We start from the raw sequence: 42803 nt of genomic DNA, 5'->3' as shown, positions 1-42803 counted from the left end.
TTGATATTGATTCTTTTTGTCCCCTTCTCACGAGGAGAGTGGACTTTTTTGAAATCGTCTATCAATGCTCACACAGATTGTTTGATTAAATTGTTAAAGAGCGCGCCTTTCGGCGAGGTGCGTATAATACGCTAACCTTGAACCTTGTCAACATGTTATTTTAAATTACTTTAAAAGTTTTTGTTGGCTCAAACTCACTGAGTTTGTTGGTTCGGACTCGGTTAGTAACTTGCGTTAGTTGCCTTGTCTGTGGGGTCGCATTATAGGGATCTAAATCACCTTGGCAACACTTTATTTGTATTTAACGACTGTTCGCTTACAAAACAAACAATGACAGTTTTTCTTCCTTTATATGCTAGTTTTATTAAGTCTAAAATTTATAGTTTTATGATTAGCAAATTAGGGTGTGATTTAGGTAAACTACGCGCCTTTATTCTTCCCGTTTTATTTTGAGTGGTACTTTATGACATTTTCTTTGGGTCAACGTTGGATTAGTGATGCAGAATCCGAACTAGGATTAGGCACTATCGTCGCTATTGAAGGACGCATGTTGACACTGCTGTTTGCAGCTTCTGGCGAACAACGCCTTTACGCGATTGCCGAAGCGCCTATTACGCGTGTACGTTTTAATATTGGTGACGAGATTGTCAGTCATGATGAATCTAAAATATTAGTGACTGACGTTGAAGAAGATGGGGAACTTATAACCTATATAGGTACTTTATTAGCAACGGGTGAATCAACAACGTTAAAAGAGACTTTTTTAAATAATTTTATTAAGTTCAATAAACCACAAGATAAATTGTTTGCTGGGCAAATAGACAAATTTGATCGCTTTGTACTTCGTTATAAAGCGTTAATTAATCAACATACTCAGCAAAAGTCTAATCTACGCGGTTTATTAGGACCTCGTGTTGATCTTATTCCACATCAGTTTTATATCGCAGAAGAGGTTGGTAAACGTCACGCCCCACGTATTTTATTAGCCGATGAAGTCGGTCTTGGTAAAACCATTGAAGCAGGATTGATCATCCATCAACAACTTATTACTGGTCGCGCAAAACGTGTTTTAATTGTATTGCCTGAAAATTTACAGCATCAGTGGCTAGTAGAGATGATGCGTCGTTTTAATTTATATTTTAGTATTTTTGATGATAGCCGTTGTAGTGAAGCCTACTTAGATGAAGTGAATCCATTTGAAACTGAACAGTTAGTTTTATGTAGCATCAATTTATTACGTAAAAAAATACACTTTGAACATGCATTGGAAGCAGAATGGGATCTGCTCATTGTTGATGAAGCACATCACCTTATCTGGGACAAAGAGAAACCAAGTCGTGAATATCAAGTGATTGAAGCGTTAGCAAAACAAACACCCGGGGTTTTACTGTTAACTGCAACGCCCGATCAACTTGGCCGTGAAAGCCATTTTGCGCGTTTACGTCTATTAGATCCAAGCCGTTTTTATGATTACCAAAAATTTATAGACGAAGAAGCGGGTTATAAACCTGTTGCTGATGCAGTAAATCAACTGCTCGATAACCAACCTCTCGATGATGAAGCACAAAATAGCATTACCGATCTGCTTAGTGAGCAAGATGTACAACCCCTATTAAGGGTAATTGATGATCTGCCTCCTGAAAATGAAGAGCGCAAACAAGCTGAGCGCGAACTGATCACTAATCTATTAGACCGACATGGCACAGGTCGTCTATTATTCCGTAATACTCGCTCAGCTATAAAAGGTTTTCCTAAACGCATTTTAAAATCAATTGCATTAGAGTTACCAGCACAATATAAAACCGCAATGAAAGTATCAAAAATGCTTCCTTCTGGCACCCTTGAAGAGCAAGCATTTAGCGCACTCTATCCAGAACAGATGTATCAAACCTTTGAAGGTGGAACAACTAACTCATGGTGCGCTTTTGATCCGCGTATTAGTTGGTTAATTGACCTTGTACTGCAGTTTAAAGATGAAAAAATATTAATTATCGCAGCACAAGCAGAAACAGCGTTAGCACTTGAAGAAGCGTTGCGCAGTCGTGAAGCAATTAAAGCAGCCGTTTTTCACGAAGGTTTGTCACTGATTGAACGTGATAAAGCAGCAGCCTACTTTGCACAAGTTGAAGAGGGTGCACAGGTAATGATCTGCTCTGAAATAGGATCAGAAGGTCGTAATTTCCAATTCGCACATCACCTTGTTCTTTTTGATCTGCCTATTAATCCAGATTTGCTAGAGCAACGTATCGGTCGCCTTGATCGCATCGGACAGCGCTGTGATATTCAAATTTACACCCCTTATCTAAAAGATACCGCACAAGAGCATCTGCAACAGTGGTATGAAAATGGATTATCCGCTTTTACACAAACAACCCCGACGGGTCATACTGTTTATGAGATAGTAAAAGAGCAATTAATTAATCTGTTAGCAACGGGTGAAAACAGCAATGATGAATTTACCAAGCTGATTCAGACAACACGCACTGAAAACGAAAAATTAAAAATACAACTTGAGCAAGGTCGAGATCGTCTGCTTGAGATCAACTCCAGTGGCATATTACACCCAAGTGATCTATTAGATGACATTACCGAAGCGGACCAACTGCCTGACTTCACCACATTTGCACTGCAACTCTTTGATGTAGTCGGTGTGCAGCAAGAAGATCAAAGTGAGCACTGTTTAGTACTCAAGCCAACATCTCATATGTTAACAGCAGATTTCCCAGGTTTACCTGAAGAAGGAGCAACCGTTACTTTTAATCGTCAAACCGCATTAAGTCGAGATGATGTTCACTACTTGAGTTGGGAACATCCAATGATTTTAGGGGGTATGGAGATGATATTAAGTAGCGATACGGGTACTACCTCTGTGGCTATTCTTAAAAATAGCTCACTGCCACCCGCCTCAACATTTCTAGAGCTTATCTATGTGGTTGAAGCGATGAATACCGACAACGCCCAACTCAGTCGTTTTTTACCAACAACGCCTATTCGTCTATTATTGGACAAAAATGGTAAAGATCTCGGTCAAAGCGTGACTTTTGACAGTTTTGACCGTCAATTAACGCCTATTAATCGACATATTAGTCGTCAAATAACCAGCACATCACAATCTTTAATTCACCAATTAATTAAAGATGCTTTACCCACTGCGCAAAGTCTCATGGTAGATATACTCTCAGAGGCTAAAACAGATATGCAACAAACATTGCAAGGTGAGCGTGATAGATTACAAGCATTACAAGCGGTTAATCCAAATATTCGAGAAGATGAAATCCAGTTTATTCGTGATCAACAGGCCAACTTTGAGCAGATATTAGATCAAACTCAACTCAAGCTTGATGCGATTCGATTTATCGTTTCTACCCAATCGTAATAATAAACTGACAGCGGGTAGCTGTCAGTTTTTCTCCCTCTAGATAGGCCTTAACTATGCCACATTTTGTTTACAATCCTCCACAAGCCCCCTACTTAGATATTCTTTACCAAGATGACGATATCGTTGTATTGAATAAACCAGCAGGTTTATTAAGTGTACCGGGACGTGAGAAAAAACACTCAGATAGTTTAGCACTACGACTATTACGTATTTGGCCTAATGCTTGTGTGGTACATCGATTAGATTTAGCAACTTCAGGTTTAATTATTTTAGCGATGCGAAAATCGGCACAAAGCCATATAGGCCGACAATTCCAACAAAAGGTGATTGATAAAACCTATTATGCACGTGTCGAAGGCATTATCGAAAAAAACACTGGCCTTGTAGATCTGCCGATTCGTTGTGACTGGGAAAATCGCCCTCGCCAAATTGTTGATTTTGAATTAGGTAAAAACTCACAAACACAGTGGGAAATAGTCAAAAGAGAGAAGCAGACCACCCTAGTAAAATTAACACCGTTAACAGGGAGAACACATCAACTGCGTGTACATATGCAACAAATCGGCCATGCAATCGTAGGTGATGATTTTTATGCTAGTGAGTTTGGTAAACAGCTTTCTCCACAGCGTTTAGCACTGCATGCGGCAAGCATTACCCTCACTCACCCGAGTACTGAACAACGTATCACTTTCGACTGCCCTGCACCGTTTATGGGCGGTTAAATCCAGCGTTAAAACGATGCAATATTTTTTCAATCAATATAGCCCGTGAATATTTCCTATCAATAAGATAGGAAAAAACATTCCTTTTTGATCAGAATTTATTTCAAAATAGAGCTAAATTTACATATCATTAACACGATAGAGTAATTTCTTCTATTAAGTAACGTTATCTTTCTATAAATAGTATTTTTTAATGTTAAAAACAGTAGCCTTTATCACATTTTTTAACTAATATTTAACGATTAATTTAATGTAGTAATAAAACGACAAAATTAAGATTTTACATTCATAAAAATAAATGCAAGGTGAAACTGATCCAGATCTAATTCCCTTTATAAATAATACGTAAAATCACACGATTACAACTCAATATAACCACAAGCGATCACGGACTTATTATGCAAATAGGTATACCTAGAGAGATCCAAGAAAATGAGAACCGCGTAGCCGCAACGCCTAAAACCGTTGAGCTACTCATTAAACAAGGTTTTACTTTTCTTGTAGAAACAAACGCCGGAACAGCAGCCAGCTTTTCTGACCAAGCCTTCATCGACTCAGGTGCAGAAATCAGCACAGAGACAACCAATGTATGGTCATCGGACATAATTTTTAAAGTTAATGCACCGACGGAAGCTGAAATAGTGCTCATTAAAGAGGGAGCAACATTAGTTAGCTTCATCTGGCCAGCACAAAATCCTGAATTATTGAAGCAACTTGAAGCTAAAAAAATCAGTGTGATTGCAATGGACAGTGTGCCACGTACCTCTCGCGCACAAGCCCTTGATGCACTGAGTTCAATGGCAAACATCGCGGGTTACCGCGCAGTGATTGAAGCAGCCAACCAATTTGGGCGTTTCTTTACCGGTCAAATTACCGCCGCAGGTAAAGTACCACCGGCAAAAGTATTGGTTATCGGCGCTGGAGTTGCAGGTCTTGCGGCCTTAGGCACAGCAGGTAGTCTTGGTGCTATCGTACGTGCATTTGATACTCGCCCTGAAGTAAAAGAGCAAGTTGAGAGCATGGGCGCTGAATTTTTGGTGGTTGATTACACCGAAGAGGAAGAAGTTAGCACAACAGGTTACGCTAAAACCATGAGTAAAGGTTATCAAGAGGCACAAGCGTTAATGATGGCAGAACAAGTGAAAGAGGTTGATATCATTATCACCACTGCACTTATTCCGGGCAAACCTGCACCAAAACTTATCTCAGAAGAGATGATTAAATCGATGAAATCGGGTAGCGTGATTGTTGATTTAGCGGCGGCTGCTGGCGGTAACGCAGCATTCACGGTAAAAGATCAAGTTTTCACCACTGAAAATGGCGTGAAAATTGTCGGTTATACCGACTTGCCAAGTCGTCTACCAACACAATCAAGCCAACTGTATTCAACAAACTTAGTTAACTTGATGAAGCTACTTTGTAAAAACAAAGATGGTTTAATTGATATCGACTTTGAAGATGAAGTGATTCGTGGTGCAACCGTGGTTAAAGAGGGTAAAATCTCTTGGCCTGCTCCAGCAATTAATGTCAGCGCAGCACCTACACCTAAAGTAGAAGAAAAAGCCGCCATTGTTGTTGAAAAAAAAGCCCCTAACAAATGGATAAAACCAGTTAGCGCCCTTGTAGCCGCCGGTTTATTTGGCTGGGTTGCCCATGTTGCCCCAAGTGATTTCTTAGCACACTTTACGGTCTTTATACTGGCATGTATTGTCGGTTATGGTGTGGTTTGGAATGTAGCACATTCACTACATACGCCACTCATGAGTGTCACCAACGCCATCAGCAGTATCATTATTGTTGGTGCCCTATTACAAGTCGGCAGTGAGTATTGGTATGTAAATGCATTTGCCCTACTTGCCATTCTTATCGCAACCATCAACATTGTCGGCGGATTTACCGTGACACACCGTATGTTGAAAATGTTCCAAAAGGATAAATAATCATGTCAGAAGGATTAATTACAGCTGCTTATATCATCGCAGCCATTTTGTTTATTGCCAGCTTAAATGGTTTAAGCAGTCAAGAAACAGCACAAAAAGGTAATATTTACGGTATTATCGGCATGACACTTGCTATTGTTGCAACGATTGGCGCCATGATAAACGCAGGAAATGCAGGGGCTTGGACTTATAGTTTAGTTGCCATATTAATGATCATTGGTGCAGGCATCGGTATTCGTTTAGCGACTAAAGTTGAGATGACCTCAATGCCAGAATTGATTGCTATTTTACACAGTTTTGTGGGTTTAGCTGCAACAATTATTGGTTTCAACTCTTACCTTGACCATGATCTGTTATTTGGCGCAGCCAAAACAATTCATAATGTAGAAGTGTTTTTAGGTGTCTTTATCGGCGCAGTCACCTTCACGGGTTCTCTGGTTGCTTTTGGTAAATTAAGTGGGAAAATCAACAGTTCAGCACTTGCTCTACCCGGTAAAAACTGGATAAATATTATCGCTATCGCTTCCTCAGCCATTCTTCTGATTGGCTTTATTAGTGGCGGTTGGGGCTTAACAGCACTTATCTTGATGGCGCTTATTGCATTAGCATTTGGTTGGCATTTAGTGGCTTCAATTGGTGGTGCAGATATGCCCGTTGTTGTCTCCATGCTCAACTCATATTCTGGTTGGGCAGCGGCAGCAACAGGTTTCATGTTATCAAACGATCTGTTAATCATTATTGGTGCATTAGTGGGTTCAAGTGGTGCAATCCTCTCTTACATTATGTGTAAAGCGATGAACCGCTCATTTGTCAGCGTTATTTTAGGTGGTTTTGGCAATGAAGTATTTGCAGATACTGGCGACAAAGATTACGGCACACATTACGAAACAAATGCGCAAGAGGTTGCTGATGCATTAGCGGCCGCAAAAAACATTGTTATTGTACCGGGTTACGGGATGGCGGTAGCACAAGCGCAGTACCCTGTTGCTGAATTGACTAAACGTCTACGCGCTAAAGGTAAAAATGTACGCTTTGGTATCCACCCTGTTGCAGGTCGACTACCAGGTCACATGAACGTATTATTGGCAGAAGCAAAAGTACCTTATGACATCGTATTAGAGATGGATGAGGTCAATGATGACCTAAGTGATACTGACGTTGTATTAGTTATCGGCGCAAACGACACGGTTAATCCCGCAGCTAATGAGCCGGGTACGCCTATCTCCGGCATGCCCGTATTAAGCGTCTGGGAAGCAAGTAAAGTCATTGTTTTCAAACGTTCAATGGGTGTCGGTTACGCAGGTGTACAAAACCCACTGTTCTTTAAAGATAACACTGAAATGTTATTGGGTGATGCCAAAGATTCTGTTACGCAGATACTTGCTAACATTTAGTATTATTGAATCATAAAGAAAAAGCGAGGCTATTGCCTCGCTTTTTTATTTCTACAATACGCAGATCCTCAGGGAAAACGGGTCTAAAACAAACAGAATGAGTTCACTTTCTAGCCACTTATTAATTCAAACATCAAAAGGCAGGACTAAAGTCCCACTTCCGAGGGTAATTAGTTGCTTTGGAAGTGGGACTTTAGTCCTGCATGTGTTTCATTCATAGAAATAGAGGTTAGACTCTTTTAATCAAGAAAATATCGCAGGGTTGGTTGTTAAATGTACTTCAATGTTGAATCTGCCACCCGTTTCCCCTGCGCAGATCCTACTTATACATCAGGTCGATATACTTTAAATCAGATAGGGCTTCACTATTCACAGATCAGTCGTAGGGTAGCAAAAGGCAAGATGTAGTAGTTCCCAATCGACCAGAAAAACGACTCGGATTTTCAAAAAGTGATGAGCTCTTCTTTAAATATTAGTTGTTCGCCCTCTACAAAAATCCTCACTAAGTGAATTTTCATCCCTTCTTCAGCCCAGTTTTCATAGAATAGGAACATATTTGTATCTTCACTGTGATTTGCAGCAGATAAAGAGCCACTCACATATTGGGTAAAAGAGTGTTGTTGATAGTGATCAGTTGAGGTTTTCAAAGACAATTTATGAGTATGACCGCAAAAAACATGTTCTATTTCATGTTTGCTGATAAAGCTTTGTAAACGATAGGAATTGTAAAGAGGATCATTATCCGTTTCTAACGGTGAGTGATGGCACATAAGAAAAATTTTGTCATAAGTTGCTTGATTTATATGTTCAGAGAGCGTGCGCAACATCTCATCATCAATGCAACCATTATCACTGTACATCTCATTGGTATCGATGCCAACAATGAGTGTTGTCTCTCCATTTAGGGTCAATGTGTGAATAAAGTTAATATCTGTAAAATGATTATTCACCTTGGATATGCTTGGATCGAGAAAAATATTCTTTTTGGTACATTTTTGGGGATCTAATGGGTAAATAATTGCATCATCAATAAACTCGTGGAAAAGGTCTTGAGAACGTAAATTTCGCTTGTCATGGTTTCCTATAATAGAAAATCGACGAGTGCAATTGATTGAATTTAGAAAGTTGCTCGCACTTCTAAACTCGCATTCTAGGCTGTCTGTTGTGGAATCACCTGTATTGATCACTATATCCGCGTTGTAGGAGTTTAATTTTTCCAACAGTAATTTATTATTCCCCTCCCAATGGCGAGGACCAAAATGTAAATCTGAAATGTGTAATATATTCATTTTGCTTTCTCACTTTTTATCAGGTGCTCAATGAATTATGCCTTTCTTCTAATCCCAGCAACTTTTAAGCCACATTTAACGGCGATTTAAAATACACCAAAATAGTTAACTGAAAAAAAGATTGGGACAGCGGTCTCCTTTGGGTTGACGTTTAAGGTTAAGCGAAGATTAATTACCATTGATTAATCTTGGAGACATCACGCTACACTGAAAAATTTTTTGAGTAATATGTAGATACCCTCAATTTTATCAGCTAAAAATCCCCATTAAACTTCTACTAGTACGGTATGCTCCGTCACCAAACAACTCAATGCACGTTCACTAGGCTCGATATAACGTTTTTCAAATTCAGTAGCGTTAACATCTTCAACTAATTGTAGTTTATTCTCGGCTAAAAATGCTTTCACTTTTTTAGGTTCAATACCAAATTGCCATTTTACTAAATTTTCCTCGATCTCCTCTTGCGAATATTCAGGGATCACATCTTTGATAAGATAGGAGAAGATAAGCTGACTGCCTTTGGCAAAATTTGCCACTGTTTTTAACATCGCTTCGACTTGAGTTTGAGAGAAGTATTGAGTTTGCCCCTCCCAAATAAACAGGGTCTGCAGTGAGTTATCACAACCCGCATCGGTTAAATATTGTTGCAGTGATTCTGTTTTTAAATTAATGGGTACGTAAGTAACGTGTTGATTATCGCCTATAAGTGATTTGATATTTTGCTGTTTATAGTCACTCATGGCAGCACTATCAAGCTCATAAATATGAAGGCTATCAATGCCTTCAATGCGAAAAGCACGCATATCCATGCCCGCCCCTAAAATTACTACATTTTTAACACCCTTTTGAATCGCTTCATTAAGTTTTTCATCAATGTAACGGGTACGGCAGATCATATTACCGTAAACACCAGGAATCGATTTTTCATAGCGGTTGATAATTTTTTTTCTAAAATAATGAAATTTAGTTAACCCAGCAGCAAGTTTAAACCCAGCACCCGGAATCAATTTCAGTGCGTAACGATCTTCAAAAAAGCGCACATCTTGATGGAATGAGGACTCGACGCCACGTAAAAAAGCTAATCCCATCGCATTTCTATCTAATTTCATTTTTTTCCTATTTTACTTATCTTCAATTTTAAATATCATACGCAGTTGACGCTTTATTACGATAAAAGCTATTCAACAATGCAAACTGGCACAAACTATTTTTACGCTTAATTACAAAAATCAAATGGGCTTTTAACTATTTATTGCTAATATATTAAATTAACTGATTCATATTAAGGTAAAAAAATGCAAAAAATCCTCTGTTTTGGTGAGTTACTCATTGATTGGATTCCGCATGGTTTTCAACATGTGGGCGAATTAAAGATCCCTCTATATGCACAATTCCCCGGTGGTGCTCCCGCAAATGTAGCTGTTGCCACACGACGGTTAGGCGCAGATAGCGTGTTTATAGGCCAAGTGGGTTTAGATGCAACAGGGCAATACCTAAAAAATTGTTTAGAAAAGTACAATGTTGATACTCAGTACCTTTTACAATCTGATCACGCGACAGCAATGGCTTTTGTACATCTAGACTCAACAGGTGATCGCTCTTTTACCTTTAAGCGTGATAATACAGCCGATCTCAACTACCCTAGCGAACAACTCACAAAACAAATGTTTGAAAATGTAGGTATTTTTCATATCTGCTCCAATACATTAACGGAACAAGCGATCCATGATTGCACACTGCAAACCATGAAAATGGCACAAGCAGAGCAAACATTAACCAGCTTTGATGTTAATTTACGCTTAATGTTATGGGCAGACCTTCAACAGGTAAAACCACGTGTGATGCAGATAATGCAATACACTGACCTTGCAAAATTGAGCATTGAAGAGGTTGATTTTTTACGTGGCACACAAAATGAATCTGATTTTTTAAACACGTTATTTGATTTAGGTGTAAAGGTTATTGTTATTACTGATGGCAAGCAACCAGTACGTTTATATACAAAAGATCACCATCAATTTTTTATGACACCCAGTGTTGAGATGGTGGATAGCACAGGTGCAGGGGATGCATTTAGTGGCGGTTGGATCTTTGCTCTTATTGAACAGGGGATCCACAACCCCACACAATTAATAAACGCGTGTAAAAAAATCACACCACTGATTGATGCGATTAATATAGCGATGTGTTGTGGCGCTTATGCTGTCACACAAAAAGGAGCATGGAGTGCACTACCAACCCGCGACGATATCGCGCCTCTACTTGCCACTATTGAAAAGGTATAACCATGACTCAGCTATTTAACAGCCCTGAATTTATTAACACGCATATCCAAAAATTAACGGATTTTTATGCCACGCACGCGATTGATAAGATTAATGGTGGTTATTTTCATACCCTCGATGCTAGTGGTGATCATTCACAGGCGAATATTAAACAATTAGTAAGCTCAACACGCCTAACTTATGTGTTTGCTTCTGTTGGAAAGTTATTAGAGAGAGAGGATCTGTTAAAGCATGCTCAACATGGTTACGACTATGTTTGTGATAAACACTTTGATACTGCGCGTAATGCTTATAACTGGATAATGGACGGTGAACAAGCGGTCGATCAAGATAACTACTGTTATGGATTAGCCTTTGTTTTACTCATGTACTCAGCAAGTGCTAAAGCGGGTATTAAAGGGGCGACAGAAGGAATAGAAGCCACCTTTCAACTGATGGAAAATCGTTTCTGGCAACCTCAGTTTGGTTTGTATGTTGATCAAATCAGTGCCGATTGGTCAGTGATTGATGATTATCGCGGTCAAAATGCCAATATGCACAGTTGTGAAGCAATGATTGCAGCCTTTGAAGCGACGCAAGATAAAAAGTATTTACAACGAGCACTCACTATTGCTGAAAATATTTGCCTCCGCCAAACCAAAGAAACTGACGGACTTATTTGGGAACACTATCATCAAGATTGGTCGATTGATTGGAATTATAACAAAGATGATCCGCGTAATTTATACAAACCTTGGGGCTACCAACCGGGTCACCTGATTGAGTGGACAAAATTGTTATTAATGATCAATCGCCACCAACAAGTAGATTGGTTAATTCCACAAGCAGAGAAACTGTTTAATGCAGGAATAAAAAACGCGTGGGATAAAGAGCATGGTGGACTGTTATATGGGTTTGCACCCGATGGCACTATTTGTGATGATGAAAAATATTTTTGGGTGCATGCAGAAGCATTAGCGGCAGCCGCATTATTAGCAAAAGCCACCAACAATCAAAAATATTGGCAAATATACCAACAGTTGTGGCAATACAGTTGGTCTGCTTTTTGTGAAAAGGAACACAAACCTTGGTGGCGCTTATTAAGTCGAGAAGGAAAAGTATTGGATAAAAATATTGCCAGTCCCGGCGCTAAAATTGATTACCATACTATCGGTGCATGTTTAGAGATTTTACGCGTGTTAAAAGATTAGCCTAATAGTTAATCATGCTTATGTAGCTAACTCAGGCTTCGGTGAAAACATTAAAAACATTACCACAGAGAACACAGAGGCACTACGTGCTGCACGAAGAAAAGACTAAAACAATTGTTGCAAATTTTGATCTTTTCTTCTTTAACTTCGTGCCTCTGTGGTTAATTGCTTTTCCCTGGGTTAGGTGCATAAGCATGTAGTTAATTAAAAAGCCTCAGTACACAATCCTACCGTGTACTGAGGTCTTATTAAGCGCTCTGCAACTGTTCATGATGCCAATGTTTAAATCGTGATAAAGACATAATCAATAGTAAGATCATCGCGCCCACGCCAATCATCAGTGCACTTGCGTAGGGTGCGGTTAATTCCGTTTGTTGTAATAACCCCGTTAATACTGCGGCGCCACTCATCTGCATACAACCTAAAATAGCGCTTGCTGTGCCCGCACGTTCACCAAAACGACTCAGCGCCATGCTCGTTGCTGGTCCTAATAACAGCGCAAAACCAATACATAATAACAACATAGGAGACATAAAGTAGACAGCAGCGATAAGACTATTGGTTACTGTTATCTGTTGTAAAACAAGCTGCAACAACGCAGACAATATCATCAACCACAACGCCACTAATACAGTTTGACGATTACCCAGTTTTTTAATTACCCAAGGCGCACAGAAACAGGCTGCAATATTGATGATTGCATTCACCCCAAACAAGTAACTAAAGGTCATCTCCGATAACCCTAAATGAGTGATCACCCAACTTGGTGCATAGGAAACATAAGTTAAGATAGCGGCCATCGCAACCATGCAAGCTGTAGCATAAAACATAAAATGACTGTCTGCTAACATCGGTTGATAACGAGACCAACGATATAAAGCCCCACTAGTGATCGTGTTTTTAGGGCGTGTTTCAGGTAATTTAAACGCCACCACCACTAATACAATTATCGCATAAGCCATCATAAACAGAAAAGTTGAACGCCAACCGAACTGCAATGCGAGTAGTCCACCTAAAGTGGGAGCCAGTGCTGGGATAACGCAAATAACACCATTTAAGTAACTGTAATAATGAGCACTTTTTTGATTAGAAAAACTATCACGAACCGCACTAAAGACCACAATAGAGGTGGCACAAGCGGCAATGCCCTGCAAAATACGCGCTAACTGTAAATATTGAAATTCAGTAACATAGACTGCAAATAGACTGCTACTGATATATAAGCAGATGCCAAATAAAGCGATAGGTTTACGGCCAAATCGATCTGCTAAAGGACCAATTAAAATTTGCCCTATGCCCATCGCCAACATAAACAGGATGAGTGTAGATTGAATCTGTGTAGTGGAGACATTAAATTCAGCTGCCATCTCAGGCATCGATGGGAGATATATATCAATGGCAAGTGGGCTTAGCACCACCATTAACATTAAAATGGGTAATAGACGTTTCATGATTTACTCTTTTTAAAATTTGGTAGCGCAGTTTAAAACAGATATGATATGAACAGAAATGGTATAATATCACAAGTGAATTTCCCATAAGGAATATCTATATGAATATTGATAACCTCACCCGTATCGACTTAAATTTATTGGTCATTCTGCAGGTATTATTAGAAGAGCAAAGTGTTACCCGGGCAGCAAGTCGTCTACACCTGAGTCAATCGGCATTAAGTAAAAGTCTGACTCGTCTACGTAACAGTTTGCAAGATCCACTATTTACACGTACCGCTCATGGCTTAAAACCAACCGCTCATGCATTGCAATTAAAAAAACAATTACCTGATTTATTACAAACCTTGTATCAGCTCACCCAAGCCCCTAGTTTTGAGCCACTCACAAGTGAAAGGCACTTCTCAATTAGCATGGTGGAAAGTGCCTATGCCACTTTATTACCCTATTATATCGGCCCGTTATTGCAACAAGCGCCTAACGTGCGTTTAGATGTCTTCGGCTGGAGTCAAAACTCAATGCTCGACTTGCAACAGGGTAAAGTAGATTTCGGTATTACAGGTCGTGACCTCACTGATGATCGTCGTTTACAAGTTGATAAATTACCAGAGGGCATTGCCTACAGTACACTGTTTCATGATCAACAAATCTGCCTCGTCCATGCGTCTCATCCCATCTTAAAAATGGTCGAGCAAGGGCACTGGAATTTAAATAGCTACCTTGCCCAAAACCATGTTCAAGTACGCTGTGAAGGTAATGAATGGTGGGCATTAGATTACTATTTAGCCAGTCAAAACAAACAACGTAATATTATCAGCACGTTGCCTGATTTTTATGGGGCAGCCAGTGTTTGTGCTTATAGTGATTTAATTTTTACGCTACCTTCAAGCTTTGTCCCTCACGCACAAAAACTCTATCCGTTAAAGCAGATTCCCCTGCCTTTTGATTTTGCCCCTATGGCTTATGTTTTGCTATGGCACCAACGTAATAATGATGAACCGGGTCATAAATGGATACGTGAGATGATTTGCAATAGCGTTGCTAACGCCATAAATAATGAGAGGTGAAGCAGTTAACAGAGTGTCGCTTTAATAAACTGACTTAAACATTCAATCGCCTGATTGATATGTTGTGCATGTGTTAAACCACTTTTTACACGTGGTTTAAGATCATGATCGCCATCTTCAAGCCAACACCAGTTTATCGCCTTGGGTAGATGATAACTTTCTACTTCGGCAAACGATCCTAACTTGTCACGCGACCCTTGAATAATTAACTGTTTCTGTTTTATTAATGGGAAATGATCAATGCGCAACTTATCCAGCTTACCAGCGGGGTGAAAAGGAAAACCTAAACACGCAACCCCTTTAATCTCAATGAGTCCATTTTCCTCAAACTGCGATGCCACTAAACTTGCCATGCGTCCACCCATCGATTTACCACCAATGACCATTGCTCTATTTTTTTGTAATGTCACTTTTTTAATCATATCTTCAAATTGCTTGATCAATTTTGGCGCGCGCTCAGGCGGTCTACGTTTACCCGTTTCCATGCGTATTTGCATATAATCGAAATTAAAACGGATAACAAAAATGCCCTGTTTGGCGAGTCCTAGTGCGATACTTTCCATAAAACAGGAATCCGCAGGCGCCCCCGCACCATGAGCAAATAAAAACAGAGGGCCATCCGCGGGGCCATTTACTATAAAGGTCATTTAAAAATCTCTTAAAGGATTGAAAAAAAGGATCAGTTGGTGATTTATATGATTTTTTTTGGATTTAAATCTCCCGCTTAGCAACAAAAAAAGTAATATAAAAATCAGCAACTTAAAAACTAAAAAATATAAATTAAGATGCTAAACATAATAAATCAGCAAAAAAAAGTATTCTTTGAGCGTTACCTACTATAAAACTACCCAGGTAGGTAGTTATTTTATCGGGAAAGTTAACCTATCATTCATTTTATCAACATAAATGAGAGATAAACGACATGAAACTTTTTTTATTAATACAATACTTTACAGTCACAATGGTACTAACAATTACCATCGGTCTGTTTGCTTTGAAGCCAGTGATAAACCAAGGCGCGGTAACAACCGCACAAGTTGTAAATGTAATGAAAAGTGATCTGGAGATGTTTATTAATGAGAGCTACAAATAGTGAACAATCAGTAGCAAAAGGATTTGCTCCCACTATTTCCCTTTATCTAACCCACTAATACCCCATCGCATACTTCATGACTCTATTTTTTAATTGTCCGCTATTTTGAGCGACAATCAATACTGCTTTACGCATCAAACGTACCAAGGTAACATTACTTTTACTGCTTTTATAAAACACATCCATCGCAGTTTGCATCAATAAATTATGTGGTTTTCGTAACAATTCATAACGTCTCAATAACTTATTCATCGGCAAGTCACTGCTGTTTATCAGAAGATCCACTAAACACTGCACATCTTTAAAACCTAAATTAACCCCCTGTCCTGCCAAAGGATTAATGGTATGCGCGGCATCGCCTAATAAAACAGCTCGCCCTTTGAAATAGGTTTGAGCATGACGACGAGTCAGTGGAAATGCACCTTTGTTAATTACGTTAAAATCAAAAGATAACTTAGGAAATTCAATGAGTAAGATTTCTTTAAGTTGATTATTAGTCAGTGAATTAAGCATTTTTATTTTTTCTGGGCTGTGGTACCACACTAAACTAGCATTGTTTTTAGCAAGCGGTAAAAACGCACATGGTCCTGTTTCTCGAAACTCCTGCCAAGTAATATCTTGCTGGTTACAGTCTGTTTTTATACTGATCAACATACAATGTTGGCGATAATCCCACGCGCTAATACCAATATTTAATAGGCTTCGTGTTGCAGAATTGGCTCCATCGCAACCAATCAATAGCTCTGCTTCAATGCTTTGTTGATTATCTAAAATAACAGTGACGCTACTTTCATTGTTCTTAATAGATAACAACGCCCTATTTTCATAAAAAACAACGTTATCTAATTGCTTAAGCGCTTGCCATAAAACAGCTTGAATCCAACTGTTTTCAGCAATATAACCCAATGCTTCCATGCCTAATTCAGCACTGTCAAATGTAAGCTTACTGCTACCGACTTCCCATGTTTGTAACCCTTGGTAAGCACATAAACGATCTGTTGGAATATCTTGCCAAACCCCCACCTGCTCAAGTAACTTTTTACTTTGCGCGCTAAAAGCGGAGACACGAAGATCAAAGGGCGCGTCATTAGCGAGTTTAATAACAGGATTTTTTTCAATCAAATGAATAACAAAACCTTGTTGTGCAAGCAGTAATGCGCTTAACGCCCCCACCATGCCTCCACCAACTATAATTATCTCTCTATTTTTCATCCTGTTATCCCTTTTTATTCGAGATGAATATTGTACGCAATTCAAACGTAAACAAAAAGTGGTAAGTTAGCTTTGAAGCGCGTAAAATACGCGCTCTTTTTATAAAGCATTACAGATGAGCACACAGATTATGAGTTTAAAATTACACGTCAAAACTTGGGGTTGTCAGATGAATGAGTACGATTCATCAAAAATGGCCGATCTCTTAAATTCAAGTAACGGTTATATCACCGTTGATAACGCAGAAGATGCGGATGTAATTTTACTCAATACCTGCTCTATTAGAGAGAAAGCACAAGAAAAAGTATTCCATCAGCTCGGGCGCTGGAAAAAACTTAAAACAATCAATCCTAACCTTATTATTGGTGTCGGTGGCTGTGTTGCTTCTCAAGAGGGAGATGCTATTCGTAAACGCGCACCTTATGTGGATATCGTTTTTGGCCCACAAACACTACACCGTTTACCAGATATGATTAAACGCGTTAAATCTGACGAGGGAGCTGTCGTCGATGTTAGTTTCCCTGAAATTGAAAAATTTGATGCGTTGCCAGACGCAAAAGCGGATGGTGCAACCGCATTTGTGACCATTATGGAAGGTTGCTCTAAATATTGCACTTTCTGTGTGGTCCCTTATACCCGTGGTGAAGAGGTGAGTCGCCCACTTGATGATATCCTGTTAGAAGTTGCCCAGCTTGCAGAGCAAGGGGTACGTGAAATCAACTTGTTAGGACAGAATGTAAACTCCTATATCGGCGCAACCTTTGATGGTGAAACCTGTAGTTTTGCAGAGTTGTTACGTTATGTTGCTTCCATTGATGGTATCGATCGTCTGCGCTACACCACCAGTAACCCTATCGATTTTGATGAAGATATTATCGATGTATACCGCGATACCCCTGAGCTGGTGAATTTTTTACATCTTCCCGTACAAGCGGGATCAGACCGAATTTTAACAGCAATGAAACGTGGACATACGATTGCACAATACAAAGAGAAGATAGTCGCGCTAAAATTGGTGCGCCCAGCGTTAACCATAAGCTCTGATTTTATTGTCGGGTTCCCCAATGAAACAGATGATGACTTTCAGCAAACAATGGATCTTATTAACGAGATAGGTTTTGATACCAGTTATAGTTTTGTGTACAGCCAGCGCCCCGGCACACCCGCCGCCGATATGCCAGATGATGTAACCCTAGAAACAAAAAAACAGCGTTTAGCTATCTTACAAGATAGAATCACACAGAACGCACAACAGATTGGACGCCGTATGGTGGGCTCTGTACAACGTATTTTAGTAGAAGGCCCTTCACGTAAAAATATTATGGAACTGTGTGGTCGCACTGAAAATAACCGCATTGTAAACTTTGAGGGCGATCACCGCTCAATTGGTGGTTTTGTAGATGTTGAGATCACCGAAGTACACAAAAACTCAATTCGTGGTAAGTTTATCCGCGCAGAAGCAGATATGAACCTGCGAGAATCAATTCGCCCTAGCGACATTGTAAACAAACAAGCGGAAAACTTAGGTGTACACACCTATAACCCTCAATAAAAGGTTTAACGACGTGACTAAACAATTAACCACTGTACATCTTGATTTAGTGCCACAGGACAGTGACCGTTTAGCGGTTTTATGTGGTCCCTTTGATGATAATATCAAACAAATTGAACGCCGTTTAGGGCTTGAGATCGTTTATAAAGATAGCCACTTTCAAATTATTGGTGAACACCGTTATGCAGTAGCCTGTAACGACCTCATTAAAGATCTTTATATCGAAACACAAACGGTGAAAGGCAAAATTCCAACGCTGACCGATGAAGATGTACACCTTGCTTTACAAGATTTAATCTCTCATCATCGCCTGCTTGAGGTTCACTCAGCGACAGCAAAAATAAGATCGCAAAGCCTGACCATTAAAACCAAACGTGGGGTAATAAAACCGCGCGGTGAGAATCAAAGCCAGTATGTGAGTAATATTCTCAGTAACGATATCAGTTTTGGTGTGGGTCCTGCGGGAACGGGTAAAACTTACTTAGCGGTCGCTTGTGCAGTTGAAGCGTTAGAACGCCAAGAAGTCCGCCGTATTTTATTAACCCGCCCAGCGGTTGAAGCGGGTGAAAAATTGGGTTTCTTGCCGGGCGATCTTTCCCAAAAGGTAGATCCATACTTGCGTCCTTTATATGACGCGCTATTTGAGATGTTAGGTTTTGAAAAGGTTGAGAAACTGATTGAAAAAAATATCATTGAAATCGCCCCACTTGCTTATATGCGTGGGCGTACTTTAAACGATGCGTTTGTTATTTTAGATGAAGCTCAAAATACCACGGTTGAGCAGATGAAGATGTTTTTAACCCGTATTGGTTTTAACTCAACCGCAGTTATCACGGGTGACATCACTCAAATAGATTTACCTAAGCATCAAAAATCAGGGCTTCGCCATGTCATTGAAGTACTCGATGATGTAGAAGAGATAAGCTTTAGCTTCTTTAACGCGGATGACGTGGTGCGTCACCCAATCGTTGCGCGCATCGTCAAAGCCTATGAAGCATTTGAGCGAAAAGAAGACATTGCATCGGGTAAATCATAATGGCACTGTTTGTTGATCTGCAAATCGCTTGTGAAAATGAAGTCTTATTACCAGATTTAGCCGACATTGAAAAATGGATCTCTGCTGCAATCGATGCAGGCTCAGAAAAAAAACACGATGAAGCGGAGCTTACCGTACGTATTGTTGACATTGATGAGAGTCAGCAACTTAATTTTGATTATCGCGGTAAAAACAAACCAACCAATGTGCTCTCATTTCCTTTCCAAAATCCACCCGGAATCACGTTACCTCTGCTCGGTGATCTGGTAATCTGTAAACAGGTGGTTGAAAAAGAAGCAATAGAACAACAGAAAAGTTTAACGGCACACTGGGCGCATATGTTAATTCATGGTAGCTTACACTTACTTGGTTACGATCATATTGTCGAAAACCAAGCCCTCGAGATGGAAAACTTAGAGACCAGACTTTTAGTTGAACTCGGTTTTTCTGCTCCTTATAACGAACAAGAGTAAAAAACAGTAATGTCAGAAGCACATTCTACCAACGAGCAAACTAAACCAGGTTTGTTCGATAAAATTGGCAACCTATTTCAAGCTGAGCCAAAAAACCAAACCGAATTATTAGATGTCATCAATGGCGCAAAAAAACGCCAACTTATTGATCAAAAAACCAAAGAGATGATCAAGGGTGTCTTAGATGTCTCGAAACTACGTGTTCGTGACATCATGATCCCACGCTCACAAATGGTCACACTCGGGTTGCACCAAACAGTACAACAGTTTTTACCTATCCTGATTGATTCCGCGCATTCGCGTTTTCCCGTTATCACTGAAGATAAAGACCATATTGTGGGTTTATTGCTAGCAAAGGATCTTATTCGTTATGGTTTTAGCAGTGAAGCGAGTGAATTTAAAATTGAAGATATCCTGCGTAAAGCAGTGGTTGTACCAGAGAGTAAACGCTTAGATACTCTGCTCAAAGAGTTCCGTAGCCAACGTTACCACATGGCGATTGTGGTTGATGAATATGGTGGTGTATCAGGACTTGTCACCATTGAAGATATTTTAGAAGTAATTGTTGGTGAAATTGAAGATGAATTTGATGATGAAGAGGTTGCGGAGATCCGTAAAATCGGCAAACGCACTTACGCAGTGAATGCACTCACCACCCTTGATGATTTTAACGACTACTTTGGCACAAAGTATAATATTGAAGAGCAAGATACGATTGCTGGTCTCATGATCAATCGACTTGGACATCTTCCCGGCCGTGGTGAAAGTGTGACTATCAGTGACTATAAATATAAAGTAATTAATGCGGATAACCGCCGTTTAATACAACTACAGGTACGTATTCCTAAAGAGTTAAAAAATATTGAAGAGTAATTTTTTGGAAAAATTTAGCAGCACACTTTCAGGGCAACTTTTAGTTGCCCTTGTGCTGGGCTCTATACAAGTGTTTGCTTTTGCGCCTTTTGGTTTGTGGTGGACACTGTACCCCTCTTTTATTGGCCTGTTTTTACTCTTACAGCAGGTTCAAAAAACCAATAAAAAATTATTTTTAGTTGCTTTTATCTTTAATTTAGCGATGTTTGTTGCCACTATCCATTGGATTTATGTGAGTATGGATCTGTTTGGTGGCATGCCAACCATCGTTAATATATTACTTATTTTCCTATTTGCGGCTTATTTAGCTATTTTCCCCACGCTTGCAATTTGGGCAAGTTATCGCCTTAGTTTTTTATCACAGAGCAGCCGTTACCTACTCATATTTCCTGTTTTTTGGCTATTAATGGATTGGGTTAGAGGTTGGTTTTTAACTGGTTTTCCGTGGGCTTACCTTGGTTATAGCCATGCAGATACTCCACTTGTTGGTTTTGCACCTGTACTGGGTGTGCAAGGTATCACACTCGCCATTGTACTTATTTGTGGTGCATTGACCCTACTTATCCAAAAACAACGTATCAAAACTAGCTTACTACTTATTGCCAGCTTGATAGTCAGTGGTTACCTTCTTCAACAGCAACGATATACCGAATTACAATCCGCCATTAAAGTCGCCTTGGTGCAGGGTAATATTGACCAAAATGAGAAATGGGAGCCATCACAACTCTATCCATCTCTCTTTAAATATTTAGATCTCAGTGAAGCAGGTGATAATAGCACCCGTGAAAATGAACTGATTATCTGGCCAGAGTCCGCTATTGCAGGGCTTGAAATTGATATGCAACGTTTTTTACAACCTCTTTCCCAAGAACTAGAGATGAAAGGAAAAACGTTAATGACAGGCATTATTGAGTATGACCTTAAAAAGGATGAATACCGTAATACCATTATTATGTTAGGAAAATTACCCGTTGGTGCAGGTTATTCACAAACTAGCGCTAACCGCTACCGTAAACATCAGTTATTACCCATTGGCGAATTTGTTCCTTTTGAAGATCTACTTCGCCCTATTGCACCTTACTTCAACCTACCGATGTCAAGTTTTCAGCGTGGTGATGAGATACAAGCTAATTTACAAACAGGCTTAACCACATTTGCACCGGCACTCTGTTATGAAGTCGCTTTTCCAGAGTTATTGCGTAAAAATGTCCATGAAAATACAGGCATGTTATTAACTCTCAGCAATGATGCTTGGTTTGGTAGCTCAATTGGTCCCGATCAACATCTTGAAATAGCACGTATGCGCGCCATTGAATTTGCACGGCCGATTTTACGCAGTACCAATACGGGTATTACTGCCATTTATAATGATCAAGGTAAAGAATTAGGGCGCTTAGCCAACAACACAGAAGGTGTTTTACGTAAAGAGGTGCAGCCTGCATTTGGCTTAACACCTTATCAACGGTTTGGCTCTCTGCCACTTACCCTGTATTGTTTGTTGATTCTAATAGGGATGTTTTTCTTTTATAAAAATAGGGCTAATAACCACTAATGAAAAACAAAATAGCAACATTTAGAGCACCAGAATTTCAAAATAAACTGTGGAAGTTAGCGCTACCTATCACCATGCAATCTCTGCTTTACTCTTTTCTTGGATTAGTTGATATCTTAATGGTCAGCCAATTGGGTGAAAGTGAAATTGCAGCGGTGGGCTTAGGTAACAAAATATTTTTCTTTAACCTACTGATGATGGTAGGCATAAGCCATGCGGGTGGCGTATTGTCGGCACAATATTTTGGCGCGGATGACCTTTCAGGATTACGCAGAAGTTTAGTGGTCTCACTACTGTTTAGTGTCGTCAGTGTTATCCCCTTTATTGCACTATACACGCTTGCCCCAACAACAATTACCAGCCTAGCCAGTGATGATGCTACATTAATTTTACTCGCTAATGACTACCTTGTTATCACCGCGTACAGTTTTATTTTTACCGCCATTGTTTTACCTTTAGAAACCGCACTGCGCTCAGCAGGTGATACTAAAACAGCGATGAATATTAGCATGTTGGTACTGCCCATTAACGCGCTACTCAATTACATCTTCATTTTTGGTCACTTAGGGTTTCCTGAGATGGGGGTTGCGGGAAGTGCATGGGGTACATTGCTTGCACGTTTCATTCAGATGTTATTAATGGTGCTGTTTGTGATTAAAAAACGCCCTTTTATTATCGCTAAAATGACCGAAGCCAAACAAGCCTTAAGCAGAGTTGAAATTAAACGTTATATCAAACTCGCTTTTCCAATGGTACTGCATGATGGCGGTTGGGCATTAGGCGTGTTGGTCTACACCCTTATATTTGCCATGATAGGTATCCAAGAGCTTGCGGTAATGAGTATGGTTTCAACCATCGAGCAGACTATTTTTGCCCTATTTATTGGTATCGCCATTGCCAGTGGCACTATGATAGGCCATCAACTGGGTGCAAAAGCATTCGATGAAGCATGGCAACAAGCATGGACATTCATCCTATTTGTACCCATTATTGCTTTTATTTTCACCCCCCTTATTATCATTTTCCGAGAGCCGATTTTATCACTTTTCCCCAGCCTGTCCGCAGAAGCGATGAGCAGTGCATCTGGGGTTTTACTGGTACTTGCACTGGTATTATTTATTCGTGTGATTAATTTCATCGGTATTATTGGCGTATTACGCAGTGGAGGTGATGTTAATTACAGCACCTTTATTGATATTTTTTGTATGTGGTGTGTCGGTATTCCGCTTACCTTTATCGCCGTCAAATATTATCACTTTACACTCGTAGAAGCATATATAGTGATGCTTTCTGAGGAGTTAATAAAAGTGGTATTAGTTATCCACCGTGTACATAAAAAACACTGGTTGAGAAACATGCTAAATAGTTAATTGAAAAAATAAAGATTAAACATATTCGTGAGATTTTCCCTGTTATTTGCATTACAAACTGCTAACATTCTGTTTTAATTTTCTTACTTTACCTATTTTTAAGGGATCTTCATGTTTTTAACTAAAAAAACACTGCTCACTGCATTTACTGTCATTGCAGTGACGGGCTGTGTAACAACAACGAATGACACAGAGCAGCTCGCTAAGATCACCAACTTAGAAAGTTCTCTAGTGGCATCAAAAACCTTAACAACACAAACTAAAAATGAATTAGACAGTGCCAATATGGCCTTAAAAATCAGTGAAGAAAAAATCATCAAATTGAGTATGGCATTAGAGAAGAGCCAAAAAATGGCAAAAACAACTAAAGCGATAAAAAACCCAAAAGTAACACATATAGATGATAAAACTATCCTTGGTCAATCTGAGTGGGTTTATGTATCAACCGTAAAAGAAAACTTCAAAGGGCGCATTGATACAGGTGCGGCAACTTCATCGCTCAATGCCGTTGATATTGAGCGCTTTGAGCGTGATGGTGAAAAATGGGTACGTTTTAACTTAACCCATGCTAAAGGTAATAAAGCGGAAATGATTGAAGCTAAAATTGTGCGTATTGCAAAAATCACTCAATCAAGTAAACCTGGCGTTGAAACAGAGCGCCCAGTGGTTAAATTACACGTGCGCATCGGTGATGTTGCGCATCTAACAGAATTTACGTTAACCAGCCGCTTACACATGGAATACCCCGTATTAATTGGACGTACTTTTATGCAAGATGTTGTGTTGGTTGATGTCAGTAAAGAGTACATTTTTGAAAAACATCAAGCACCTAAAAAACAATAATAAAATAACAATAAAATAGATAATAGGGAAAATTTATGAACGCACGTATTTTCTTCTTTGTGCTAGTGGCAGGTTTAATGTCACTGGGCATATTCCAAACAGTACAACGTCACGTTGCGTTTGATATTCCATGGATGCCGGGGGAAACACGTACCATCTGGAACATTGATGCAAAAATCAATTTCAATGCTCACGACAATGCTATTATTGCCTCACTCACCACCCCTGAGCGCCAAGCTGGATTTACAACAATCAGTCAAAATGCTGCCTCTCCAGGTTATGGACTTTCATTTTTAGATGATGGCTTGACCCCAAAAGCGGAATGGACCATTCGTGAAGCAGCGGGTAAACAAACGCTCTATTACAACATTCAGGTACTTGAAGATCCAAAAAGCTTGGACCCACAAATCCTTGAAATGCCACCGCTTTTTGATAAAGAGTATAGTGCCGCGGAACTGGCAGCGGGTAAAACGATTATTAAAGATGCACTTAAAACCAGTGCAGATGCATTTAGCTTTGCACGTGAACTACTAAAACAGCTTAATGCTGAAACACCCAATCAAAATATCAGTCTTATTTTAACCGAAAAAGTCAGTAAAACAGCGATCCTGATTGCACTGTTAAACGGAGCAGATATACACACTAAAAGAATTGGAGCCTTAACACTCGAAGATGGCCGTCGTCGCCAACATTTACAACCCCTAGTGGAAGTTTTCCAAGAAAAAGAGGGTGTGATTAGCTCGCGCCTGTTTGATGCAAATACGTTAGAGTCTGTAAACCGCGATAATTTACTGTTATGGGATCAAAGTGGCAAAGCATTACTAGAGCTAACAGGCGGTAGCGACTCTAGAGTCAGCTTCTCGATGATTCAGCAAGAGCAACCTGCACTTTCAGCACTATTACAAAAATCTGAAAATGAGCACCTGTTTAATTTCTCAATTCATAGCTTACCCGTGGAAGATCAATCGCTATTTAAAGGTATCTTAATGATCCCATTAGGCGTATTGATTGTAGTGATGATGCGCGTATTAATTGGGCTAAAAACATCGGGTACATTTATGCCGGTATTAATCGCCATGGCATTTATTCAAACTAGCCTCATTACGGGCCTCATTGGTTTTATACTGCTTGTGGGTATTGGTTTGATTATTCGTTCTTATCTCTCACACCTCAATCTACTGCTGGTCTCACGAATATCCACGGTGATCATCATGGTTATTCTGCTGATTGCACTATTTGGCGTACTTTCATATAAATTGGGTTTAACTGAAGGACTTAAAATCACCTTTTTTCCTATGATTATTCTTTCTTGGACCATTGAACGTATGTCAGTTTTATGGGAAGAGGAGGGCGCGAAAGAGGTATTCACACAAGGTGGTGGCAGTTTATTAGTAGCAGTATTAGCTTACTTTGCAATGAGCAACGATGTGACACGTCATTTAATGTTTAACTTTATCGGCTTACAATTTGTGGTGATGTCATTGGTATTATTACTCGGCAGTTACACAGGTTACCGATTACTTGAATTACGTCGCTTTAAACCTTTGGCCGATAAGGAATAAACTATGTTTTTTGCCAGTCCGTTTAAGTTAAAAAGCAAAGGTATTATGGGCATGAACCAACGCAACAGTGGTTACATTGGTCGCTATAATCCACGTAAACTCTACCCTTTGGTCGACAATAAACTTAAAACTAAAATCATTGCCCGCGAAGCAAACGTAACGACCCCCGCTCTGCTGGGTGTGATTTCCATACAAGCGGAAGTAGCGGGTATTGAACAGTATATTAAAGATACCCCAGGGTTTGTGATTAAACCCGCCAAAGGTAGCGGTGGTAAAGGTATTTTAGTGATCACTAAAGTTGAGAAAGGTCGTTATTATAAACCGAATGGCGACGAAGTTTCACTTGATGAAACAAAACGCCATATCACGGACATTCTTGCGGGACTATTTAGCTTAGGTGGCAGTGCAGATGTCGCTGTTGTAGAAGGACTCATTCAATTTGATAGTGCCTTTGATGGTTTCAGCTTTGAGGGTGTACCAGACGTACGTGTTATTGTTTTTAAAGGCTTCCCAGTGATGGCAATGATGCGTCTTTCAACGGCTGTATCGGACGGTAAAGCAAACTTACACCAAGGCGCTGTTGGTGTCGGTATTGATATTGCAACAGGTGCGGCTATCAACGCGGTACAGTTTGATAAACCTGTTAAATATCACCCTGATACAGGTAAAGAACTCGCACTACTGCAAGTGCCTAAATGGGAACGCCTTATCTATTTAGCCTCGAGCTGTTATGAGATGTCTGGTATGGGTTATTTAGGCACAGATATGGTACTAGATCGTGATTTAGGGCCGATGTTATTAGAACTTAATGCGCGCCCAGGACTGGCTATTCAAATAGCGAATGGACAGGGGATCTTACCACGTCTTAAGTTGGTTGAAAGTTTAGGTGACGATCACAACATGAGTGTTGAAGAGCGTATTGAGTTTTGTAAAAAGCATTTTTCAAAAAAATAGATACGCCTATAGACAGCGGCAGTGATGCTTGAAGGTTAAAATACTGACATAAAAAAACCTAGCTTAGCTAGGTTTTTTATGATCAATCAAAAACGTTCTAACCCTTCTGATTTTTCGCTTTACTTAACTATCTTCAAACCCGCTCTATTCTTTTTTACAGCAGGTTTTTCAGTTTTGGGCTCAGAAGTAACAGGAACAGCGTTATCCAAAGCCTTATAAGCAGGCTCTTCAGGGAACATAGTCCCTGCACCATTTTCACGGGCGTAGATACCTTCTATTGCGTACAACGGCACATAAACCTGCATTGGTTGGCCAGAGAATCGCGCATTAAATGCAACCGCATCATCATCCATTGAAAAATGCATAACCGATTTAGGCGCAATATTTAACACTATTTTACCATCTTCAACAAACTGCTCTGGTACCTCAACACAGGGTTGCGTAGCATCCACAATAATATGAGGTGTACATTCGCTGTCTACAATCCAATTATAAAAAGCCTTCAGCAAATAAGGGCGTTGCACTAACATGCTATCCATTTTAGTGCTCCGAATTATAAACCGAGACGGATTTCACGCTCAGTCTCAGTCATTGATGCTTGAAATGATTCACGCTCAAATACTCTTACCATGTAACTCTTAATGCCAAGATGATCTAAACCTAAATCAATTTTAAGCTCAGGTAAGCGCCATAACAAGGGTGCCATGTAACAATCAACTAAGGTGAACTCTTCAGACATAAAATAAGAGAAATGCTCAAAGACAGGAACAACTTCTAATATTTTATCACGTAGTATTGTTCGTGCAGAGGCTGCTTTATCTTCACTAGCAGACATGATGATAGCCACTAATGGATACCACTCTCTTTCAATGCGTTGCATCAATAAACGGCTCTTAGCACGCTCGACTGGGTACACTGGCATTAGTGGTGGATGTGGAAAACGCTCATCCAAATATTCCATGATGATACGTGAGTTGTATAACACTAATTCACGGTCAACTAATGTCGGTACTTCACTATTTGGCGTGAGATCAGCAAGCTCAACAGAAGGATTCTCATCATCAATAAAAGTGATTTCTACATTTACGCCCTTTTCAGCTAATACGATACGTGTTTGATGACTATATAGATCTGAAACACCCGAAAAAAGTGTCATTACAGAACGTTTATTTGCAGCTACGGCCATGGTTATCCCTTAATTATTATAATTCTTCAAAAAACAGAAAAGGCAATGATGAAAAATCACCATTGCCTAACAAGTTAAAAAGCGACTAATGACGATTAATGAATATCGCGCCAGTACTCTTTCTTCAATAAGTAGCTCACAAAAAATAGGACAAATAGGAATGCAACAACCCAAATACCTAAACTTTGACGCTCTAATTTGTTTGGTTCACCTGCGTACACAAGGAAGTTTACCAGATCAAGTACCGCTTCGTCATACTCATCCGATGACATCTCTCCAGATTCGTCACTGGTTAACGCAACCACTTTGGTATGTTCGATACCATTCGCATCAGTTGTTGTTTCAAAAGTAGCAATCGAGATACCTTGTAACTCTTCTAATACGTGAGGCATACCCACATCTGGGAACACTGAGTTGTTGACACCAAATGGACGACTCTCATCTTTATAGAAAGAGTGCAGGTAAGTGTAGATCCAATCAGGTCCACGTAAACGTGCTTCAAGCGTTAAATCAGGCGGTGCACTGCCGAACCATTTCTCAGCTTCTTTTTTATCCATGCTGTTAAACATTAACTCACCGATTTTACTCTCTGTAAAAATCAGGTTCTCTTTCATCAACTGCTCAGGGATATCAAGATCTGTCGCAACACGTTGATAACGTTGGTAACCCGTTGAGTGACAAGCAAAACAGTAGTTCATGAACAATTTAGCACCACGTTGTAGTGAGGCTTTATCTGTTAAGTCATAATTTGCTTTCTCAAGGTGTACATTGCCACCGGCTGCGAAAGAAAATAACGGTAGTATCGAAAATACAGCCACTAAGGCGATCATTAACTTTTTCATTAGTGTGTCAACCTTGTTGGTAATGGCTTGGTTTTCTCATTTTTACTGTAAACCCACAGCGCAATAAAGAACCCGAAATAACCCACCGATGCCACTTGTGCAACTGTTGTCAATAATGGTGTGACAGGTAATGACCCTAATACACCCAACACGATGAAACAGATGGTGAATTGAGTAATATTCAATTTATGTTTCCAACTACGATAACGAATCGATTTCACGCTACAACGATCTAGCCATGGTAATAGGAACAGTATCGCAATCGAGCCACCAAAAAAGATAACACCAAGTAACTTATCTGGAATCGCCCGTAAAATAGCGTAATACGGTGTGTAATACCAAACAGGTGCAATATGATCAGGCGTTTTCAAGCCATTTGCAGGTTCAAAGTTTGGTGCTTCTAAAAGATAACCGCCCCCCTCTGGCATGAAGAAAATAACCGTGGCAAAACAGATTAAGAAAAACGAGACGCCCATAATATCTTTAACCGTAAAGTAAGGATGGAAAGGGATAGCATCAACAATATCTTTATGCTCACTGTACTGTTTGTGGAAAGTGAATTTGCTTTTTTCTTCCTCTGGTACAGAGCCTTTCTTACGCTTAATTTCAACACCATCAGGGTTGTTTGAGCCCACTTCATGCAACGCAATAATATGAAGGAAAACTAAACCAACGAGCGCCAATGGCAATGCAATAACATGCAATGCAAAGAAACGATTCAGTGTTGCGCCCGAAATAACGTAATCACCACGGATCCACAGGGTCAAGTCATCACCAATAATTGGAATCGCACCAAAGAGTGAAATAATTACCTGTGCGCCCCAAAAAGACATCTGTCCCCAAGGTAATAAGTAACCCATAAATGCTTCAGCCATTAATACTAAGAATATTAACATGCCGAAGACCCAGATAAGCTCACGCGGTTTCTGGTATGAACCGTAAATAAGGCCACGGAACATATGAAGATAGATAACGACAAAGAACGCAGATGCGCCCGTGGAGTGCATATAACGTAATAACCAACCATAAGGTACATCACGCATAATGTACTCAATAGAAGCAAATGCACCTTCTGCTGAAGGGTTGTAATGCATGGTCAGCCAGATACCGGTTAAAATTTGGTTAACCAGTACTAGCATTGCTAGTGAACCAAAAAAGTACCAAAAGTTAAAGTTAACTGGTGTAGGGTATTGTGCTAAATGTTTATTCCATGTTTCCGTCATTGGGATACGTGCGTCCACCCAATCGATACCGTCTAATACTAATTTTTTAAGCATTAGGCATCTCCTTTGTCGAGGCCAATAAGAATTTGTGATTCACTCACATAATGGTGTGGTGGAATCACTAAGTTTAATGGTGCAGGTACATTTTGAAATACACGCCCCGCCATATCAAATTTAGAACCATGACATGGACAGAAGAAACCAGATTCAACACCTTCAACTTGCTCAGAAAACGAGTCAGGCAAATAAGTTGGTGAGCAACCAAGGTGAGTACAGATACCCACAGCGACAAAAATTTCTGATTTAAGTGATCGTAATGCATTAGTTGCATATTCAGGTTGCTGCGCCTCTTCGGATGCGGGATCACGTAATTTCGCATCCAACGTCCCTAGTTCATCAAGGATTTTTGTCGTACGAGAAACAACCCAAACTGGTTTTCCTCGCCATTCAACTCGAATTAATTGACCCGGTTGAATTTTACTAATATCAACTGTCACAGGGGCACCAGCCGCTTTTGCTTTCTCACTAGGGCTCCAAGATTTCACGAAAGGAACTGCAACAGCAGCGGCTCCAATCGCACCAACAACACCCGTTGTTAGTGTTAGAAACTTGCGGCGACCAGAATTATCAGGCGCATTGCTCATTTAACCATCTCCATTGGAAGTTACAAACGTAACCCATTAAACATAAAATTGTGCAGTGCGATTATTCCAATAATCGATTCAAGATCATCAGGCGCACAAAATCTGGCTGAATTCTAAAGAAATCGCCCTATATTTACAAGCTATTAACATTACTTTTATGATGGGAAAGGCGATATAACCAACCAACTGATAACGCCTCTCATTTAGGTTGGTTTTTAAACCCTCAACCCATAAATAAGGTGATAAACCCCGACCGAAAGAAGAGACCTATTTTATATCGAAATGAACAGCATCGTTTAATTAACCATGCTGTTATCAATGAAATTAAAAAATTAAGCAGGTGCATCCATTATTGATGTAGAGCCTGTTTTTGCAATCTCAGCGAGATCTTTATCAACCCAGAATAAAGCTTTACCATCTTCACCCACCAACTCAATTTTATCTAAAATACCTTTAAAGAGTTTCTCCTCTTCATGCTGCTCAGCAACATACCACTGTAAGAAGTTAAAAGTGGAATAGTCATGCGTACTGAATGCAACGTGGGTTAACTCATTAATCGCTTTGGTAATTAAACACTCATGCTCATAAGTCGCCTTGAATATCTCTTTTAATGAAATAAACTCGTGCGGTGGCGCCTCAATAGTGCCTAAAATAGGTAATGCACCCGTTTCACTCACATAAGTAAATAAACGATTCATATGGGTCATCTCTTCAGCTGCATGTGCGCGTAACATCATGGATGCCCCTTCAAACCCTTTATCTTCACACCATGCGCTCATCTGCAGGTATAAATTAGAAGAGTAAAACTCAAGATTAATCTGTTCGTTTAATTTTTCTACCATGGTTTCAGCTAACATTTTTTTCTCCATCTGTTGTTAATTATTATGTACGTTCTATTTTTAGAAAAACACCTCAAATTTTAGGAGGTGCTGAGTCATTACATTTTTATAACAATAAACGTAAACACTCTTAGAGGCAAAAAAAGGTAAAAAAAAGCCCAGATAAACTGGACTTTTTTGCAATTCGAAAAACGAAATATTAACGTTTTGAGAATTGTGGACGTTTACGTGCTTTATGTAGACCAACTTTCTTACGTTCAACGATACGAGAATCGCGCGTAACAAAACCAGCAGTACGTAGTTCAGGACGTAACGTTTCGTCAAAGATCATTAATGCACGTGTAATACCTAAACGGATTGCACCAGATTGACCCGTAGTACCACCACCTTTAACGGTGATGTTAAAGTCAAATTTTTCTTCGTTACCTGTTAACACTAATGGCTGGCGAACAACCATAACTGCTGTTTCACGAGCGAAAAATTCATCGATATTGCGTTTGTTGATAGTGATTTGACCACTACCCGCTTTCATAAATACACGAGCTACAGAGCTCTTGCGACGACCAGTGCCGTAGTATTGATTTGCCATTGTTTTATATTCCTATTAGATGTCTAAAACTTGTGGTTGCTGTGCAGAATGTTGATGCTCAGTTCCAGCATAAACTTTCAACTTACGGTACATTGCGCGGCCTAGTGGACCTTTTGGTAACATACCTTTAACAGCTTTCTCAATAACACGCTCTGGAGCACGTTGGATAAGATCTTCAAAGTTAATCGCTTTGATTCCACCGATGAAACCTGTGTGGTGGTAGTAGATTTTACCTTTCGCTTTATTACCAGTTACGGTAATTTTCTCAGCATTGATAACGATGATATAATCACCCGTATCAACATGAGGAGTGTATTCTACTTTGTGTTTGCCACGTAAGCGTAATGCGATTTCAGTAGCTAGACGGCCTAAAGTTTTACCTTCAGCATCAACTACAAACCACTCGCGTTTAACGTCAGCTGGTTTAGCAACAAATGTTTTCATTAAGTTATACCCAAATTAATGATTTAAAAAAAATATGATAAGCAATGTTGCTCATCAAAAATGTGTTTTTGCCTTTTGTATCCCTTCGAATACGTCAAGCGTAATCAAATCCACCATATAAATTTTGGGGTGTGGATAAGGTGGGCGGCGAGATTATACAGAACATTTGCGCAGAGATCACGCTTATTGTGCAATTTTTCACAATATTCACAGCCAGTTCAAAAATCATTTACCACAAAAGCACGAAGGAAAAGGAGGCTAAAACTCCACCTTTATAATTCTTTTGATTTTCTTCGTGTCCTCTGTGTCGCACAGTGGCTTCGTGTGAATTGTTTGTCGCAATGACCAAGTTCAAAAGCATTTAACGACGAAGGCACGAAAGGAAAGGAAGTTAGAATCCAAATCCAACCTTTAATTCTGTTGATTTTTTCGTGTTCTCTGTGTCGCATAGCGACTTCGTGGTGACATTTTTCACTTGCTAGTCATCAATATGGTGTGATTTTTGCAAATACTCTGTGCTTTGCATCTCCAGTAAACGTGAAATACAACGCTGAAATTCAAACGCTAATTTATGTCCATCGTATAAACTATAAACATCTACCTCTGCTGAAATAATAAGCACCACATGATGATTATAAAACTCATCAACCATGGCAATAAAGCGTCTTGCCATGTCATTTTTTTGGGGATTCATCTGTGGCACGTTGGCCAGAATAATAGTGCGATAAACAATGGCTAATTCAATATAATCCGCCACACCGCGCGGACCATCACATAAACTTACACAATCAATCAACAAGGTATCCACACTATATGCAAGGGTCTCAATCGCTCGCCCATTAATCTCTAGTGATTGTTTATATACTTTATCGCCATTAGCTAAGTTTTCAAAAGTATGATCTAACAGTGCTTGCGCCTGTGCATCCAGTGGAAAATGATATATTTCAGCTTCTACAAGACGATCCAATCGGTAATCTTTACCACCGTCTAAATTAAATATTTCACAATGTGATGTTATTAATGCAATGGCAGGTAAAAATCGTGCACGTTGCAAACCATTTTTATAAAGGTCAGTCGGGTGAATATTAGAGGTTGCTACTAACACAACCCCTTCTGCAAACAACGCTTCAAACATACCCGCCAAAATCATCGCATCGGTAATATCATCGACAAAAAACTCATCAAAACAGATCACATCAACTTCAGTAGCAAACTTTTTAGCAATGTTAACTAATGGGTTTTTTTGTCCCACTAATAATCCTAGCTCTTTATGCACACGTAACATAAAATGGTGAAAATGCAGACGTGATTTTCGCTCAGTACTTAAACTGTGGAAAAACAGATCCATTAAATAGGTTTTACCTCGCCCTACTCCACCATAAAAATAAAGCCCCTGTATCGATGTGCTCTGCTTTACTTCTCGCTTAAACAAGCGAGACATAAAACCTTTTTGTTTTTTAATCGGCGTAGGAATATTTTCTAATTCAAGATACAGGCGTTGCAGATGTTGTATCGCTTGTGCTTGAGAATCATCCGCAAAGAAATTAGGCTTTTGTAGATCAGTTTGATAAAGAGATAAAGGGGTCACAGAGGTTGTCACTATTAATAGATAAAACGCTATTTTGGAACGATTTAATCATAACTGCAATCACTGTATTAACCTTTTATTAACAACTGCGAAAGATCTCCATCTTTTGCGAACTTTTAGTGCTATTTTTGGTCACACTTAGTCCGGTTCATTAAAAGGAATATAATATGAAAAATAAAATGAGCTATCTGCTACTTTTTATCAGTGCCCTCTCCTTATCAAGTCCAGTCATCGCTGCTCTGCCTTTTTTCTTAGATGACAGCCCAACCCTTGCGCCACTGGTTGAGCAAGTCAGTCCAGCAGTGGTGAATATCTCTGTTTCAGGCAAACAGATAGCCCCCTCTCCGATGAATGATCTGTTTGAATTTTTTAACCAACAACGCCCAAACCAAACAGAACAACCTTTTGTCGGATTAGGCTCAGGCGTGATTATTGATGCAAAGAAAGGTTACATTATTACCAATCAGCACGTTATCGATAGCGCAGATGAGATACAGATAGAACTTAAATCAGGACAGATCTTAAATGCCACACTCATTGGGCAAGATAAACAGAGTGATATTGCGCTATTAAAGGTAGAAACAAACACCACACTCAGCGCAATGCCCTTTGCAGACTCTGATAAATTACGTGTAGGTGATTTTGCACTCGCTATCGGTAACCCTTTTGGACTCGGACAAACTGTTACCCTCGGTATTATTAGCGCACTGGGCCGCAGTGGCTTAAACATTGAGAATCTTGAAAATTTCATTCAAACCGATGCGGCCATTAATAGTGGCAATTCAGGTGGCGCATTGGTCAATCTACAGGGACAATTAATTGGTATTAATACCGCTATTCTTGGCCCTAATGGTGGTAATATAGGCATTGCTTTCGCTATCCCCGCGAACATGGTGAAAAATATTGTTGAGCAATTACTTGAACACGGGGAAGTTCGTCGTGGCATTCTAGGCGTACGTGGTGGTGAAATAACCGCAGAGCTAGCAAAAAGTTTTGCATTAGAGTCGCAACACGGTGCATTTGTTTATCAAGTAAATAGTGACAGTGCAGCACAAGAGGCGGGTATTAAAGCAGGGGATGTTATTACCGCGGTTAATGGACGGAAAATAAAAAGCTTTGCAGAACTACGCGCAAAAGTCGGCACGTTAGGCAGTGGTAAAACCATTAAATTGGCGATCATCCGTGATGGTAAAAGTATCGTATTACAAGCGACTCTTAAGCCACCACAGGCTCAGCCAAAAGGGCAAACATCTCACGTTTTACACCCCGCGTTGTCTGGCGCAATGTTAACGAATAAAGCCAACAACCAAGGTGTCACAATTAAACAGGTACAACAAGGTTCCATGGCAGAGCATGTTGGCTTACAACGTGCAGATATTATTATTGGCATCAATCGTACCCTAATTCATAATATTGACGAGTTACAACAGATGATTGATTCACAACCTGCAGCCTTAGCACTCAATATTAAACGTGGTGAACAACATCTTTATTTAATGCTCGACTAGTACCAAGGAATCAAAAAGGTGATCAGTCTTACTTGTTAAAATTATCCCTACCTGCGTTGTGAGTTTTATTCAGAACATCTCTGTTCTTCACCACTGCGTGGTCAGCTAAAGCGGTTCAAAATCGTTCCATGCGATTTTGTGAAGTGAGAATAACTATCAAGGCATTAAAGTCTTCTAATCAATGCCCCACGAGAGGATTAACGTAGTTAATCTCTCGAAAGGCCACAACTCACGCATTTATTAGTGCTAATTTTTCCTGCGCAATACTTGAACACTTCATTAATTCCATTGATATAAGCATAATTTAACGCCATGCGCGACTTTAAACACAAATTACATGTTCGAGTTGTAGAGGCTTATTTTTAAGCAATGTATTAGCAAGCATCCCTAATCCATGAGCTAATATCTTGCGGCTTAATCGACCTGATAGTGTCCACATTTTCCTTGCCCACACCTTGTTCATATTAAATCGGCCAGTTAGCTGACCTATTACAGTTTCAACTAATCGACGTGTTTTATTCAAAAAATTACGCTCAGTTTGTTCTAAGTGGTCAACCATATTATGGCGAACAGGTGTTTCTAATTTTATAGCTTGCTCACTATTTAAATCGCTTTTAAAACGCGCTGATAAGTACCCCTTATCACCAAGTAAAAATTTATCCTTTTTATTTCGAACCAATTCCCATACCGCTTTTCTTTCGCTACCAGATGCCTCTGTTAGTGTGAAATTTGCAATATTACCCACAGCATCAACAAGTAAATGCCCTTTAAAACCATAATAAGTTTCTGATTTGCTTGCACAAAAGCCATAACCAGCCTCTCCTTTAAAGTTATTACTTTTATTTGCGCGCTTAAAATGAGCAGTGCCCATAGGGAAACCATCGACAATCAGACATTGAGCATTAATGCTACTTTCTTCATTTAATTTCTCTTGAAGCAACTGCTTTACATGCCAAAGGCTTGAAGCTTGTTTAGCAAAACTTGAACGTGACTTAAGCTTAGGAACCAGCGATAGCCAGTGTGTTTTAAAGTATGTCCAAATTGCCTTATCAGTATCATGTGAAAGAAATTCACCAACAATTTCCATCGTAATTACCTCAACATCACTAAGTTCAGGTTGAAAACCTCGGCTTCTTAATTTTGTGTTTCCTAGCACTTTATTCATATTTTCATCTGTCCAGCAATAAACCAAAATGATAAACTCTTCTAATGGTATGATCTTGTTCGCTTTATTTATTGTTTTGTGATAACAAAATAAGGTTAGATCATGCCTTTTTCAATGTTTTTTCATTTTTAAAAGTCGCGCATGGCGTTAATTTAATAGAAAGTGTAATAAATTTTCAAAAAAAACAGAAAAAGTGAAGAAAAATGATCATAAATCATTTTTTTTTCCTGTTTTTCTTGTAAAATGTGCGCCATCGAATATGGATGTTATAAAGATTTCAAATTTTTTATAAACTTGTAAGAAAACAACATAATCACTCTTGGAGAAAAGACGGTGAGAAAAACTAAAATAGTATGTACGATTGGTCCAAAATCTGAATCAAAAGAGATGTTAACTAAACTTGTAGAGAACGGCATGAACGTAATGCGCCTTAACTTCTCTCATGGCGACTTTAATGAGCACGGCGCTCGTATTACAACTATTCGTGAAATCTGTAAAGAAACAGGCAAAAATGTTGCGATATTATTAGATACGAAAGGCCCTGAAATCCGCACTGTTAAATTAATCAACGGTGATGACGTATTATTAACGGCTGGTCAAGAGTTCACGCTTTCTACAGACCAAACAATCGTTGGTGATAACACCATCGTAGCAGTAACATACGAAAACTTTACTAACGACCTATCTGTTGGTAACACTATCTTATTAGACGATGGTCTAATCGAGATGACCGTTAAAAGCATCACAGATACAAACGTTGTTTGTGAAGTAATGAATACCGGTGAACTTGGTGAAAACAAAGGTGTTAACCTTCCTGGTGTTAAAGTTCAACTTCCTGCACTTTCTGTTAAAGATAAAGGCGACCTTAAGTTTGGTTGTGAGCAAAAAGTTGATTTCATCGCGGCATCTTTCATTCGTAAGAAAGAAGACGTACTTGAAATTCGTGAGCTATTAAACGCGAACGGTGGCGAGAAGATCCAAATCATCTCAAAAATCGAAAACCAAGAAGGTGTTGATAACTTCGACGAAATCTTAGCTGTTTCTGACGCCATCATGGTTGCTCGTGGTGACTTAGGTGTTGAAATTGCTGTTGAAGAAGTAATCTTCGCACAAAAAATGATGATCGAAAAAGCAAATGCTGCACGTAAGCCTGTTATTACTGCAACACAAATGCTTGATTCAATGATCAAAAACCCACGCCCAACACGTGCTGAAGCCGGTGATGTTGCCAATGCAATCATTGATGGTACAGATGCAGTCATGCTTTCTGGTGAATCTGCTAAGGGTAAATACCCTGCAGAAGCTGTTGAAATCATGGCGACTATCTGTAAACGTACAGACCGTGTTATGGCAACACGTACAGCGTGTGCGACATCTGACTTACGTATCACTGAAGCGGTATGTAGTGGCGCAGTAGTGAATGCTGAGCAACTTGATGCGAAACTTATTATCGTCGCAACTGGCGAAGGTAAATCTGCACGTTCAGTGCGTAAATACTTCCCAACTGCACAAATCTTAGCACTAACAAGCAACCCTAAGACTCGCCAACAGTTAGCATTAACGAAAGGTGTATCAGCTAAAGTTATCGAGCCACAAGATACTATCGAAGATTTCTACAAATTAGGAATGGATCTTGCGAAAGAGCTTGGCCTGGTTAAGTCTGGCGATAAAGTCGTGATTGTTTCTGGTGCATTAGTCGCTTCAGGTACAACCAATACTTCTTCTGTACACGTTATCGCTTAATCACTAATAACCAACAGATCAAAAAAGCACTGCTTAGGCAGTGCTTTTTTTTTGCCTGTTAAAACATGCAGGACTAAAGTCCCACTTCCAAGTAATTATTTACTTTCTTGTAATTTAGCTTGGGCTTCCTCTACCTTTGAAAAATCTAAACCAAGCTCTGCAACGGCCTGTTTAATCAGATCAGGATTGGTCATCACCATCATCATCAGTGGCTGTAATTTTTCTGCTGGAATACCGAGGCTGGGGATAACGGTCATCGCAACTAATGGATTTTCAGTTAATGTTTGAAACAGTTCTGCAATTTTCTGGTCACTAACATGGTGATCTTTTAATATTTTAATAATGGGATTCATAATAATGTTCCTTGTGATTAATGAGTACAATTTACCTTATTAGCGTGAAATGTAAAACGATCAAAACCTGAACTGCACTTATTATCCGAAATCAGGAAGTAATTAAAAGCAAGAGGATGTTATTTTAAGGGTAGAAGAACTCATCAGCAACCAACAATGCCAGTTAGCTGTATTTGTCTAGTTATTAACGGTTAATGCGCTAGGATCTCTGTGAAGAGGAGAAGATCTCTTTACTGAGGGACAGTAAAGAGATCTCCAACCTCAAAACAAATAAAGACTAAAAAGAGTAACGAGCTCCAATGCGTAATTCATTTTCTTCAAGTAAGCCATCTGCTCTGTCATCACTTAGTGCGATTTTATAGCTACTATAAAGTGCAACATTATGAATATAGTAAGCGTACTCTAAACCAATAAAGTTGGTGTCTAATGCTTCTATATCATCAGCACTGTAATAGCTGTAACTAATGTTAACGATACTACTGTTGTCAGCACCAAAATAATAAGCAGCAAAAAGATCGCCAGCAACGAAGTCAGAGTCGGCAATACCATCCGCTGAAATATTACCACTCATCACGTTTGCAGCTAGCCAAATATTTTCACTCTTATATTTAGCACCTAACATATAAGTATCTGATTTTTCAGTGGCATTCCCCGCGCCATACTCTTGGTCACTGCTCGTCATACCGGCGGCTAATTCTAACGTTGAGGTCAACTGGTAAGCGATCACGCCCCCAAAACCATCGGCATTTTTATTTGCATTTTGAGTTGCTGATACTTGTAGCATTAATTTTTCCGTTGAAAAAGTATAGCGAAATGTATTATTGGAGCGATCTGCAGACGTTACCGTGTGCTCATTAATATAGCCACTAAATGTTTCCGCCATATCAGTAAAATTGGTTAGATAAGTAACCGCATTGTCTTGTTGACCATAAATGAAAGAACCAAAATTAGTCTCTCCCCCCACATATAAATGACGAGCATTAAATGTTACTTCGTTACTATCTGCTTCTGTTTTTGCAGCCTCAAACTCATAACGTCCAAACATGGTAATGTTTTCATTTAATGCATTATGGCCATATACGTTTAAACGTATGCGAGATAAGTCTTGAAACTCATTATCTGTAAACTTTGCTCTTACCTCTGCTCGCCCCGCGACATTAAACTCTTTAGTTTCATCTGAAAATAAAGTTTCTGCTTGCATTGCAGGTACCATGATCACAGACGCTAACACTATTGCACATTGCTTTTTCATTGTAAGGCTTTCCTTTGTAGCTGCTTAAATAAGCAGACGATTACACTCGCTAAAAAGTTGTATAAAAAATCAACAAGATAAGTTTATGCAACAAGTTATTAAAATTAACGTTCACCACATGAAGAACTACAACATATTATCCGAACAAAAAGCGAGTAACAAAAGCAGTCATAAAGTTTCAAAAGGAAACAACCAGAGAACAAATACAAGTTCAAAATGAATCCATAATATATAAAAATTAAAAATAAATGACGTTGATCACCGGAAAATGGCATAACCATTAATAATAGCCCTTAATAAAAAGAAAAAATTACTGACAACGATTCATACGAAAAACGATCAAGTTCACTGTTTTAATAAAAACAGCTCTATTTTCAATTTATTTAATAGCAAGAAGAGTAAAAAGAGGGAGATACATTGGTCGATAAATAGCGACATAATGAAAATTACAGCGGATAATTTTGAGTAACAGAGATAATTCATGGTGCAGTAGGAGACTAAAATGAAGAGTGATATTGCCCCAAAGAGTGAACTTATGATGATTAATTAACCCTCGGTAAAACTTAAAAGCCAGTCAAAAAGGTTTGTCTACCCCCGATCTTTTACGATCTTCCTTTGTTCAGTTTAGGTGTAGAACAGATTATTCCGGCAGTGTTGTCGCCGGAATAATAATGCGTTTTGCTGATCTTCTTGATCACAGTTCTATCTCAATATCTGCTGTAACGGTTTCTCCCGCAATAACCTCAACATCAGGTCCGGCAAGGTAAATAGGGCTAGGGTCTGAAAGTTCAGGATCATCGAGCTGGGCAGTGCAAGTATAACCAATACTGTAGCTACCTGCTTCAACAAAGCCAAATTCATACGACCAAACAGTTTCAACCTCATTAACTCGGGCAGAGGCGATTGGAGATAGATAACCAATGTTTGGATGTTCAATTCTGAAATCACCCATATTAGTCAGCAAAGTGGTTGGATACAGGTAAACAGAATAGGCAAACTCAGACCCACCTACTGCACCTTCACAATTAGCTTTTACTTGTTCACTCACATTGCCACTGATACTACCCACATTATCGACATGTACTAATTCATAACCTGTAGGTTTTAATGTCCAATTACCGTCATGACTGTTACCAGCGGGTTCTTTTAATACTTTCATTAGATCAAACTCAGCTACTATGTAGTTTTTACCTTCATGAATGGTAAAAGTAGTAGTTTTCAGACGCCCTGTAGCAAGTTCATCATCAGGTTTAAATCCTGCGCAACTACCGTTTGAATTGGTTGATAGCCCTTTGCGACTGCCATCTTTTTCAATAACATAAGAATCGGTGTTTTCATTATTTCCTATGCCGTCGGTAATATAAATACACATTTGGTAATCACCCGGCTCAAGTGTAATATCACGAAAAAGCTCTTGTGCATTACTGCCTTGAAACTTGATTAAGTCAACTTGACGGTAATCAGTATTTTCAGCATTATTATCTTGAACCCTGATAGTCTGCTCTGCCTCTCCCTCTTCTGCATCGCCATCATCGTTTACTTTTTTGATTGCTACACTTTTAAATGCAATAACCACGGCCTGCACATTAGCTGGGTTGTCTGACACTGCAAAAGTAAGCTCTGCAGTAGGACTGCTTTCTTCAGTAGAGCCTCCGCATGCAGTTAAAATAGAGATCACGGCACTTGCTAAAGCTGTTTTTATCAAAATTTTCATCATATGCTCCATCTGTTTTTTTGTTAATTTGACTTATAATAAATAAGTACCTTGATTATAGTTACTAATGTGATCTATACCCATGTTACTTCAAGATGCTTTGTCAGGCACAAGCTCGATAATCAGAGCAAGGCACAACACGAGGTAATGGTTATTCCCTTTCCGCTTGTTGTAACGTAGGGCTGATTTTCGAGCTTGCGCCCCGTAGGGCAAGGCAACTTGTACCAATCTACGTCGTTATGAAATTTCGACTTAGAATGACTAGGCTTCAATTTTATGCCTAGCATCTCGGCACAATTTGCCTTGCTGACTTTGCATCTCGAAGCATCATGGGTATATATATTATTTTTGTTAGGAGGTAGAAAATCGGGGAACATCTCTATCTTTGCAGTATCGTTTCATCAAAATATAAATCCACAATGTGGATAATCAATAAACTCAAACAGAATTCATAAAAGAATAAGAGTGCTAAACAT

General features: G+C 39.4%; 37 protein-coding genes. 19 read left to right on the top strand and 18 right to left on the bottom strand.

Annotated features, from left to right (window positions below):
* Window positions 1-463: 463 nt before the first annotated feature.
* From rapA to pntB, 4 genes are all read left to right on the top strand, one after another.
* Window positions 464-3376 carry an RNA polymerase-associated protein RapA gene (gene rapA, locus G322_RS0102150; RefSeq protein ID WP_022940169.1) on the top strand — a complete coding sequence of 971 codons (2913 nt, stop codon included), beginning with the start codon at window positions 464-466 and terminating at the stop codon, window positions 3374-3376.
* Between the two features lie 56 nt (window positions 3377-3432).
* The gene (locus G322_RS0102145) at window positions 3433-4101 is read left to right on the top strand and encodes an RluA family pseudouridine synthase (RefSeq protein WP_022940168.1); all 669 of its coding nucleotides are present in this window, start codon (window positions 3433-3435) and stop codon (window positions 4099-4101) included.
* Window positions 4102-4499: 398 nt separating this feature from the next.
* Complete coding sequence (locus G322_RS0102140) at window positions 4500-6041, top strand: Re/Si-specific NAD(P)(+) transhydrogenase subunit alpha (protein WP_022940167.1); 1542 nt, start codon at window positions 4500-4502, stop codon at window positions 6039-6041.
* A 2-nt stretch (window positions 6042-6043) separates the two neighbouring features.
* Window positions 6044-7435 (top strand): Re/Si-specific NAD(P)(+) transhydrogenase subunit beta, encoded by a 1392-nt coding sequence (gene pntB, locus G322_RS0102135; protein WP_022940166.1) that lies wholly within the window; start codon window positions 6044-6046, stop codon window positions 7433-7435.
* A 443-nt stretch (window positions 7436-7878) separates the two neighbouring features.
* Here the strand turns inward: pntB and G322_RS0102130 are convergent, their stop codons facing one another.
* Window positions 7879-8724, bottom strand: coding sequence for a metallophosphoesterase family protein (locus G322_RS0102130; RefSeq protein WP_022940165.1), 846 nt, complete (start codon window positions 8722-8724; stop codon window positions 7879-7881).
* 266 nt (window positions 8725-8990) lie between these two features.
* Window positions 8991-9833 carry a class I SAM-dependent methyltransferase gene (locus G322_RS0102125; RefSeq protein ID WP_022940164.1) on the bottom strand — a complete coding sequence of 281 codons (843 nt, stop codon included), beginning with the start codon at window positions 9831-9833 and terminating at the stop codon, window positions 8991-8993.
* A 186-nt stretch (window positions 9834-10019) separates the two neighbouring features.
* On the opposite strand from G322_RS0102125, the gene G322_RS0102120 reads away from it, so the two are divergent.
* Both G322_RS0102120 and G322_RS0102115 read left to right on the top strand, forming a co-directional pair.
* Complete coding sequence (locus G322_RS0102120) at window positions 10020-11009, top strand: carbohydrate kinase family protein (protein WP_022940163.1); 990 nt, start codon at window positions 10020-10022, stop codon at window positions 11007-11009.
* A 2-nt stretch (window positions 11010-11011) separates the two neighbouring features.
* Entirely contained in the window at window positions 11012-12199 is a 1188-nt protein-coding gene (locus G322_RS0102115) for an AGE family epimerase/isomerase (protein WP_022940162.1), read from the top strand.
* Window positions 12200-12447: 248 nt separating this feature from the next.
* Here G322_RS0102115 and G322_RS0102110 read toward each other — a convergent pair whose 3' ends face one another.
* Window positions 12448-13653, bottom strand: a complete 1206-nt coding sequence (locus G322_RS0102110; protein WP_028866355.1) for a multidrug effflux MFS transporter — start codon at window positions 13651-13653, stop codon at window positions 12448-12450.
* Window positions 13654-13751: 98 nt separating this feature from the next.
* Between G322_RS0102110 and G322_RS0102105 the strand changes: the two genes are divergently transcribed.
* Window positions 13752-14717, top strand: coding sequence for a LysR family transcriptional regulator (locus G322_RS0102105; protein WP_022940160.1), 966 nt, complete (start codon window positions 13752-13754; stop codon window positions 14715-14717).
* A 5-nt stretch (window positions 14718-14722) separates the two neighbouring features.
* Here the strand turns inward: G322_RS0102105 and G322_RS0102100 are convergent, their stop codons facing one another.
* Window positions 14723-15364, bottom strand: coding sequence for an alpha/beta family hydrolase (locus G322_RS0102100; RefSeq protein WP_022940159.1), 642 nt, complete (start codon window positions 15362-15364; stop codon window positions 14723-14725).
* A 275-nt stretch (window positions 15365-15639) separates the two neighbouring features.
* Between G322_RS0102100 and G322_RS23205 the strand changes: the two genes are divergently transcribed.
* The gene (locus G322_RS23205; RefSeq protein ID WP_022940158.1) at window positions 15640-15810 is read left to right on the top strand and encodes a hypothetical protein; all 171 of its coding nucleotides are present in this window, start codon (window positions 15640-15642) and stop codon (window positions 15808-15810) included.
* A gap of 54 nt (window positions 15811-15864) precedes the next feature.
* On the opposite strand, the gene G322_RS0102090 is transcribed toward G322_RS23205, so the two are convergent.
* Entirely contained in the window at window positions 15865-17022 is a 1158-nt protein-coding gene (locus G322_RS0102090; protein WP_022940157.1) for an FAD-dependent monooxygenase, read from the bottom strand.
* A 130-nt stretch (window positions 17023-17152) separates the two neighbouring features.
* Here G322_RS0102090 and miaB point away from each other — a divergent pair, with 130 nt between their 5' ends.
* The 9 genes from miaB to G322_RS0102045 all read left to right on the top strand — a co-directional run bounded on the left by miaB (window position 17153) and on the right by G322_RS0102045 (window position 27237).
* A complete protein-coding gene (gene miaB, locus G322_RS0102085) occupies window positions 17153-18574 on the top strand; it encodes a tRNA (N6-isopentenyl adenosine(37)-C2)-methylthiotransferase MiaB (RefSeq protein WP_028866354.1) in 1422 nt (473 codons plus the stop codon).
* Between the two features lie 13 nt (window positions 18575-18587).
* A complete protein-coding gene (locus tag G322_RS0102080; protein WP_022940155.1) occupies window positions 18588-19610 on the top strand; it encodes a PhoH family protein in 1023 nt (340 codons plus the stop codon).
* Entirely contained in the window at window positions 19610-20083 is a 474-nt protein-coding gene (gene ybeY / locus G322_RS0102075) for an rRNA maturation RNase YbeY (protein WP_022940154.1), read from the top strand. Before G322_RS0102080 ends, ybeY begins: the two co-directional genes overlap by 1 nt.
* A gap of 9 nt (window positions 20084-20092) precedes the next feature.
* Window positions 20093-20956, top strand: a complete 864-nt coding sequence (gene corC, locus G322_RS0102070) for a CNNM family magnesium/cobalt transport protein CorC (protein ID WP_022940153.1) — start codon at window positions 20093-20095, stop codon at window positions 20954-20956.
* A gap of 4 nt (window positions 20957-20960) precedes the next feature.
* Window positions 20961-22508: an apolipoprotein N-acyltransferase gene (lnt, locus tag G322_RS19750; protein WP_245542278.1), complete on the top strand. Its 1548-nt coding sequence runs from the start codon at window positions 20961-20963 to the stop codon at window positions 22506-22508.
* Window positions 22508-23878, top strand: a complete 1371-nt coding sequence (locus G322_RS0102060) for an MATE family efflux transporter (RefSeq protein ID WP_022940151.1) — start codon at window positions 22508-22510, stop codon at window positions 23876-23878. Before lnt ends, G322_RS0102060 begins: the two co-directional genes overlap by 1 nt.
* A 111-nt stretch (window positions 23879-23989) precedes the next feature.
* The gene (locus G322_RS0102055) at window positions 23990-24721 is read left to right on the top strand and encodes an ATP-dependent zinc protease family protein (protein ID WP_022940150.1); all 732 of its coding nucleotides are present in this window, start codon (window positions 23990-23992) and stop codon (window positions 24719-24721) included.
* A gap of 35 nt (window positions 24722-24756) precedes the next feature.
* Window positions 24757-26283, top strand: a complete 1527-nt coding sequence (locus G322_RS0102050) for an inactive transglutaminase family protein (protein WP_022940149.1) — start codon at window positions 24757-24759, stop codon at window positions 26281-26283.
* Window positions 26284-26286: 3 nt separating this feature from the next.
* Window positions 26287-27237, top strand: coding sequence for an alpha-L-glutamate ligase-like protein (locus G322_RS0102045; RefSeq protein WP_022940148.1), 951 nt, complete (start codon window positions 26287-26289; stop codon window positions 27235-27237).
* Between the two features lie 119 nt (window positions 27238-27356).
* Here G322_RS0102045 and G322_RS0102040 read toward each other — a convergent pair whose 3' ends face one another.
* From G322_RS0102040 to zapE, 9 genes are all read right to left on the bottom strand, one after another.
* Window positions 27357-27767 carry a ClpXP protease specificity-enhancing factor gene (locus G322_RS0102040; RefSeq protein WP_169337456.1) on the bottom strand — a complete coding sequence of 137 codons (411 nt, stop codon included), beginning with the start codon at window positions 27765-27767 and terminating at the stop codon, window positions 27357-27359.
* Window positions 27768-27790: 23 nt separating this feature from the next.
* Window positions 27791-28423 (bottom strand): stringent starvation protein SspA, encoded by a 633-nt coding sequence (sspA, locus tag G322_RS0102035; RefSeq protein WP_022940146.1) that lies wholly within the window; start codon window positions 28421-28423, stop codon window positions 27791-27793.
* A 95-nt stretch (window positions 28424-28518) separates the two neighbouring features.
* The gene (locus G322_RS0102030; protein ID WP_022940145.1) at window positions 28519-29265 is read right to left on the bottom strand and encodes a cytochrome c1; all 747 of its coding nucleotides are present in this window, start codon (window positions 29263-29265) and stop codon (window positions 28519-28521) included.
* Complete coding sequence (locus G322_RS0102025; protein ID WP_022940144.1) at window positions 29265-30542, bottom strand: cytochrome b; 1278 nt, start codon at window positions 30540-30542, stop codon at window positions 29265-29267. Before G322_RS0102025 ends, G322_RS0102030 begins: the two co-directional genes overlap by 1 nt.
* The gene (gene petA, locus G322_RS0102020) at window positions 30542-31132 is read right to left on the bottom strand and encodes a ubiquinol-cytochrome c reductase iron-sulfur subunit (RefSeq protein WP_022940143.1); all 591 of its coding nucleotides are present in this window, start codon (window positions 31130-31132) and stop codon (window positions 30542-30544) included. Before petA ends, G322_RS0102025 begins: the two co-directional genes overlap by 1 nt.
* Before the next feature lie 332 nt (window positions 31133-31464).
* The gene (gene ftnA, locus G322_RS0102015) at window positions 31465-31989 is read right to left on the bottom strand and encodes a non-heme ferritin (protein ID WP_022940142.1); all 525 of its coding nucleotides are present in this window, start codon (window positions 31987-31989) and stop codon (window positions 31465-31467) included.
* Window positions 31990-32170: 181 nt separating this feature from the next.
* Window positions 32171-32560 carry a 30S ribosomal protein S9 gene (gene rpsI, locus G322_RS0102010; protein WP_022940141.1) on the bottom strand — a complete coding sequence of 130 codons (390 nt, stop codon included), beginning with the start codon at window positions 32558-32560 and terminating at the stop codon, window positions 32171-32173.
* Between the two features lie 15 nt (window positions 32561-32575).
* A complete protein-coding gene (gene rplM, locus G322_RS0102005) occupies window positions 32576-33004 on the bottom strand; it encodes a 50S ribosomal protein L13 (RefSeq protein WP_022940140.1) in 429 nt (142 codons plus the stop codon).
* A 478-nt stretch (window positions 33005-33482) separates the two neighbouring features.
* Entirely contained in the window at window positions 33483-34592 is a 1110-nt protein-coding gene (gene zapE / locus G322_RS0102000) for a cell division protein ZapE (protein WP_022940139.1), read from the bottom strand.
* A gap of 167 nt (window positions 34593-34759) precedes the next feature.
* Here zapE and G322_RS0101995 point away from each other — a divergent pair, with 167 nt between their 5' ends.
* On the top strand, window positions 34760-36100 hold the full coding sequence (locus G322_RS0101995) for a DegQ family serine endoprotease (RefSeq protein WP_022940138.1): 1341 nt from the start codon (window positions 34760-34762) through the stop codon (window positions 36098-36100).
* Window positions 36101-36422: 322 nt separating this feature from the next.
* Here the strand turns inward: G322_RS0101995 and G322_RS0101990 are convergent, their stop codons facing one another.
* The gene (locus G322_RS0101990) at window positions 36423-37316 is read right to left on the bottom strand and encodes an IS982 family transposase (RefSeq protein WP_028866352.1); all 894 of its coding nucleotides are present in this window, start codon (window positions 37314-37316) and stop codon (window positions 36423-36425) included.
* 282 nt (window positions 37317-37598) lie between these two features.
* Between G322_RS0101990 and pykF the strand changes: the two genes are divergently transcribed.
* Window positions 37599-39008 (top strand): pyruvate kinase PykF, encoded by a 1410-nt coding sequence (gene pykF, locus G322_RS0101985; protein ID WP_022940136.1) that lies wholly within the window; start codon window positions 37599-37601, stop codon window positions 39006-39008.
* 95 nt (window positions 39009-39103) lie between these two features.
* Here pykF and G322_RS0101980 read toward each other — a convergent pair whose 3' ends face one another.
* The 3 genes from G322_RS0101980 to G322_RS19745 form a co-directional block, all read right to left on the bottom strand.
* Window positions 39104-39361, bottom strand: a complete 258-nt coding sequence (locus tag G322_RS0101980) for a DUF2999 family protein (protein ID WP_022940135.1) — start codon at window positions 39359-39361, stop codon at window positions 39104-39106.
* A 277-nt stretch (window positions 39362-39638) separates the two neighbouring features.
* Entirely contained in the window at window positions 39639-40613 is a 975-nt protein-coding gene (locus tag G322_RS0101975) for a porin (protein WP_022940134.1), read from the bottom strand.
* Window positions 40614-41307: 694 nt separating this feature from the next.
* Window positions 41308-42327 (bottom strand): DUF4382 domain-containing protein, encoded by a 1020-nt coding sequence (locus G322_RS19745; RefSeq protein WP_022940133.1) that lies wholly within the window; start codon window positions 42325-42327, stop codon window positions 41308-41310.
* Window positions 42328-42803: the final 476 nt, after the last annotated feature.

The organism is Psychromonas hadalis ATCC BAA-638 (genome assembly GCF_000420245.1).
Lineage (GTDB): Bacteria > Pseudomonadota > Gammaproteobacteria > Enterobacterales > Psychromonadaceae > Psychromonas > Psychromonas hadalis.
The sequence above is the reverse complement of the archived record's forward strand: the minus strand, read 5'-3'. Positions and strand labels throughout refer to the sequence as shown.

Coding starts and splice junctions, on each gene's coding strand:
- G322_RS0101995 (WP_022940138.1), top strand. CDS start 34,760: ATGAAAAATAAAATGAGCTATCTGCTACTTTTTATCAGTGCCCTCTCC.
- G322_RS0102050 (WP_022940149.1), top strand. CDS start 24,757: ATGAACGCACGTATTTTCTTCTTTGTGCTAGTGGCAGGTTTAATGTCA.
- ftnA (WP_022940142.1), bottom strand. CDS start 31,989: ATGTTAGCTGAAACCATGGTAGAAAAATTAAACGAACAGATTAATCTT.
- G322_RS0102130 (WP_022940165.1), bottom strand. CDS start 8,724: ATGAATATATTACACATTTCAGATTTACATTTTGGTCCTCGCCATTGG.
- G322_RS0102055 (WP_022940150.1), top strand. CDS start 23,990: ATGTTTTTAACTAAAAAAACACTGCTCACTGCATTTACTGTCATTGCA.
- G322_RS0102140 (WP_022940167.1), top strand. CDS start 4,500: ATGCAAATAGGTATACCTAGAGAGATCCAAGAAAATGAGAACCGCGTA.
- ybeY (WP_022940154.1), top strand. CDS start 19,610: ATGGCACTGTTTGTTGATCTGCAAATCGCTTGTGAAAATGAAGTCTTA.
- G322_RS0102040 (WP_169337456.1), bottom strand. CDS start 27,767: ATGTTAGTGCAACGCCCTTATTTGCTGAAGGCTTTTTATAATTGGATT.
- G322_RS0102115 (WP_022940162.1), top strand. CDS start 11,012: ATGACTCAGCTATTTAACAGCCCTGAATTTATTAACACGCATATCCAA.
- G322_RS0102145 (WP_022940168.1), top strand. CDS start 3,433: ATGCCACATTTTGTTTACAATCCTCCACAAGCCCCCTACTTAGATATT.
- G322_RS23205 (WP_022940158.1), top strand. CDS start 15,640: ATGAAACTTTTTTTATTAATACAATACTTTACAGTCACAATGGTACTA.
- rpsI (WP_022940141.1), bottom strand. CDS start 32,560: ATGGCAAATCAATACTACGGCACTGGTCGTCGCAAGAGCTCTGTAGCT.
- G322_RS0102025 (WP_022940144.1), bottom strand. CDS start 30,542: ATGCTTAAAAAATTAGTATTAGACGGTATCGATTGGGTGGACGCACGT.
- G322_RS0102090 (WP_022940157.1), bottom strand. CDS start 17,022: ATGAAAAATAGAGAGATAATTATAGTTGGTGGAGGCATGGTGGGGGCG.
- G322_RS0102125 (WP_022940164.1), bottom strand. CDS start 9,833: ATGAAATTAGATAGAAATGCGATGGGATTAGCTTTTTTACGTGGCGTC.
- G322_RS0101980 (WP_022940135.1), bottom strand. CDS start 39,361: ATGAATCCCATTATTAAAATATTAAAAGATCACCATGTTAGTGACCAG.
- pntB (WP_022940166.1), top strand. CDS start 6,044: ATGTCAGAAGGATTAATTACAGCTGCTTATATCATCGCAGCCATTTTG.
- miaB (WP_028866354.1), top strand. CDS start 17,153: ATGAGTTTAAAATTACACGTCAAAACTTGGGGTTGTCAGATGAATGAG.
- G322_RS0102030 (WP_022940145.1), bottom strand. CDS start 29,265: ATGAAAAAGTTAATGATCGCCTTAGTGGCTGTATTTTCGATACTACCG.
- G322_RS0102045 (WP_022940148.1), top strand. CDS start 26,287: ATGTTTTTTGCCAGTCCGTTTAAGTTAAAAAGCAAAGGTATTATGGGC.
- G322_RS0102120 (WP_022940163.1), top strand. CDS start 10,020: ATGCAAAAAATCCTCTGTTTTGGTGAGTTACTCATTGATTGGATTCCG.
- rapA (WP_022940169.1), top strand. CDS start 464: ATGACATTTTCTTTGGGTCAACGTTGGATTAGTGATGCAGAATCCGAA.
- petA (WP_022940143.1), bottom strand. CDS start 31,132: ATGAGCAATGCGCCTGATAATTCTGGTCGCCGCAAGTTTCTAACACTA.
- sspA (WP_022940146.1), bottom strand. CDS start 28,423: ATGGCCGTAGCTGCAAATAAACGTTCTGTAATGACACTTTTTTCGGGT.
- G322_RS0102060 (WP_022940151.1), top strand. CDS start 22,508: ATGAAAAACAAAATAGCAACATTTAGAGCACCAGAATTTCAAAATAAA.
- G322_RS0101975 (WP_022940134.1), bottom strand. CDS start 40,613: ATGAAAAAGCAATGTGCAATAGTGTTAGCGTCTGTGATCATGGTACCT.
- corC (WP_022940153.1), top strand. CDS start 20,093: ATGTCAGAAGCACATTCTACCAACGAGCAAACTAAACCAGGTTTGTTC.
- G322_RS0102105 (WP_022940160.1), top strand. CDS start 13,752: ATGAATATTGATAACCTCACCCGTATCGACTTAAATTTATTGGTCATT.
- G322_RS0102100 (WP_022940159.1), bottom strand. CDS start 15,364: ATGACCTTTATAGTAAATGGCCCCGCGGATGGCCCTCTGTTTTTATTT.
- G322_RS19745 (WP_022940133.1), bottom strand. CDS start 42,327: ATGAAAATTTTGATAAAAACAGCTTTAGCAAGTGCCGTGATCTCTATT.
- rplM (WP_022940140.1), bottom strand. CDS start 33,004: ATGAAAACATTTGTTGCTAAACCAGCTGACGTTAAACGCGAGTGGTTT.